Source organism: Pseudomonas sp. DF11, assembly GCF_058148565.1.
This window is the reverse complement of the sequence record NZ_JBYVYN010000001.1, coordinates 346,030-403,700: the sequence shown is the minus strand read 5'-3', so window position 1 is coordinate 403,700 and position 57,671 is coordinate 346,030. Positions and strand designations below refer to the sequence as shown.

44 protein-coding genes (1 of these 44 running past the window's edge) are annotated in these 57,671 nt (G+C 61.1%); 24 read left to right on the top strand and 20 right to left on the bottom strand.

Annotated features, from left to right (window positions below; genetic code table 11):
• Positions 1 to 563, top strand: the 3' end of a protein-coding gene (gene pvdQ / locus AC30D9_RS01610; protein WP_490143273.1) for a bifunctional acylase PvdQ. It extends 1,786 nt beyond the left edge of the window; the window shows 563 of its 2,349 coding nt (coding positions 1,787–2,349); its start codon lies off the left edge, out of view; the stop codon is at positions 561 to 563.
• Positions 564 to 698: 135 nt separating this feature from the next.
• Here pvdQ and AC30D9_RS01605 read toward each other — a convergent pair whose 3' ends face one another.
• The 3 genes from AC30D9_RS01605 to AC30D9_RS01595 all read right to left on the bottom strand — a co-directional run bounded on the left by AC30D9_RS01605 (position 699) and on the right by AC30D9_RS01595 (position 11,761).
• Positions 699 to 5,522: a dermonecrotic toxin domain-containing protein gene (locus AC30D9_RS01605; protein WP_490143272.1), complete on the bottom strand. Its 4,824-nt coding sequence runs from the start codon at positions 5,520 to 5,522 to the stop codon at positions 699 to 701.
• Between the two features lie 245 nt (positions 5,523 to 5,767).
• The gene (locus AC30D9_RS01600) at positions 5,768 to 6,769 is read right to left on the bottom strand and encodes a FecR family protein (protein WP_490143271.1); all 1,002 of its coding nucleotides are present in this window, start codon (positions 6,767 to 6,769) and stop codon (positions 5,768 to 5,770) included.
• Positions 6,770 to 6,928: 159 nt separating this feature from the next.
• The gene (locus tag AC30D9_RS01595; RefSeq protein WP_490143270.1) at positions 6,929 to 11,761 is read right to left on the bottom strand and encodes a dermonecrotic toxin domain-containing protein; all 4,833 of its coding nucleotides are present in this window, start codon (positions 11,759 to 11,761) and stop codon (positions 6,929 to 6,931) included.
• A 293-nt stretch (positions 11,762 to 12,054) separates the two neighbouring features.
• Here AC30D9_RS01595 and AC30D9_RS01590 point away from each other — a divergent pair, with 293 nt between their 5' ends.
• Positions 12,055 to 13,086, top strand: a complete 1,032-nt coding sequence (locus AC30D9_RS01590; RefSeq protein WP_490143269.1) for an Ldh family oxidoreductase — start codon at positions 12,055 to 12,057, stop codon at positions 13,084 to 13,086.
• Positions 13,087 to 13,207: 121 nt separating this feature from the next.
• Positions 13,208 to 13,921, top strand: a complete 714-nt coding sequence (locus tag AC30D9_RS01585) for a GntR family transcriptional regulator (RefSeq protein WP_307572205.1) — start codon at positions 13,208 to 13,210, stop codon at positions 13,919 to 13,921.
• A 149-nt stretch (positions 13,922 to 14,070) separates the two neighbouring features.
• Here the strand turns inward: AC30D9_RS01585 and AC30D9_RS01580 are convergent, their stop codons facing one another.
• Entirely contained in the window at positions 14,071 to 15,021 is a 951-nt protein-coding gene (locus AC30D9_RS01580; RefSeq protein ID WP_490143268.1) for a PDR/VanB family oxidoreductase, read from the bottom strand.
• Positions 15,018 to 16,103 (bottom strand): aromatic ring-hydroxylating oxygenase subunit alpha, encoded by a 1,086-nt coding sequence (locus AC30D9_RS01575; RefSeq protein WP_134924444.1) that lies wholly within the window; start codon positions 16,101 to 16,103, stop codon positions 15,018 to 15,020. Before AC30D9_RS01575 ends, AC30D9_RS01580 begins: the two co-directional genes overlap by 4 nt.
• 130 nt (positions 16,104 to 16,233) lie before the next feature.
• Between AC30D9_RS01575 and AC30D9_RS01570 the strand changes: the two genes are divergently transcribed.
• The 4 genes from AC30D9_RS01570 (at position 16,234) to AC30D9_RS01555 (ending at position 18,708) form a co-directional block, all read left to right on the top strand.
• Positions 16,234 to 16,497 (top strand): hypothetical protein, encoded by a 264-nt coding sequence (locus AC30D9_RS01570; RefSeq protein WP_490143267.1) that lies wholly within the window; start codon positions 16,234 to 16,236, stop codon positions 16,495 to 16,497.
• A gap of 79 nt (positions 16,498 to 16,576) precedes the next feature.
• Positions 16,577 to 16,993, top strand: coding sequence for a GlcG/HbpS family heme-binding protein (locus AC30D9_RS01565; protein WP_134924443.1), 417 nt, complete (start codon positions 16,577 to 16,579; stop codon positions 16,991 to 16,993).
• 221 nt (positions 16,994 to 17,214) lie between these two features.
• On the top strand, positions 17,215 to 18,051 hold the full coding sequence (locus AC30D9_RS01560; RefSeq protein ID WP_490143266.1) for an AraC family transcriptional regulator: 837 nt from the start codon (positions 17,215 to 17,217) through the stop codon (positions 18,049 to 18,051).
• Positions 18,052 to 18,105: 54 nt separating this feature from the next.
• Entirely contained in the window at positions 18,106 to 18,708 is a 603-nt protein-coding gene (locus tag AC30D9_RS01555) for a LysE family translocator (protein ID WP_490143265.1), read from the top strand.
• Positions 18,709 to 18,807: 99 nt separating this feature from the next.
• Here the strand turns inward: AC30D9_RS01555 and aldA are convergent, their stop codons facing one another.
• Genes aldA through AC30D9_RS01535 form a run of 4 tightly spaced genes read right to left on the bottom strand, consistent with a single transcriptional unit; the run spans position 18,808 to position 23,560 of the window.
• Positions 18,808 to 20,241, bottom strand: a complete 1,434-nt coding sequence (aldA, locus tag AC30D9_RS01550) for an aldehyde dehydrogenase (RefSeq protein WP_490143264.1) — start codon at positions 20,239 to 20,241, stop codon at positions 18,808 to 18,810.
• A gap of 11 nt (positions 20,242 to 20,252) precedes the next feature.
• A complete protein-coding gene (locus AC30D9_RS01545; RefSeq protein WP_134924439.1) occupies positions 20,253 to 21,053 on the bottom strand; it encodes an aldolase/citrate lyase family protein in 801 nt (266 codons plus the stop codon).
• 10 nt (positions 21,054 to 21,063) lie between these two features.
• A complete protein-coding gene (gene rhmD, locus AC30D9_RS01540) occupies positions 21,064 to 22,248 on the bottom strand; it encodes an L-rhamnonate dehydratase (RefSeq protein ID WP_490143263.1) in 1,185 nt (394 codons plus the stop codon).
• Between the two features lie 16 nt (positions 22,249 to 22,264).
• Positions 22,265 to 23,560, bottom strand: a complete 1,296-nt coding sequence (locus AC30D9_RS01535) for an MFS transporter (RefSeq protein WP_490143262.1) — start codon at positions 23,558 to 23,560, stop codon at positions 22,265 to 22,267.
• A gap of 126 nt (positions 23,561 to 23,686) precedes the next feature.
• On the opposite strand from AC30D9_RS01535, the gene AC30D9_RS01530 reads away from it, so the two are divergent.
• Both AC30D9_RS01530 and AC30D9_RS01525 read left to right on the top strand, forming a co-directional pair.
• A complete protein-coding gene (locus tag AC30D9_RS01530; RefSeq protein WP_134924436.1) occupies positions 23,687 to 24,625 on the top strand; it encodes a LysR family transcriptional regulator in 939 nt (312 codons plus the stop codon).
• Between the two features lie 148 nt (positions 24,626 to 24,773).
• Complete coding sequence (locus tag AC30D9_RS01525; protein ID WP_490143261.1) at positions 24,774 to 29,876, top strand: dermonecrotic toxin domain-containing protein; 5,103 nt, start codon at positions 24,774 to 24,776, stop codon at positions 29,874 to 29,876.
• A 190-nt stretch (positions 29,877 to 30,066) separates the two neighbouring features.
• On the opposite strand, the gene AC30D9_RS01520 is transcribed toward AC30D9_RS01525, so the two are convergent.
• Together AC30D9_RS01520 and AC30D9_RS01515 are read right to left on the bottom strand one after the other, a co-directional pair.
• On the bottom strand, positions 30,067 to 31,053 hold the full coding sequence (locus tag AC30D9_RS01520) for a class I SAM-dependent methyltransferase (protein WP_490143260.1): 987 nt from the start codon (positions 31,051 to 31,053) through the stop codon (positions 30,067 to 30,069).
• A gap of 50 nt (positions 31,054 to 31,103) precedes the next feature.
• The gene (locus AC30D9_RS01515) at positions 31,104 to 31,787 is read right to left on the bottom strand and encodes a murein L,D-transpeptidase catalytic domain family protein (protein ID WP_134926633.1); all 684 of its coding nucleotides are present in this window, start codon (positions 31,785 to 31,787) and stop codon (positions 31,104 to 31,106) included.
• A gap of 162 nt (positions 31,788 to 31,949) precedes the next feature.
• Here AC30D9_RS01515 and AC30D9_RS01510 point away from each other — a divergent pair, with 162 nt between their 5' ends.
• Complete coding sequence (locus tag AC30D9_RS01510; RefSeq protein ID WP_490143259.1) at positions 31,950 to 33,512, top strand: L,D-transpeptidase family protein; 1,563 nt, start codon at positions 31,950 to 31,952, stop codon at positions 33,510 to 33,512.
• 2 nt (positions 33,513 to 33,514) lie between these two features.
• Here AC30D9_RS01510 and AC30D9_RS01505 read toward each other — a convergent pair whose 3' ends face one another.
• Complete coding sequence (locus AC30D9_RS01505) at positions 33,515 to 34,147, bottom strand: NAD(P)H-dependent oxidoreductase (protein ID WP_490143258.1); 633 nt, start codon at positions 34,145 to 34,147, stop codon at positions 33,515 to 33,517.
• A gap of 86 nt (positions 34,148 to 34,233) precedes the next feature.
• Here AC30D9_RS01505 and AC30D9_RS01500 point away from each other — a divergent pair, with 86 nt between their 5' ends.
• The 4 genes from AC30D9_RS01500 (at position 34,234) to AC30D9_RS01485 (ending at position 38,860) form a co-directional block, all read left to right on the top strand.
• A complete protein-coding gene (locus tag AC30D9_RS01500) occupies positions 34,234 to 34,851 on the top strand; it encodes a TetR/AcrR family transcriptional regulator (protein WP_490143257.1) in 618 nt (205 codons plus the stop codon).
• Between the two features lie 570 nt (positions 34,852 to 35,421).
• Complete coding sequence (nirB, locus tag AC30D9_RS01495) at positions 35,422 to 37,983, top strand: nitrite reductase large subunit NirB (protein ID WP_490143256.1); 2,562 nt, start codon at positions 35,422 to 35,424, stop codon at positions 37,981 to 37,983.
• Complete coding sequence (gene nirD / locus AC30D9_RS01490) at positions 37,983 to 38,369, top strand: nitrite reductase small subunit NirD (protein WP_134924429.1); 387 nt, start codon at positions 37,983 to 37,985, stop codon at positions 38,367 to 38,369. Before nirB ends, nirD begins: the two co-directional genes overlap by 1 nt.
• Before the next feature lie 50 nt (positions 38,370 to 38,419).
• Positions 38,420 to 38,860 carry a CBS domain-containing protein gene (locus AC30D9_RS01485; RefSeq protein WP_490143255.1) on the top strand — a complete coding sequence of 147 codons (441 nt, stop codon included), beginning with the start codon at positions 38,420 to 38,422 and terminating at the stop codon, positions 38,858 to 38,860.
• Between the two features lie 45 nt (positions 38,861 to 38,905).
• Here AC30D9_RS01485 and AC30D9_RS01480 read toward each other — a convergent pair whose 3' ends face one another.
• Genes AC30D9_RS01480 through AC30D9_RS01460 form a run of 5 tightly spaced genes read right to left on the bottom strand, consistent with a single transcriptional unit; the run spans position 38,906 to position 44,454 of the window.
• Positions 38,906 to 39,802, bottom strand: a complete 897-nt coding sequence (locus AC30D9_RS01480) for a helix-turn-helix domain-containing protein (RefSeq protein ID WP_490143254.1) — start codon at positions 39,800 to 39,802, stop codon at positions 38,906 to 38,908.
• A 29-nt stretch (positions 39,803 to 39,831) separates the two neighbouring features.
• The gene (locus tag AC30D9_RS01475) at positions 39,832 to 40,299 is read right to left on the bottom strand and encodes a response regulator (RefSeq protein WP_109754147.1); all 468 of its coding nucleotides are present in this window, start codon (positions 40,297 to 40,299) and stop codon (positions 39,832 to 39,834) included.
• A complete protein-coding gene (locus tag AC30D9_RS01470) occupies positions 40,296 to 42,608 on the bottom strand; it encodes an ATP-binding protein (protein WP_490143253.1) in 2,313 nt (770 codons plus the stop codon). The genes AC30D9_RS01475 and AC30D9_RS01470 overlap by 4 nt, the downstream gene beginning before the upstream one ends.
• Entirely contained in the window at positions 42,605 to 43,273 is a 669-nt protein-coding gene (locus AC30D9_RS01465; protein WP_134924426.1) for a response regulator, read from the bottom strand. The genes AC30D9_RS01470 and AC30D9_RS01465 overlap by 4 nt, the downstream gene beginning before the upstream one ends.
• Positions 43,270 to 44,454 (bottom strand): sensor histidine kinase, encoded by a 1,185-nt coding sequence (locus tag AC30D9_RS01460; protein ID WP_490143252.1) that lies wholly within the window; start codon positions 44,452 to 44,454, stop codon positions 43,270 to 43,272. Before AC30D9_RS01460 ends, AC30D9_RS01465 begins: the two co-directional genes overlap by 4 nt.
• A 174-nt stretch (positions 44,455 to 44,628) precedes the next feature.
• Here AC30D9_RS01460 and AC30D9_RS01455 point away from each other — a divergent pair, with 174 nt between their 5' ends.
• From AC30D9_RS01455 to AC30D9_RS01440, 4 genes are all read left to right on the top strand, one after another.
• Positions 44,629 to 45,150, top strand: coding sequence for an SgcJ/EcaC family oxidoreductase (locus AC30D9_RS01455; protein ID WP_134924424.1), 522 nt, complete (start codon positions 44,629 to 44,631; stop codon positions 45,148 to 45,150).
• Between the two features lie 166 nt (positions 45,151 to 45,316).
• The gene (locus AC30D9_RS01450; protein ID WP_134924423.1) at positions 45,317 to 45,826 is read left to right on the top strand and encodes a sigma-70 family RNA polymerase sigma factor; all 510 of its coding nucleotides are present in this window, start codon (positions 45,317 to 45,319) and stop codon (positions 45,824 to 45,826) included.
• Positions 45,826 to 46,770: a FecR domain-containing protein gene (locus AC30D9_RS01445; RefSeq protein ID WP_490143251.1), complete on the top strand. Its 945-nt coding sequence runs from the start codon at positions 45,826 to 45,828 to the stop codon at positions 46,768 to 46,770. Before AC30D9_RS01450 ends, AC30D9_RS01445 begins: the two co-directional genes overlap by 1 nt.
• A 67-nt stretch (positions 46,771 to 46,837) precedes the next feature.
• Positions 46,838 to 49,261 carry a TonB-dependent siderophore receptor gene (locus tag AC30D9_RS01440; protein ID WP_490143250.1) on the top strand — a complete coding sequence of 808 codons (2,424 nt, stop codon included), beginning with the start codon at positions 46,838 to 46,840 and terminating at the stop codon, positions 49,259 to 49,261.
• A gap of 36 nt (positions 49,262 to 49,297) precedes the next feature.
• Here AC30D9_RS01440 and AC30D9_RS01435 read toward each other — a convergent pair whose 3' ends face one another.
• From AC30D9_RS01435 to AC30D9_RS01425, 3 genes are all read right to left on the bottom strand, one after another.
• Positions 49,298 to 49,699 (bottom strand): hypothetical protein, encoded by a 402-nt coding sequence (locus tag AC30D9_RS01435; protein WP_003202036.1) that lies wholly within the window; start codon positions 49,697 to 49,699, stop codon positions 49,298 to 49,300.
• 317 nt (positions 49,700 to 50,016) lie between these two features.
• Positions 50,017 to 50,496: a nuclear transport factor 2 family protein gene (locus AC30D9_RS01430; RefSeq protein WP_307572228.1), complete on the bottom strand. Its 480-nt coding sequence runs from the start codon at positions 50,494 to 50,496 to the stop codon at positions 50,017 to 50,019.
• Between the two features lie 26 nt (positions 50,497 to 50,522).
• Entirely contained in the window at positions 50,523 to 51,122 is a 600-nt protein-coding gene (locus AC30D9_RS01425; protein ID WP_490143249.1) for a TetR/AcrR family transcriptional regulator, read from the bottom strand.
• 121 nt (positions 51,123 to 51,243) lie between these two features.
• Between AC30D9_RS01425 and pssA the strand changes: the two genes are divergently transcribed.
• From pssA to AC30D9_RS01395, 6 genes are all read left to right on the top strand, one after another.
• On the top strand, positions 51,244 to 52,587 hold the full coding sequence (pssA, locus tag AC30D9_RS01420) for a CDP-diacylglycerol--serine O-phosphatidyltransferase (RefSeq protein WP_134924419.1): 1,344 nt from the start codon (positions 51,244 to 51,246) through the stop codon (positions 52,585 to 52,587).
• Positions 52,588 to 52,598: 11 nt separating this feature from the next.
• The gene (locus AC30D9_RS01415; RefSeq protein ID WP_490143248.1) at positions 52,599 to 53,615 is read left to right on the top strand and encodes an AraC family transcriptional regulator; all 1,017 of its coding nucleotides are present in this window, start codon (positions 52,599 to 52,601) and stop codon (positions 53,613 to 53,615) included.
• A 248-nt stretch (positions 53,616 to 53,863) separates the two neighbouring features.
• On the top strand, positions 53,864 to 54,835 hold the full coding sequence (locus tag AC30D9_RS01410) for an NAD-dependent epimerase (protein ID WP_490143247.1): 972 nt from the start codon (positions 53,864 to 53,866) through the stop codon (positions 54,833 to 54,835).
• A 33-nt stretch (positions 54,836 to 54,868) separates the two neighbouring features.
• Positions 54,869 to 55,612, top strand: a complete 744-nt coding sequence (locus AC30D9_RS01405; protein WP_490143246.1) for a glycosyltransferase family 2 protein — start codon at positions 54,869 to 54,871, stop codon at positions 55,610 to 55,612.
• A gap of 1 nt (position 55,613) precedes the next feature.
• The gene (locus AC30D9_RS01400) at positions 55,614 to 55,907 is read left to right on the top strand and encodes a lipid-A-disaccharide synthase N-terminal domain-containing protein (protein WP_134924415.1); all 294 of its coding nucleotides are present in this window, start codon (positions 55,614 to 55,616) and stop codon (positions 55,905 to 55,907) included.
• 67 nt (positions 55,908 to 55,974) lie between these two features.
• Complete coding sequence (locus AC30D9_RS01395) at positions 55,975 to 57,432, top strand: ArnT family glycosyltransferase (RefSeq protein WP_307572432.1); 1,458 nt, start codon at positions 55,975 to 55,977, stop codon at positions 57,430 to 57,432.
• The last annotated feature ends 239 nt before the right edge of the window (positions 57,433 to 57,671 follow it).

Here is a 57,671-nt window from a genome sequence, read left to right as displayed (position 1 = left end):
TGCATTTCCAGCACATCATGGACGAGGTGTGGGCTGCCCCGGGTTCGTGGCGCGTCGCATTCGACCCCAAGGACCCGCAACACACCCCACGAGGCCTGGCGATCGAGCGACCGCCAGTGCTCAAGGCCGTGCGCGAAGCCATGCTGGCCTCGGTGAAGGCGGTGAAGGCCGCCGGGTTGTCGAAGGACAGCCAATGGCAAGATGTCCAGGTGTCCAGCAGCGGCGGTCGACAAACGCCGATCCATGGCGGCCCCGGGGAGCTGGGCATCTATAACGCGATCCAGAGCGTGCCGGGGGCGAACGGTCAGCGGGAGGTGGTCAGCGGTACCAGCTATCTGCAAGTGGTGACGTTCGACGGTAAAGGTCCGCAGGCCCAGGGATTGTTGGCTTTTTCCATTTCCAGCGATCCGGCATCGCCTTACTCGGCAGATCAGACCCAGGCGTTTTCGCAGAAGCAGTGGAGTGTGCTGCCATTCACCGAACAGCAGATCAAGGCCGATCCGCACTATCAGGCACTGATTATCCGTGAACGTGATGAGGCGGGCAGGGTGGCGACGCAGTAACGGTTGTTGGACTGTGGACGAGGGGGCAGCCGCATTCAAGATGGTTGCAGGCTGGCCCACCGTCGTCGCGAGCAAGCTTTGCTTATAGTGGCCTGCATGCCTGGGGAAAGCGGCAGGCCGTCATGGGTGAGCGCCTCAATGGAGGCTGGTTGCCCCTGGTGATGGCGAATCGGGCTGGCGTCCCAATTCACAGATAAGCAGCGTCAGGGAGTCGGCGTTTCTCAGGATGAGGTCGATGCGTTTGTCCGGCAAGCTGGGATCCAGGAAAGCATCGCGTGCCTCGTCCATGGTTCTGGCACCGGTCACTTTCAGGATTTCCCTGGCTGTTTTCTTAAGCCCGGGAAGCAGTTCCAGGCTCTTGAGTTCGCCGGCTACGCTATCCCATCCCATAAATAGCCTGGCCCGTGAAGTGGTTAAGGAAAGGGCGTTGAATTGATGTTTTTTTTGATAGGCATATTTCATTTGTCCAAAATGCGTCGCTTGCGAAATCAGGTCCAAGAATGGCAGGGTCGATTCTAGATAAACGATATCGTAGGTATCGAACAGCTGATGGGTCATTTCGTGGATCAGTGTCGCCCCTTGGGCATGAGCTTCGACATTAAAGGATTCCGGGACGAGCTCCTTGTACTGATCCAGGCCTACGTCGAAGAATAGTTGTGTGAGATAGATCCTTTGGGCTACATCAGGTTCGAGCACAAATGCGCTCGCTTTATCGTTTGCATCTCTGAGGTTGCCAATGACGATGCGGCTCGCATTCTGCAATTCCCAGGTCGGATCAGCCAATGCCTGACAGATCGGTGAAACTGCGGTTTGTATTTTCTTGATCAGGCTGGCATCGACGTTATCGATACTAAAAAACTCTTTTAGAAAAGTATCTATCCGAGAGCCTGCATGCACCTGTCGTTTAAGTTGATCGAGGTTGTGGAGGGCATTGATCGAATAAAAACGTGCGGTTTCCAAGGCCTGCACGATGGCGTTGGCATGCTGAGGATACTTCCTGCGTATTTCTTCCATACCTCGGGCTTCGATATTGAGGGCTCCAGAAGCCCTATAGTCACTGTATGTGGTGGCGAGCGTAGACATTACTTTGCCGTAGCGAATGGTCTGTCGCTGTGGATCAATCATCCATTGCTGGCCTCCAGGCGCTTTTTTCAGTATCGGCCCCTCTCCATTTTCATGGACAACGCGCCAAGCCTGATCGGCTTTCACTACCTGAAAGACTTTGCCGGCAACATGGGTGTAGAGCTTGCCGGACGTCCTGGCCTGGTAGATTCCGTCGATCGTGTTTCGCTGAAGGTCCTGGAGGCTGACGTCGCTGGCTTCGAAGGCTTGCAGATTGGTACGTGTGGGAGCTGTGCAAGCAATGTCCTTCCAATGGGCCGGGGTCGCCGCCGGACTGTTCTGCGAGCCTGGACCGACCGGAGAGAGAAGGCCGAATGTATCGTCGGGATTCAAGGACCCCAGCGAGGCCATCTCGACAGCGCCGGCGATGAAATCGTGCAAGCCGGCTTTCCAGTCATGCACCTGCAGGGATTCGGCAGAGGCCTTGAAGTCCTGGTAGCTTTCCCACAGCGTTTCGATAAAAGTCAGCTTGCCTGGCAACTGTCTGCCCACCAGCTTGACACCGCTGCTGAACAGATGCAGGACTGTTTGCCAATCGAATTGACGTTTTTTGTCTGTTTGCGTGGTGAGCATGTCCGATAACAACGTTGCATTGTCGTCGAATAATGTGTCGAGCAGGTTGGTCTTGATCGGATTCAAGCCCAGGGCGATCTTCGACAGATTTCCAGCCGAAGCGAACAGATTGTTGAAGGTGGCTTGCTGATTTTCGGGCAGCCGGCGAATCAACAGATCCTGAAGTGCGCCGGGTGTATTGAGTGCTGCCACGATGCTCGCTTCATCCTTGAACTCCGTAAAGTAATCACCGTTATGATAGGGCGAGTACAAGACATGCGGCGCCTTCGTATCGGTGCTCGATCCGATCAAGTAAAGGCCCAATGCCTTGACCGCAGTAGTGCCCCCGGTCTTGATCAGTTCCAATGGCCGAACCCATGCACTGGCGCCTTCCACCGCCTGGCGAGCAATGGCATCCGGCATGTCCAGCACTTGGCGGATCAAGTCAAATGCCGTCGGTGAAAGATGCTGCTGTAGCTGCCGTGCATGAGCGTGCTGTAACAGTTGCCAGGGTATTTGTTGGCGGAACCGCTGCCTGCTTTGTTGAGCGTCGGCAGTGGTGCCGGAGAGCTTGTCCAGCACGTGTTTCTTGTAAACGCTCGGGATAGCCAATGACAGCAACATTTGCCTGACTGCTGCTTCATTCAAGTTGTCCGGCAATTTCTGTCGGGAGGTTGAGAAAACCTTGAAGGCGGTCTTTTGAATGTCGTTGATATGACTCAAGGCAAAATCGATCAGTGTGCTGGCAGGCGCCGCCAGTGCGAGGCTCGGCGTGATCCGGATGGCGGCGGGATCAAGGTCTTTTCCGGCGAAACGCGTGTCCAGTAGCGCTTTCAGTTTTTTACTGACATAGGTGTGCAAGGGCTCGATCCCGTTCATGTAATCGTTGCCATCGCTCACGCTGCTTCGATATTGCTCAAGTAGATCGATATGCAGGCGCTGATCTTCAACAGCGGCGGTTCCGAGCCAGGCGGGCAGTTTCTGTTGCCACCGGCTGGCCTGGGCAATACGTGTGGCGCGCGTGAGATTGCAGGGGGCGCCTTTTTTCAGCAGCGCTTCAAGGCTTTTTACCAGTGCGGGTCCGGTCAGTTGCCAATCCCCGCTCTTCAATGAGCTCACATAATTGTGTTCAGCTTCAAAGTGCTCGATGAATGACGTCATCCGATTGAGCAACACATTATCTTCGATCAACTCAAACGCCTCGAGTCGATAACGTCCATGAGGTTTGCGTTGGGCGGGCGCGAGATTTTCCAGCAGCGCGAAGCGCCGTCGGGAGTCGAGAAGGTGTTGGTTCAATTGTTTCGCGGCCAGCTCTACAGAGGAAAATACCTGTAAGCCATCAGCGGGTGTCCAAAGGATACCCAAGCCTGAATATGGCGTATCCAGCCCTCCGCGTTCGGTCAATAAAAAGCAGTTGGCGAGGGCAACGGAGATACTTTTGCCGTCTGTAATGCAGTTGAGCCGCAATGAATAGACATCTGGCCGAAAGCCTTTGACCCCGACACGTTGCTGGCGACCAGGGGATTCGGCATCGTAGGTGAACACCGCCTTTATGAGATCGTGCGCGGCAGGGGGCAATGTCCCGTTGAGCTCCCGCAAATGGGCCTCCTCACGTATCCCCAGGGAAAACACGTTGGCCAGTTTGGGGAGCAAGTCTTTCAGCTCGTTACGCAGTGTTGTTTTGTTGGACAGCGGTAGTCGGGCGAACAGAGTGTTGAAAGCCTCTTCGACACTGTTATAGCTCTTGATCTTTCTTTCCAATTGATCAGCCATGAAATTGGACGGCCGCAGGTCCCCGTAGAAGGCCGGTTGCGTGCCCCAGTGCCCATCGGTTTTCTGCTTCAACAGGCTCGCGTTGATCATGGCGCGTATGTCCAGCGCTTTGTCTACGAGAGCATGGATCTCCACATCGCCCTGGCGGGACATCTCCAGTGCATAACGTAGGTTGTGCGTCTGCTTGCCGATGATTGCCTCCGCCAAGGATTCGAAGGTCGGCAAGGTCACCGACCGGCTCGACAACTGTGGTGCATCGAAGCGCAGAAAACGATTGCGTTCTTCCAGGCTCAGCAGGCTGTAGAGGTCTTCCTTGCTTGCATTGGTGGTTGGGGTATTGAGCAGCGAATCCTTGAAGCCCAGGTAATTGTCCACTTTCTTCAGTCCGTGACTGGGGGTGTAGAGATAGTGGCCTTTGCCGCTGATCATCAACGCGCCCGCAGGCTCTACGTAGAGCGGCTCATATTCCCAGAGACGAATCGTCTCGATAAACAGCAACGCTTCGTCCTGGCGGGACGACCTGTAGAGTCGAAGCAGCTCCTCGCTTTGTGCGTTCGTGAGCTGCCTTTTCTCTCGCTGGATCACGATCGTTGCCCGCAGGGCATCACTAAGGACTTGAGACAGGAGTTTTCGGCGTGACGTATGGAAAGGTCCCATAGCGTCCCAATAACTATCGATGCAATGGGTGAGTTTGGGAATCAGGTTCCTGGCGGTGATTCTTAGCAGGCTTTCCCACTGTCGGGTGTTCTGGGGGGACGCTGTTATTTGTGGGTGGATGACATCGACATCCTGCCCGGAGGGACGACCTTGATTGTGAAAGTAGAGGATGACCGCGTCGCTCAGGGACAGGCTGCGGGTTAGTCGATTCCCCGCGTCGTCTCCTTTACTCAGTGTCACGCATGCCTGTTTATGATCAAAGTTCGACACCACCTCATTCAATACCTGATGAAGCATCATCGTCAGCGAGGGTAGCTTGATCAGCTCATCGACTATGGCCAGGGCATTGAGACTTTGTGCGTTTTCGATGGACTCCACCAGGCTTTTGAAAACATCACCACTGATGATCTGTCTGGATTTCCTGATGGAGGTTGTCCCCTTCAGTTCGTTGCGTTGGGAAATGGACAGGAGGCGAAACAGATCGTCTCGTTGTGCCGGGGTTTCCAGCATTTCGTCGATCTTTTTTTCGAGTGATGCCAGGCTGTCGAATTTTGTGATTCCGCCAAAGTGCGTATAGAGAAATGCGGGCTTGACGTCTGGCGCGCCGGCTTTTGTCAGGGTGCTGAGCGTAAAGCAGCCGGCGAGAGGAATCGGCGCGTTACCCTCGGATTCAAGCAGCATCGTTTCGGCGAACATCGGTGGTATCTGTGCCTCGCGCTGGGTGTGGCTGGGCAGGGCGACGTGGTGTAACCAGTCGAGGTCTGCCTGCGTCAGTCCGTGGGGCGCGGTCAATTCGTCCAGGCGATGGGCGTCCAATACCTCGGGAAATAGAAGTGGCGTGGTTTCAATGAACATCGTTGCTTCTCGATCAAGGCGCCTCAAGGCGCGCGAACGTGGGGGAAGCCGCCAGACTAGGCAACGATGAATGGGCAAAGGTGGTACATAGTTACCGCACGCCGGGCTTGAGGCCTGTCAGGCTGGAGCGGGGTGAGTCGTTTCTGGGGGACGGACTTGCTAGCGATAGCGTTTTTTACAGCCAACAAAGGTGATGTCTGTGACGACGTCATCGCGAGCAAGCTTTGCTCTCACCGGGGGAGGTTTCAGTTATTGGCTGGCCGTTGCCCGATGGAATTGAGGACCGGGTTGCCGTCCTTGTTCTGGGTCAGGTAGACCGGCAGTACTTTGGGCAGCGAAGGCACCAGGTTTTGCACTTCATTGATGTTGTAGACGCCCCCGATACGCAGACCCCCGGTGTTGTTGTCGGCCAGCATGACGGGACGGTCGAGGTAGCGGTTGATCAGCGGCAGCGCGTCGCTCAGGGCGAGGTTATCCAGCACCAGCTTGCCATTGCGCCACGCCAGTGAGCTGTCGTTGGGGGCTATCTCACTGACTTGTGGCTGGTGGTCGCCCGCCTTGTAGCTGGCCTGCATGCCCGGGGAAAGCGGCAGGCCGTCACGGCTGAGCGCCTGGTTGCTGGTGACCCTTACCGAGCCCTCCAGCAGGGTGACCCGTACCTGGTCCTGATACATCCATACGTTGAAGCGAGTACCGGTCACGCGCACCTGGCCTTGGCCGGCCCGAACGACAAACGGATGCTGTTTGTCATGGCTGACGTCAAAAAACGCCTCACCCTTTTCCAACGTTACCCGGCGCTCGTTTTTGTAATTGGCAAACACCAGCTCACTGCCCAGGTTGAGTTCCACTTCGCTGCCGTCGCCCAGGGTGACATGGCGTACGCTTGCACCGGCTTCGAAGCGCTGATAGGAGTTGGCAATCCAGCCCAGGTTCCAACCGGTGTAGGCGGCGATCGGCAGGCCCACGACGAATACCGCGGCGGCGACTGCCAACCGGCTCCAGCGCGACCGGCGGCGGGGCGCTGGAGCGGCCGGCGCTGGCTCGACGCGCGGCAGATGATCGGCAACCGCCCAAATCTGCAGCATGGCTTCGTATTCGAACGCATGCAGGGGATCGGCATCGTGCCACTCTTTGAACGCCTGCCGTTCGGCATCGGTGCAATCGACGGCATGCAAACGCATGCACCAATGGGCAGCGGCATCGGTGATGGCGTCGTATTCGGCTTCCGAGAGGGTATGTTCGGTCATTGACTCTTCCTGGTTTGCCGCATTCTAACCTTCGGCATGAGCTGCCGAGAACAGCCGTCATGGCATTTACGCATCAATGAGCCCGTTTTTTACTCAAACATTCGTCGTAGCCTAGCGTCGCATACATTGCGTGAAAAAAAGATCAACAACTCAAACGCGTCACGGCACGGCAATCTGCTGGGACGGGCTTGGGTCGAGTTGGCGTCCCATTTCACAAATCAAGAGCGTGATCGAGTCGGCGTTGCGAAGTATGACGTCGATACGTTTGTCCGGCAAAATCGGATCGAGGAAATCATCACGAGCGTTATCCATGGTTCTGGCCCCGGTTATCTTGAGGATTTCCCGGGTGGTTTCCTTGTACCCAGGCAACAGTTCCATCTTCTTGTAGGTGTTATCCGTGCTGTCCCACTGCGTGAACAGTTTTGATTTTGGTGTGGTCAACGAAAACCCATTGAGTTGCAATTCCTTTTGCTTGTCGTACTGCAACTTTCCTGAATAAGTCGCTGTTGAAATCAAGTCAAGAAATGGTAGTGAGGCATCCAGATAGGTGAAGTCGAACGTATTGAGCAACTGGTGGGAAACTTCATGGATGAAGGTCGCTCCCCCGGCATGCGCATCGACATTAAAGGATGACGGTACGACGGCCTTGTACCAATCCAGGTCCATGTCGAAGAAAAACTGCGTGATGTAGATTCTCCCGACGGCTGCGGGCTCAAGTACGAAGGCGGTCGCTCTATCTTCCAGGTGCTTGAGGTGGCCGACCACGATGCGCTCGGCATTTTGCATTTCCCAGGACGGATCGGCCAATGCCCGGCATATGGGCGAGATCGCCGTCTCTATCTTGCTGATCAGACTGGCGTCGACGCGGTTGACCCCAAAAAACAATTTGAGGTAATTATCCAGCCGAGAGCCCGTAAGCGGTCGTCGCTTGAATTGCTCGAAGTTGTGAAGGGCATTGAATGAATAGAACCTCGCGGTCTCCAGTGCCTGGACAATCATATTGGCGCGGTACGGATACTTCCTGCGTATCTCGGACATTCCCCGCGCTTCAATATTCAGTGAGCCCTTGGCCTTGAAGTCGCTGTAGGTGACGGCCATTTTCGACCCGGCCTTGCCGAAGCGTATGGTCTGGCGTTGAGGATCGAGTTCCCATGCCCGGCCGTCAGACGACTTTCTCAGCAATGGCCCCTCTCCGTGCTCATGCACGATTCGCCAGGTTTGGTTGGCTTTCGCCACCTGGAAGACTTTGCCGGCGAGGGGGATATAGCGCCTGCTATTTTCCAGTGCCTTGTAGGTTTTCTCGATCGGGTCTATTTGCAAGTTCGCCAGGCTGATGCCCATGGCCTCGAAAACGTTCAGGTCAGTCCGGATCTGGGCGGTGGAGGCGATGTTCTTCCAATTGACCGCCGGCGTCGCGCCTTGCGAGACCGGCTCTGTGGGATCGAGAAGGCCGAATGTATCGTCACGATTCAGCATGCCCAGCGACACCATTTCTGCGGCACCGGCGATAAAGTCGTGCAAGCCTGTTTTCCAGTCATGCTGCTGCAAGGCTTCGGCTGAGATCTTGAAGTCCTGGTAGCTTTCCCACAGCGTTTCGATAAAAGTCAGTTTGCCCAACAACTGCCCCCCCACTAACTTGACGCCGGAGCTGAACAGATGCAGGGCCGTCCTCCAGTCAAACTGACGGTTTTCATTTGTCTGTGTGGTCAGCATGTCCGATAGCAATGTCACATTGTCGTCGAACAATGTGTCGAGCAGATTGGTCTGGATAGGATTCGAGGCCAGGGTCATTTCCGATCGCTGCCCGAGCGTAGCGGCGAGCAGGTTTCTGAAAGTGGCCTGCTGGTTCTCGGGAAGCCGTCGAATCAGCAGGTCCTGAAGCGATCCTGAGGCATTGAATGCGGCAATAACGCTTTTTTCGTCCTTGAACTCGCTGAAGCAATGACCCTCATGGTAAGGCGAATACAGGACCTGAGGGCCTGCTGCATCGAGGCTCGATCCGATCAAGTAAAGCCCCAGCGCCTTGACCGGCACCGCGCCGCCGGTCTTGATCAATTCCAGGGGACGAATAATCGCATTGGCCCCTGCCACCGCTTGGCGGGCGATGGCATCGGGCATGTCCATCACCTGACGGATCAGATCAAAAGCCAGGGGGGAGAGGTGCTGTTGTAGATGCCGTGCGTGAGCGTGTTGCAGCAACTGCCAGGGTAATTGTTGGCGGAAAGCTGTCTTCCTTTGCTGGACATCCGCAGTGGTGCCGGACAGTTTTTGCGCTACATGTTTTTTATAGTCGGTCGAGATATCCAATGAGGACAACATTTGCCGGACAGCGGTTTCGTTCAGGCCGTCCGGCAGCTTCTGCGTGGACGTCGAAGACACTTTGAAGCCTTCCCGGGTCACTTCGATGTGCTGCAAGGCAAAGTCGGTCAGCGCACTGGCCGGCCCGACGATGGCTAGGTTCGGTGTGATCTGGATGGTATCGGGGTCAAGGTTCTTTGCAGCGAAGCGTGCGCCCAACAGCGTTTTGAGTTTATTGCGCGCATAGGTTCGCAGCGGCTCGACACCGTCCAGGTAGTCCTTGCCGTCGGCCACGCTGTTTTTATATTGCTCAAGCAATTCAATGTGCAGGCGTTGGTCTTCAAGCACGGCTGTACCGAGCCAGGCGGGAAGTTTCTGTTGCCGTCTATTGGCCTGGGCAATGTCTGTGGCGCGCTTGAGGTTGGTGGGCGCGCCTTTGTTCAGCATCGCCTGAAGGCTTTTTAATAGTGCCTCGCCGGTCAGTTGCCAACTTCCGGCTTTCAATGTGCTCAGATAACCCTGCTCGGCCTCGAAGTGTTTGATGAACGAGTTCATCCGATTCACCAGCACGTTGTCTTCGATCAGTTCGTACGCCTGGAGTTGATAACGTCCATGAGGCTTGCGTTGGTCGGGTGTGAGGTTGGTGAGCAGACCAAAGCGTTTTCGCGAGTCGAGCAGGTTCCGGTTCACTTGCCGAGTGGCCACTTCGACGGACGAAAAAGCCTGCAAGCCATCGGCGGGCGTCCAGAGGATGGCCATGCCCGAAAAGGGCGTATCGAGTCCTCCGCGCTCGGTCAATAGAAAGCAATTGGCAAGGGCCAAGTAAGTCGTTTGACCTTCTTCGCTGCAGGCCAGCGTCAACGAGTAGACATCCGGCCGAAACCCCCTGACTCCGATACGTTGTGAGCGGCCGGGATATTCTGAGTCGTAGGCAAAGACTGTTTTGATCAGGTCATTGGCAATCGCCGGCAGGCTCGCGTTGAGTTCCCGAAGTTCAGCTTCGGCGCGTATGCCTAAGGAAAAGACATTGGTCAGCTCCGGCAGTAACCGCCTGAGCCCGTTGTGCAGCGAAACGCCTTGGGATAACGGCAACCGAGTGAAGAGGCCATCGAAAGCCATTTCGACATCGGTATAGCTCTTGACCTTCCTCGCCATCTGATCGGCCATGAAATTGGACGGACGCAGGCTTCCATGAAAGGCGGGATGAGTTCCCCAATGCCCGGCGGTTGGCTGACTCAGCAGGTTTTTGTTGATGAAGGCGCGTATATCCAACGCTTTGTCGATGAGTGAGTGAATGTCGATGTCGCCCTGGCGAGACATTTCCAGTGCGTAGTGGAGATTATCCTTCTGCTTTTTGATGATGGCGTTCGCCAGGGATTCGGAGACTGGCAGGTCCAGTGGCTCGCCGGAGAGTTGTGGTTCGTCAAAACGCAGGAAACGGTTGCGCTCTTCCAGGCCCAGGAGGTTATAGAGCGCTTCCTTTTGCGTGGTGCCTGCGGGGTTGCCGAGTAGCGCTTCCTTGAAACCCAGATAGTTGTCTATCTTCTGAAGGCCATGAATGGGGGTGTAGAGATAGTTCCCTTTGGCGCTGATCATCAGCGAGCCTGCAAGCTCTACATAGTGCGGTTCGTATTCCCAGAGGCGAATCGTTTCGATGAACAGTAGCGTCTCGTCCCGGCGGGAGGCCCGGAACAGCCGGAGCAACTCACGACTTTGTTCATACGTCAGCTGCCTTTTTTCCCGTTCGACCAGGATCGCGGCCCAGAGTCCATCATGGATGACTTGGGAAAGCAGTTTGCGCCGGGACATGTAGAAGCGGGCCGTTGTGTTTTCCCAGAAGTCATCGATGCGGCCCAGCAGTGTCGGAATCAGTTTCCTGGCAGTGTCCTTTATGATGTTTTCCCATTGCTGAGGGGTGTAGGACGATGGGAGCGTGCCCGGGTGAGTCAGATCGATGTCATGCCCGGGCGGCCAGCCTTGATTATGGAAATAGCCCAGGATGGCGTCGCTCAGTGGAATGCTTTCGGTCACCTGGATTGCCTTTGGATCTGCCAGGTGCCCGCCCTTGCTGAATGCCACGCGGATCTGTCGATGATCCAGGTCCGGTAGTGCATCGCTCAATACCTGGTCAAGCATCGACCGTAACGAGGGCAGTTTGATCAGCTCGTTCACCATGGCCAGGGCATTGAGGCTCTGGGCGTCCTCGATGGATTTGAGCTGAGTCGTGAACACATCCTCTTCGATGAGTTGCCGGGTCTGTTTGATGTCGGTCGTGCTGTTCAATTCGCTGCGCTGGGAAATCGACAAGAGGCGAAACAGCTCGTCGCGTTGCGCGGGGTCCTGGCGCATCTGGTCGATCCTTTCTTCGAGGGACGCCAGGTTGTCGAGTTTTTCGATTCCACCGCTGGGCGTGTAGAGGAAAGCCGGTTGGGTGCTCGATGCGCTGCGGTCTGTCGAGGTGCCGAGGGCAAGGCAGCCGGCCAGTGCAATGGGCGTTTTTTCCTCGGCTTGCAACAGAATCGTTTCGGCGAACATCGGTGGCGTCTGCGCCGTGCGCTGGGTGTGGTTGGGCAGGGCGATATGGTGTAACCAGTCGAGGTCTGCCTGCGTCAGCCCGTGGGTGACGGTCAATTCGTCCAGGCGATGGGCGTCCAATACCTCGGAAAATAAAAGTGGTGCGGTTTCAGTGAGCATCGTTGCTTCTCGATCAAGGCGCCTCAAAGCGGCGCGAACGTGGAGGAAGCCGCCAGACTAGGCAACGATGAATGGGCAAAGGTGGTACATAGTTACCGCACGCCGGGCTTGAGGCCTGTCAGGCTGGAATATCGATGCAAGCGGACCTGCCGCTATCGCGAGCAGGCTCGCTCCCACAGGAGAGCTGTGGCGGTTATCGCGAGCAGGCTTTGCTCCCACCGCGAAGCGGTGTTTAATCACCCGGCGAGTCCTTTACGCTGTTGCTACCTCCAACAATCATTCTGGAGCTTCAGATGTCTGCGCCATCCGATCATGCCGCTTCTTGCACCCTGTCCTTTGATGCTCTGGTGAACCTGCTGGAGAAGATTTTCCTGCGTCATGGCACGTCGACCGACGTTGCGCGGTGCCTGGCTGAAAACTGCGCCGGGGCCGAGCGCGACGGTGCCCATAGCCATGGGGTGTTTCGCATTCCCGGATATGTCTCGACACTCGACAGCGGTTGGGTCAACGGTAAGGCCGTGCCGGTGGTCGAAGATGTCGCGTCAGGGTTCGTCGCAGTGGACGCCGGTAACGGGTTTGCCCAGCCAGCCCTGGCCGCCGCGCGTCCATTGCTGGTGGCGAAGGCCCGCAGTGCCGGTATCGCTGTCCTGGCCATTCGCAATTCCCATCACTTTGCCGCGCTCTGGCCGGATGTCGAGCCGTTTGCCTATGAAGGCCTGGTGGCGTTGAGCGTGGTCAACAGCATGACGTGCGTGGTGCCCCATGGCGCCGACCGTCCATTGTTTGGCACCAATCCCATTGCCTTCGCCGCGCCGCGGGCCGACGGCGAGCCGATTGTCTTCGACCTCGCCACCAGCGCCATCGCCCACGGCGACGTACAGATTGCCGCACGCAAGGGCGAGCTGTTGCCGCCGGGCATGGGCGTGGACAGCCTCGGCCAGCCGACCCGCGACCCCAAGGCGATTCTCGAAGGTGGCGCGCTCCTGCCATTTGGCGGGCATAAGGGCTCGGCGTTGTCGATGATGGTCGAGTTGCTGGCCGCTGCGCTGACTGGCGGCAATTTTTCCTTCGAATTCGACTGGCACAACCATCCGGGGGCCAAGACGCCGTGGACCGGCCAGTTGTTGATCGTGATCGACCCGAGCAAGACCGCCGGGCAGGACTTCGCCGAGCGCAGCCAGGAATTGGTCAGGCAGATGCATGGCGTCGGGTTGCGCCGGTTGCCGGGAGACCGTCGCCACCGCGAGCGCAGCAAATCCAATGAGCATGGGATTACCCTGGACGAGCCGGTCTTGGCACAGTTGCGCGAGTTGGCGGGGATTTGAGCAACCTGGGAGCACCGGTGGCAGCCAGGCTGGCTGCCCACCGACTGGAGCCGGTGCCTCGCCGTGACACACTGTGCCAAGCCTTCTACTATGACGGCTTCTTTTCTCTGGAATCGCTTGGATGAGTAAGCCCGGCCAAACGGTGCTGGTTGCGCTGCGCAAGATGATCGCCTCGGGCGAGCTGGCCGCTGGTGAACGCTTGATGGAAGTCCCCACGGCCGAACTGTTCGGTGTTTCGCGCATGCCGGTGCGCATGGCGTTCCGCACCCTGGAGCAGGAAGGGTTGCTGGTGCGCTTCGGCGGACGAGGTTTCCAGGTGCGTTCGGTCAGTGCCGAGCAGATCGCCGGGGCCGTGGAGGTGCGTGGCGTGCTGGAGGGCCTGGCGGCCCGGCAGACGGCCGAGCACGGTTTGTCTGAAGAGGCCCGCGCGATACTCGAGCAATGTCTGGTGCAGGGCGATGAACTGTTCGCCAAGGGCTATGTGACCGAGGACGACCTGGAGGTCTATCACGACCTCAACATGCGCTTTCACCAGGTGATCGTCGAAGGCAGCCACAACCCGGCGATTGCCGATGCCCTGGCTCGCAACGATCATTTGCCATTCGCCTCAGTGACCGCCCTGGCGGTGGATCGCCAGAACATGGCCGGCGAGTTTCGCCGCTTCAACTATGCCCATATGCAACACCATTCGGTGTTCGACGCGTTGATCCACCGCCAGGGCGCCCGCGCCGAGGCGATCATGCGCGAGCATGCCAATGCGACCTTGCGTTACGCCGAGGTGTTCGGCTCGACGCTGGCTGATGAGCGGATGACGGTGATTCTGCGTTCGGAGTGAACAGCCCCAATTGTGGATGAATGCTGGATCGTGAACTCATCACTGAACCCCTGTGGGAGCGAGCCTGCTCGCGAAAGCGGTGGATCAGTCACCATCGATGCTGCAGAACTCACGCCATCGCGAGCAGGCTCGCTCCCACAATGCCGGTGTTAGAGGTCCAGTACTAAGACTGGTGTCTTGGACCTGGAGCAACACGGCGTGAACTGGTCGTTGCAAGCCTGTTCCGCCTCGGTCAGAAACATGTCCCGATGTTCAGGTACGCCTTCCAGCACACGCGTCAGGCAGGTGCCACATACACCTTGCTCGCAGGAAATCGGAATTTCGATGCCATGGCTCTCCAGCACCTGCACCACGCTGCGGTCGGCCGGCACGTCGAACACTTGGCCGCTGCGGGCCAGCTTGACCGAAAAACTGCCATCGGCGCGGGTGTCGGTGGGGGCAGCGGCGAAGTATTCGCGGTGCAGGCAGGCCTCTTGCCAGCCTTGGTCCTTGGCGGTGTCGAGGATGTGCTGCATGAAACCACCGGGCCCGCACACGTAGAGGTGCAGGTCATCGCCGGGCACGGCCAGCACCTTGGCGGCGTCCAGCTGGGTTTGCGGTTCTTCATCGAAATGCAGGAATACCCGGTCGGCGTAAGGGGATTGGCGCAGGCGCTCGACAAAGGCTGCGCGGTCCCGGGCGCGGGCGCAGTAATGCAGCTCGAACGCCGCACCGCTCTGGGCCAGGTGTTCGGCCATGCACAGGATCGGCGTAATACCGATGCCACCAGCGAACAGCAAGCTGCGCCGGGCTTGCGGGGCGAGGGGGAACAAGTTGCGCGGTTCGCTGATGTGCAAGCGCATGCCTGGCTGGATCAGCTCATGCAGGCTGCGCGAACCACCGCGGGACGCCGGATCCTTGAGCACGCCGATGAGGTAGCGATGCCGTTCCTCTGGGTGGTTGCACAGCGAGTACTGGCGAATCAGCCCGCTGGGCAAGTGCACGTCGATATGGGCGCCGGCGGTGAAGGCCGGCAACGGTTCGCCATCGACACGCGTCAGCTCGTAGCTGCAGATGTCGAGGGCTTCGTTGTGTCGCGCCGCGACCTGGACTTCGATCATGGTCGCTGCTCCGCCACTTGCGGTTGATGGCTGCTGGCGATCAAGCCGGCCTGTGCTTCCCGTTCCCGTGCGATCCAGCGCTCCAGCACTCGCCGGGACTGCACACCGCCGGCATCGATGTTGAGCTTGAGCAAATTGCGTTGCGGATGATCCAGCAGGTTGCGCTGTTGGCGCTCGAGCATTTCCAGGTCTTCGCTGAAAATCTTGCCTTGGCCTTCGCGAATGGACGCGGTAAGGGCTTCATCCTGCGGTTGGAAATGCCGCGCCATGCCCCAGAAATACCAGATCGAGGTCTCGGTTTCCGGCGTGATGAAATCCACCACGATGCTCGACGCCTTGAATTGCGGCGCGGCGTGATAACCGCCGTTGCCGGCATGGGCGACACCCACTTCGATCAATACATGGCTGGGCGGGGTGAAGCGGCAGATCTGCCAGCGGTCCACTGGCACATCGTCGGCCAGGTTGTTGCCGCGCAAGGCCATGCGCCAGAACGGTGGGGCCATGATGTTTTCCATGTGCCGGGCGGTAACCACTTCATCGCCTTCGACCGTGGTCACCGGCGGCGCCTCGTCGATTTCCTTCTGGCCGATGCTTGAGGCATGGACGTAGGTTTCGTGGGTCAGGTCCATCAGGTTGTCGATCATCAAGCGATAGTCGCACTGGATGTGGAACAGGCCTCCGCCGTAGGCCCATTCATCGCTTTCGGCCCATTCCAGATGATGGATCAGCGCCGGGTCGGCCAACGCCTGGTCACCGGGCCAGACCCAGATGAATCCATGCCGCTCCTGCACCGCAAAAGTCTTGTTGCAAGGGAATCCTCGTACCCGCTGCCCCGGCATCTCGACGGTCTTGCCGTCGCAGCCCATCACCAAGCCGTGATAGCCGCATACCAGGTTGCCGTTGTCGACGTAACCCAGGGAGAGCGGGGCGCCGCGATGGGGGCAGAAATCTTCCACGGCCGCGACCTTGCCCTCGTGCCCGCGGTAAAAAACCATCTTCTCACCACAGATCTGGCGACCCAGGGGTTTGTCGGCGATTTCATCGGGGGTGCAGGCAACGTACCAGGCATTTTTGGGGTACATGACGGATCTCCAGGCGGGATGTTGTTTTTATCTGTGGATCCATTAACTCTCTTAACTAATTTGCTTGTCAATAATTTTGCTGGTTTTGTGGATGATCGGTTTTTATAGTGGATCCATTGGTGCTGAATCGATGATTGCATCAAAACCGATAGGCCGCCGGCACCTGCGCTTCGACGAACCGCTGCATGTGCTTCAGAAAACTGGCCTGCAGCCTGGAAACCGGCCCCTGGATGGGCAGGAGCATGCTGAAGTTCATTTCTATCGCCGGTTCGAAGGCCCGGAAGACGATGCCCTGGCGAGTCGCTTCAATCAGGCGCTGGGGACCATTCGCGTCAAGGGTATCTATGACAGAATTCGCCAGAAGTACTTTAATTTCGATATCTACGGCGAGTAATCCTCGGGTGTTTTCGGCCCGCAGGCATTGGCTTGCGGGCTGTCTTACCGGCATGTTGCGGCACAACACGGAGTGATCCATGAAAACCAAGGCGGTACTCACTGAGCAGGATGTTGAGCAATTGCTGGTGGCGGCCAGGAAGCTGGCGCACGAGCGTCAATGGGCTGTGTCGATCTGTGTGGTGGACGACGGTGGTCATCCCCTCGGGCTATCGCGCCTGGACGATGCCTCGCCGTTATCGGCCTATATCGCCACCGAAAAAGCGCGTACTGCCGCCATGGGCCGGCGCGACAGCAAGGTCTTCGAAGACATGATCAACGGCGGCCGTTACGCCTTCCTCAGCGCCCCGCACCTGCAAGGCATGCTCGAAGGCGGCGTGACCATCCGTCACGACGGCCAGTGCATCGGCGCTATCGGCGTGTCCGGCGTCAAGGCCGAGCAGGATGCCGAACTGGCTCGTTTGGCGGTGGAGGCGGTGATTACTCCGGATGCCTGAGGCTTCGGTCGAGTCGCAAAGGCGGCATGACAGCCGGCCTGGTTCTTGGTGGGACCGAGCGAGCCTGCTCGCGATGGCGGTGGGTCCGTCAACAAATGTATTTACAGAACCGAACGATTCTCGAGCAAGCCCGTCTCCACCAAGGTTTGCACAAATCTTCCAGACACGCTCCTCATCAGCAGTTAATCTGCCAAGAGCACATTCACTGAACGGGGCAGGGCATGACCGCGCGCAACTGGATCGATCTCAAGCAGGACCCCACGTCCGGCATCGAGACCGTGCGCGCGCATTTCGAGGGGCATGCCTACGATCCCCATTGGCATGACGCCTATCTGGTGGGCGTGACCGAGCAGGGCGTGCAGCAGTTTCATTGCCGTCGCCAGCAGCACAACAGCACGCCGGGCAAAGTGTTCCTGCTTGAGCCCGGCGAGCTCCACGACGGCAATGCCCCTCACGATCAAGGGTTTACCTACCGCACGTTGTACCTGGAGCCCCACTGGCTGGAGCGCGAGTTGCGCTCCTTGTTCGATGTGGCGCCGGACAATGCCGAGTTGGGGTTTGCCGCCACCCTGACTGACGATGCGCGACTGGCGAATGCCACCGCCTTGGCCTTCCAGAGCCTGCATGAGCAGGAGATCCGTATCGTGCGCCAGACCGCCCTCGATACCCTGTTGGCCAACCTGACCCAACACCTGCACTGGCGCGCACGGATCAACCCCGACCCGCGCCTGCCATTGGTGGCGCAGCAGGCCCGGGATTATCTGCATGGTCATCTGAGTGAAGACATCGGCCTGGATGACCTGGCGCGGGTCACCGGTGTGGATCGGTTCCGCCTGACTCGGGCGTTCAAGGCGGCTTTCGGCCTGGCGCCCCACGCCTATCTGATCCAGTTGCGCCTGGCCCGCGCCCGGCGTCTGCTGGCCTGTGGCGAGAGCGCCGTGGCGGTGGCGGCCATGCTCGGTTTTGCCGACCAGAGCCACTTGGGCCGCTGGTTCCAGCGCGCCTATCGTTTGAGCCCGGCGGACTACCGCAAGCGCTGCTCAATTGTTCCAGACTGACCACGTCTTCGTGGGGATGATCAAGCGATCGATCATCCACCGAGACGTTGCTCCATGGACCAGTTACTGCCGTTTGCCTTGTTCGCCTTTGTCGCCTCCATTACCCCGGGCCCGACCAATATCCTGGTGCTGAGCCACAGTTCGCGCTTCGGCCTGGCGACCACGGTGCCGATCATCCTCGGTGCCTGCGCCGCGGCGGCTTTGCTGGTGTTGTTGGTGGGCACGGGATTGGGCGATGTGCTGGCGCGCCACGCTACGGTGCAGACCGCGCTTTCATGGGCGGGCATTGCCTGGTTGAGCTGGATGGCCTGGCAGATTTTCAGCGCACCGGCCCAGGCCATCGACCCGGATCGGCCGGTCGAAGGCCCGCGCCTGGGCTTGGCGGGCGCCGCCGGGTTGCAGTTGGTGAACCCCAAGACCTGGATGATGGCGTTGGCGGTGGTCAGCGTTTTTGCCGGCGCCGAGGCCGACCGTACCGTGCGGGTGCTCTGGCTTTCCTTGGCGTTTTTCGCCATTTCGATTCCATGCATGACCGTCTGGGCCTACCTGGGCCGCGGCGCTGCGCGGTTCTGCCGTTCCGCTGTGGCGATGGGGCGGTTCAATCGGGTCATGGCGGTGATGCTGCTGGTATCGGCGTGGTTGACCTTGGTGGTCTGAGAATAAGCGGGACGTTGTGGCGAGGGGATTTATCCCCGCTGGGTTGCGAAGCGCCCGCCCGAAGGGCAAGCGCTTGGCGAAGCCTCGGTTTATCGCCGGTCAGCTTTGCAAGTACACCGCGTGGGTATGGGTGTACTCATACAAGCCATGCTTGCCATCGGCCCCGCCAACCCCGGATTTGCGCACCCCGGCGTGAAAGCCTTGCATGGCTTCGAAGTTTTCCCGGTTCACGTAGGTCTCGCCGAAGTCCAGGCCACGAATGGCGTGCATGGCGCGGCTCAGGTCCCGGGTGTAGACCGAAGAGGTCAGACCGTAGTCGCAGTCGTTGGCCAGGGCTATGGCCTCGTCCAGGTCGTCGATGATCTGGATCGGCAGTACCGGACCAAAGATTTCCTCGCGCATGATCTCCATCGAAGCGTTGCAGCCGGCCAGTACCGTGGGCTGGAAGTGGAAACCGCTGGTCCGGTCCGCCACGCTGCCGCCGCTGATCAGGCTGGCGCCCTGGCTGAGGGCTGTTCGCACCTTGCGCTCGACGCTGTCCAGGCCTTGGCGGTTGATCAGCGGGCCCATTTCCACGTCTGGCTCGGCCAACGGGTCGCCGTAGCGGGTGGCGGACATCGCCGCGCTGATGCGCTCGATGAACTGATCGGCGACCTCGCGCTGCACGTAGACCCGTTCGGCACAGTTGCAGACTTGCCCGGTATTGATGATCCGCGAGTCGCGAATGGCTTTTACCGCCAGCTCCAGATCGGCGTCCGCCAGCACAATGGCCGGCGCCTTGCCGCCCAGCTCCAGGTTGAGTTTGGTAATGTTCGCCGCTGCCGCCGTCATGATCCGTGAACCGGTCTCAACACTGCCGGTGAAGCTGATCATGTCCACGCCTTTGTGGCCGCTCAAGGCTGCGCCCACCTGGCCGTCGCCACACACGACATTGAACACGCCAGGTGGCAGGTCGGTCTCGGCCACTAATCGAGCGAATTCGAAACAGTTGTTCGGGGTTTCTTCGCTGGGCTTGATGACGATGGTGTTGCCGGTCAGCAGGGCCGGGGCCATCTTGCGAGCGATCAAAAAGAACGGAAAGTTCCACGGCAGGATTCCCGCCACCACGCCCAAGGGCTTGCGGAACAGGAAGATATTTTCCCCAGGACGGTCGCTGGTGATGATCTCACCTTCGATGCGCCGGGCCCATTCGGCCATGTAGTCGAGGTAGTCAGCGGTGAAGTTCACCTCCACTTCGGCCAGGGCGCTGATCTTGCCTTGTTCCAGGGTAATGGTGCGCGCCAGGTGCGCGACGTTTTCCCGCAGTTTGGCGGCGATGCGCCGCAGGTGCCCGGCGCGTTCGATGGCCGGTTTGGCCGACCAGTCTTTCTGTGCGGCGCGAGCGGCGGCCAGGGCTTGATCGACGTCGGCAGCGCTGGAGGCCGGGACCCGGGACAGCAGCGCCCCGGTGGCCGGATTGAACACCTCCAGGTGTGCCTCGCTGTGGGTGAACTGGCCGTTGATGAAGTTCTGGAACACGGGAACGGATGACATGGCAGTGTCCTTCAATAAGTGCGCGAGGGTGCTGGGGCGGTGGCGGATTGGCGATAGCGGGCGAGGGTGGCCTGGGCGCTCTGGCGCAACAGGCTGATGTCGATGGCCACGGCAATGAACTGGCAGCCCCAACCCTGGTAGCGCCGGGCGTCTTCTTCGTTGGGCGCGAGGATGCCGCAGGCCTTGCCCGCCGCGAGGGTGGCGTTCACGGCGTGTCGGATGCGTTCCTGGACCTCGGGATGACCGGGATTGCCCGCATGGCCAAGGCCGATGGACAGGTCCGCCGGGCCGATGAACACCGCGTCCACGCCCTCGACGGCAGCGATGGCTTCGACGTTTTCCACGCCCGTGCGCGATTCCACCTGGACGATCAGGCACAGTTCTTCATGGGCCGTGTTGAGGTAGTTCGCCACGCCATCCCAGCGGGTGGCGCGGGTCAGGCCGCCGCCCACGCCACGAATGCCGTGGGGCGGATACCGCATGGCGCGCACCAGGGCCTGGGCTTGTTCGGCGGTTTCGACCATGGGAATCATCAGGGTCTGGGCGCCGATGTCCAATAGTTGCTTGATCAGGTTGGCATCGCCGGTCACCGCCCGCACCACTGGCGCGGTGCCGTAGGGTGCCACGGCCTGGAGTTGGCTGAGCACGCTGGGCACGGTGTTGGGCGCGTGTTCGCCATCGATCAGCATCCAGTCGTAGCCGGTGCTGGCGACGATTTCAGCGGCGTAACCGCTGGCGAAACCGGCCCAGATGCCGTACTGGGTGTCCTTTGAGGTCAACGCGGCCTTGAAGGTGTTGCGGGGCATGTTCATGGCTGGCTCCTTAGCGGTTATAAGGCCGGTGCAGTTGGCATTCCGGGTTCAGCGTCACGCCAAAGCCAGGTTGATCGAGAACCGACAGGCGCATGCGGCCTTGCACTGGCACCGGTTCGCCCAGCAGTTGCGGGTGAAACATCGGCACCACTTGGTCCGCCTTGGGCGCCATCATCAGGAACTCGGCGAATGGGCTGTTATGCCGCGTGGCGACGAAGTGATAGCTGTAGACCGAGGAGCCGTGAGGGATCACCAAGGTGTTATGGGCGTCGGCCAGGGCGGAGATTTTCACCAGTTCGGTGAGGCCACCGCACCAACCGACATCCGGCTGGATGATGTCGCAGCAGCCCATTTCCAACAGCATACGAAAGCCCCAGCGGGTCGCTTCATGCTCGCCAGTGGTCACCAGCATGCCCTTGGGTACGTTGTTGCGCAGCGCCGCGTAGCCCCAATAATCGTCGGGCGGCAGCGCTTCTTCGATCCATTTCAAGCCGTACTCATGGGCACCGACCGCGAGCCGGGTGGCGTAATTGAGGTCCAGGCTCATCCAGCAATCGAGCATTAGCCAGAAGTCCGGGCCGACCCTTTCGCGCATGCTCGCCAATACCTCGAGGTTCTTGCGCAGGCCTTCCTCACCTTCGGCCGGGCCGTGATGCAAAGGCAGCTTGCCGCCGATGAAACCCATTTTCTGTGCCAGGTCCGGCCGGGCGCCGGTGGCGTAGAACTGCAGCTCATCGCGCACCGCGCCACCGAGCAATTGGTGCACCGGCTCCTGGCGGATCTTGCCGAGCAAGTCCCAGAGCGCCAGGTCCACGCCGGAAATCGTGTTGATCACCAGGCCTTTGCGACCGTAGTACAGCGCCGATTGGTACATCTGGTCCCAGATCTTTTCGATGTCGGTGACCCGCGCGCCTTCGACGAATCGTGCCAAGTGCTTTTCAACGATGTAGGCCGCTGGTTCGCCACCGGTGGTCACGGCAAAACCGACGGTGCCATCGCTGGCTTCGATTTCCACCACCAGGGTGCCGAGTACGTTGATGCCGAAACTGCGACGGCTCTGGCGGTAGTCCGGGTACTTGCTCATGGGCGTAGCGATGTGGTCGTCGATCCAATGGCCGTCGGCCTGGTCGTGATAATCCGCGCCGCCGCCTCGCAGGACAAAAGCGCGGACGTGCTTGATCGTGGGGATACCCATGGTGCAGCTCCTTGAGTTAAACAGTGGCCGGTGTGTTCGAAGCGCGTTGGCCGGGGGAGTGGATGCCCAGTACCAGCAACGCGGCGATGACTGTGGTGCCGGCGAGCAGATAAAGGCCGGCGGCAGGGGAATGGAAGGCACCTTCGGCCCAGTTCTTCAGCACCGGGGCAATGAAGCCGCCGAGGGCACCGAAGGAGTTGATCAACGCGATGCCCGCCGCTGCGGCGCTACCGGCCAGGTAGCTGGACGGAAAGGTCCAGAACACCGGTTGTACGGCGATGAATCCGGAGGCGGCGAAGCACAGGGCAATGATGCCTAGCAATGGGCTGGACACGCTCACCGAGCAGGCGATCCCGGCGGCCGCCATCAGCAGGGTCAGCGCGGCGGTACGGCGGCGCTGGCCGGTGCGGTCGCTGTAGCCGGGAATCAGATACGCCGCACAGAGGGCGCAGACCCATGGAATTGCCGTAACCAACCCGACCATCAGCCCGACCTTGCTGCCCAGCAACCCGCCCACCTGGGTCGGCAGGTAAAACACCACGCCGTAGACACTGGCCTGGATCAGCAGGTAAATCAGGCACAGGTACAGTACCGATGGTTGGTACAGCACGCTGAGCAGGCTACGGCCGTGGGACTGTTTGTGTTGATCCTCTGCATCGAGCAGGTCCTGGACCTGGCGGCGTTCTTCGGCCGAGAGCCATTTCGCATCGGCCGGACGATTGTCCAGATACCAGTAGGCCCACACGCCGACCGCCGAAGCCATCAAGCCTTCCACGGCGAACAGCCATTGCCAGCCGTGAACACCGGCGAAGCCGTCCAGTTCCAACAGCAGGCCCGACAACGGACTGCCGAAGATGAACGCCAGTGGCGCACCAAAGTAGAAGAAACCCATGGCCTTGCCCCGGGCCGCCGAGGGGAACCAGTAGGTGAGGTAGAGAATGACCCCGGGGAAGAATCCGGCTTCGGCCACGCCCAGCAAGAAGCGCAGCACGTAGAAACTGGTTTCGTTGTGGGCAAAGACCATGGCCGCTGAAACCAGGCCCCAGGTAACCATGATCCGGCACATCCACAACCGCGCACCGACGCGGTGCAGGATCAGGTTGCTGGGCACTTCCAGCAGTGCGTAACCGGCGAAGAACACCCCGGCACCAAATGCGAATGCAGCGTCGCCGATACCGGTATCGGCCTGGAAGGCTTGTTTGGCGAAGCCGACGTTGGCCCGGTCGAGAAAGGCCATGATGTACATCAGCAGCAGGAAGGGCAGCAGGCGCCAGGAAATCTTGGCCAGCACAGACGCAGGAAGAGTCTTCATCGCGGGAGTCCTTTAGCAGGTATTTGTTCTTATGGGCTGGACTGTACGGCGGGGGATTGATGCGTTACAAATCGAATCTCGCTAACAAACGATACCTTCAAGGTATCGATAATCCGAGACTCATCGATGACCGATCCCGTGCTGTCCCGCAGCCTGTTCAACCGTCTGCGCTACAAACACCTGCATATGCTGGTAGCCCTGAGCGCCAGCCAAAACCTGCATCGCGCCTCCCAGAGCCTGAACATGTCGCAACCGGCGGCGACCCGGATGCTGCACGAGATCGAGGACATGTTCGGTTGCGACCTGTTTGAACGCTTGCCAAGGGGCATGCGCCCGACCGCCTTGGGCCAGGAGTTGATCCGCTTCGCCGAGTCCGCCTTGAGTGGCCTGGACCGCTGCGCCGAGGACCTGCTGGCCCGTCAGCAGGGCGGTTACGGTTACCTGTCCATCGGCACCATCATGGGTGCCGCGCCAGACCTGGTAATGGACTCCATCGCCCGCATCAAGGCCCTCAACCCGCAATTGCGCATTCGCATCATGGGCGACACCAGCGACCAGGTGATCCAGTTGCTGGAACAAGGTCGCATCGACCTGGCCATCGCCCGGCGCAACGCAGCCACCGACAGTGAACACTACGATTTCGAACAACTGGGCAACGAGCGCTTGCTGGTGGTGGTCCATGCCGGACACCCGTTGGCCCGGCGTAAAAAACTGGCCCTGGCCGAATTGGTCAGCGACTGGCCGTGGATCCTGCAGCCGGAAACCAGCCCGGCGCGCATCGGCCTCGATCAGGCGCTACAACGTCTGGCGCTGCCGACACCGGCGGACATCATCGAATGCAGTTCGGTGTATTCCATGCAGCAACTGATTCAACTGACCGACGCAATCATGGTGCTCTCGGAAACCGCTTTGCGCGATTACCTGAAGATGGGGCTGGTGGTCGCGTTGCCGGTGGAACTGGAGGTGCAATTGGCGCCGTTCGGGATGTTGCGGCGCAAGGGCGAACCGGTGAGCCGGGAGTTGGGCTTGTTCATTGATTTGCTGCGTAGCCGGGCTGCGTTGTGAGGCGGGGATAAAAGCGCAATGGCGTGCTGCGCGGCAGCAACCCCTCGCAACAGTCTGACGGTTTCAAACCACGACGGTTTTAGGGAGCATCGGCCACGCCAAGCATGGCGAACTTTAAATCAAACGACCCCAAGGAAGGAGGTCCATCATGTCCAATCTCGATACCCATATCGAGTTCATCCAGGCGCGGCTGCCCGTCTGGTTGAAACGCGCCTCGCGGATCCATCAGGAGCGTTTCAAGGTCTTTACCAAGCAATTGCAGCGCGACAGCGACGCGCTCAACGCGCTACTCATCGACCTGCCGGCGCCGGAAACTTTCACGCGCGACTTGCTGCAGGCACGGCCGGAAATGCAGGCCTGGCGCCTGGTGAATGGCGCCGGCAGCGTTGCGGATGCGGTACGCCGGGCCAGGGTCAAGCGCGACCACTTCGGCACCTCGCTGTCGGCGGTCGAAGCGGCCATGCGCAATTATCCTCCCGCCGATGCCGCCATTGGCGGCACTTTCGATAAGAATGGCGAGCTATTCATCAAGGGCAAGCCTGGAGAGTTTTATCGCTGGGGGGCTCCGTCAGACACCACGGCGCTGCCCACGACCCCCGCCAGCTTCGCGCGTCTGTGCCGGGAACTGGATGCAGGCGGTGCCTATCAACGCCTGCTCAAGCAACGACTGCCACAGATCCGCAACGAGGTCCCGGTTGTCGCCGACGCCTATATCAAGTACGCACGCAGCCTGCTCGCCTATGACGCCTACGAGGCGAAGCTGGATGGGCGCCTGGATGAAACCGGTGAGCGGTTGCTGGCCCATGTCGGGGTGCAACTCAACGCTTACCCGGTCAAATCCCTGGCCTGTGAGGTCAAGGCACTGGAGATTCTCTCCGTGCCATTGTTTGGCGTCAGGGTGTACTGGGGATTGGAAGGGGACGCCAAAGGCGTTCGTCCGGTGGTCTTGCACATGCCCCATGACATTGTGGCACCGATCAGGCAATTCCCCAGCTTGCAGGCCATGGCCGCGCAGTTGATCGAACGGCTGCGCAGACGGCGTTATCGCGAGAGCCTGATGCGCTATTTCCCGATACGCCTGCAAGCCCGGCTCGGCGACGCGCTGCATGATCAATTGGAGTGGGAGATAAAGGACAACCTCAATATTTTCCAGGAAATCCACGCCCGCATCGTGGGCTGGCGAGAGGGTGAGCTTGGCGAGGACGGCAACCCCCGGCGCATTCGGGTGCCTGCGCCCCATGTGCCCTGGACCCTGGGTGATGTGCGTGAAAATCACTGGGACGATCGCTATCACGAATGGCGGACCCACACCTTGGTCAATGCCTCGGCACTGATGGTCTCCACCAAGGACCAGGATTGGCAGGCGCTGCTGGCTCGCCTCGAATACTGGGAAAGTCTCGCCGAGCGCTCCCTGATGCTCGCCGTCAGCTTCATTCCGTTCTGCGCACCTGTCGGGATGGCTGCGGCGGCGGTGGGTGGGGTGCGCCTGGTGTATGAGTTCTTCGAAGGTATCCAGGCGTTCAATGAAGGCCACGCGCAAGAAGGCATCGACCACATCTTCAACGTCCTGTTCGGAGTCGCCCAAGGCGCCTATCTGGGGTTCATCGGCGGGGCGGTCGAACCCATGCCGATGCGAGACGGTACGACACGCTTGTGGAATGGCGATGTCACGCCTTTCCAGGCGCGGCGCCTGCCACCCATTGAGGCCGAGCAGGACGCCTGGGGGGTATGGCGCACGACGGACGAGGCATGGGTGCAGGTCGAGGGCCGCTATTTCGAGGTGCAGGGCACCGCCGACGCCGTGGACTTGCGTCTCCCCGCCGACCATCGTGGCGTGACGCCGCTCCTGGAGTGGAACCGTGCCCGCGGCTGGCAATGGGCACACCGTAATCCGTTGCAGCGCGGCAACCTGGAACTGCTGCGTAACTTTGTCGAGACGCCAGCCGAACTGGACGACCCTACGATTCTTGCCCTGCAACGACAGGTGGGTGTCAGCGAGGCGCACCTGCGCTACCTGCAAGTGAACGGGCAGCCGATGCCGGCCATCTTCGCCGACGCCCTGGGTGAAGCACGGGATTGGCAAAGGGTGCAGCAAACCATTGGGCGTCTGCGCGGCGGCGAAGCGCCAGGCAGCATGCACGTTCGAATCACTCAGACCCTCGTGGATCTGCCGGGTTGGCCCGAGGCTGTGACGCTGCGCTATCACGATGGGGTGCGGGTTCACTCTACGGGTGACACGGCGGCTACGCGCTTTCTCAATCTGAACCAGGCTGATCTGGCACAGGATGGCTGGGCCAATCACATCCTGGCAGGCCTGAGCGTGAGCGAGCAACGTGCGCTGTTGGGGCAAAGCCCCCTCGGCCTGCGTCCGGTGGAGAGCAGTCGGCTGTTGGCGGGCCGTTGGGCGACTCACCTGGAACGCAATGTTACCCAGGTGACTACTACCATGGCCCGGTCCACCACGCTCGATCCGTTGGCCGTTCCCGTGGCTCGGGCCTTCTCCGGGCTGCCGGAATCCATGGCCAACGAGCTTGCCAGCCAGGCTCAAGGCGAGGACCTGGTGCGCCTGCGTGCCGGCCGGGTGACGGGAAGCCTGGGTAAACAGTGCGTAGAAGCCCTGACCGAGCTGCGCCTGACACGTACGTTGCGTGCTTTGGAGCGCGGAGAAAGCAGCACCGATCGAGACCGCGTCGTCATGGGCTTGCTGGGCAATATGGCCCCATTGCGCGGCCGGTTGCGCCTGCGCCTGGTGTCGAGCGAACTGGCCAGCCCGTTGGAAGTGGGGGAAGAGGGGCCCTTGAAAGTCATTCGCCAGGACGGCGGGCAGTACCAGGCCTTTGACGAGCAGGGCAACGAGCTGGGCGTGGGGTCGAGCCTGGAAGAGGCGCTGTTGAACGCAATGCCGGACGAGGCTCGCAAGGCGCTGGGATTCAACATTTGGGAGGCGGCCAGGCTTCGCAAGGCGCTGCTGGGGCAAGCCCTTGACGATCGGCAAGGGCTGCGTGCGTTTCTGCTCCTCAAGCGCCTGGACAGCGGCGCGCAAGGCCCGCAATGGCAGAACGGACGCTTGGGTTATCCGCTCAGCGGGCGTGGAAAACTGCCGTTGCAGGGCTGGCGCCACAATCTGGAGGGACGTCTTGAGCGACTATATCCTCACTATGCCGGGGATGCCCTCGCGGGGCTTCAGCGCAGCCTGACCGATCAGGCCGCGCGTGAAGGCCTCAGCCTGAACCAGTTGGTCAGTCGGCTGAGCAATGAATGGGCGACGCTCGATGAAGGGTTGCGCCAGTGGGAAGTCCATGAGGGCGTTCATCACCCGGTGGAGGGTCGCTACAGCCGAGAGGATATCCTGGCGAATCGTCGCGGCGTAGCGAACGAAATCCGCCGCGCCTGGCGGCGTGAACCCGATCCGCGCAGGGAAGACAGCGAGTTGACATTGCGTCTGTCGGGGTGGGACATCGGCAGTCTCCCTACGATCCACGCACGTTTCACCCATATCGAAACCCTTACGTTGTCTCACATGGGTTTGAGTGAGGATCCCTCGGACTTCCTGCGGCTGTTTCCCAATATCGAAATGCTGCGCCTGCACGGTAATAACTTTACCGCCGTACCCGTGGCGGCGGGCGAGTTTCGCAATCTGCTGGAGCTGGCATTGGGTAAAAATCCACTCAATATGAACGCGGATGTATTTGCCCCCCTGATTGGTGCCAATCGCGCCCCCAAGCTGCGGGTCCTGCACCTTTCCGAGATAACTGGCGGTGCGGAGCCTGGCGCCGAGGCCAACATGGTCGCAGCCATCGGCCGCCTGGCTGAGCTACCCGCCCTACGGGAACTGGTGTGGTCCGATAACCTGCATTTCACCGCCCAGCAGTTGCAAGCCATCACCGCCTTGCCCGGGTTGGAAGCGCTGGACCTGGTGCGCTGCGGCCTGCGCCTGGATGAAGAGGGCAGTGCCTTCCTGCGGACCGCCACGGCGTTGAAAGACCTGCGCCTGAGTGGCAACAACTGCCGTGACTTACCCAACCTGACGGAGCTCACAGCCCTGGAAGAGTTGGAATTGGCCTACGCAGGATTGGATCGGGTGCCGACGATGGCCTTGACGCTGCTATCCAGGCATTCATCCGACCCGATCTTCCTCGACCTCAAGGGCAACCGCATCACCAACATCCAGGATGACCTGCTTCCCGCGCTGGCCAGCATGCCAAAGAGTAATACCCTTGGGTTAGGGATTGAAGACAATCCACTCCCCAGCGCCCAGATCAACGCCCTTCGCGAACTGGACCGTCACGCTTTTCGCTACACGGCCGATGATTGGCTGGATAACCTTCCCGATCTGAAGAAAACCCTGGAAGTGGCCCGGGACGATGCCGGAGGGCGGCGTTTCATTGACTGGTTTTCCGGCGTCATACGCGACATCGATGCCAGTGAGCCCAACGGGCTGGCCCTGGGATATCGTCAGCGGGCCGCAGGGATTCTGCAGTACTACACCGGATACTCGAATCTCTATGCCGACCTCTTGATTCAGCTTCCAGACTTTGGCCAGCAACTGGGGCAACTGCGCACGCGCCTGCAAGGGCGCGTGCTGGACCGGCATACGCCAGACGTCGCTGAGCTGGAGGTGCACTTCTTGATGTTCGAGTCGGTCCAACGTGCTCGCCTCGATCCGCAGGGCGTGCCTTTCGCGCGGTTCCTGGGCAGCCAGTACGAGTATTGGAACCGGGTATTGAGCAGCCTTTATCCGGAGATATCGCAGCGCCGGGCGGCCACGACACGGGAGGGCTTCATCAATTGGCTCAGCGACGCCCAGGACACCTTCGACAGTAATGACCAACTGCCCCGCGTAGGGGAAATGACCTGGCGCCCCTACCTGGGGTTGATGTCCCGCGATTGGCTCGAAGGCCTGGCGACCTGGGACACGGTGGAGGACAGCCTGGTGGATGCCTTCAGCGAACCGGTGGACCCATCCCATTGGCCCCAGGTGCTGTTGGATAACCTGAGGCAACCTGGCACCGACCTGCCCAGTGCCCTGGAGTCGGTCACTCTACCCAACGGCATAGTCTGGCAGCGGGTGAGACTGGAAGCCGTGGCGGATGTGGACTGGGCCGCAGGTCAACCGGTGATGCTCACTGAAGATCAATTGCGGCGGACCATGGCCATCTACCGTTCGGTCAAGAGCCGGGAGATCGAAGCCCTGGCGAGGCGGATAACCACTGAACTGGTCACCCCTTGGTGGGCGCTGCGACGACAATAGCCATCCCTCGCCATACGGGAAGTGGTTGCTCGGCTAGCGCGGATTGATCAAACCTGTGGCGAGGGGATTTATCCCCGTTGGGCTGCGAAGCAGCCCCCAAACCAGGCAACTCAGTGTGCCAGGAAGATTGAGTTCATTGCTTTAGGGCTGCTACGCAGCCCAACGGGGATAAATCCCCTCGCCACAAGGCTTAGTCCACTGCGCGACGGCGCTGCGTGGAAGACGACGCGGCCACTTCCTCGCCACAATGGAATACCAACGCCTTCAGGCCACATTGCATATCCGCGTCGGGAAACTCCGGCGGATTGGCCAAACGCTGTTCGAACTTCAAGCCAGGCGCTTCACGGGTGACGCCGTCGATGAGGAAGTCGGGACCGGTGGCCGGGTCGTTGCTGCAGGCCAGTACCATGCCGTTGGCGGCCAGCAGTTCCGGCAGGCGGCGCAGGACGCGTTGGTAATCCTTGGTCAGCAGAAAACTGCCTTTCTGGAAGGTTGGCGGGTCGATGATCACCAGGTCGTACGGGCCGCTGTTGATCACTTTGCCCCAGGATTTGAACAGGTCGTGGCCGAGGAAACTCACCTGGCTCAGGTCATGGCCGTTCAGGCGATGGTTGTCGCGGCCACGGCTCAGGGCCGCGCGGGACATGTCCAGGTTCACCACATGCCGGGCGCCGCCGGCGATGGCCGCCACCGAAAAACCGCAGGTGTAGGCGAACAGGTTCAACACGCGCTTGCCCTTGGCGTTTGCCCGCACCCAGTCGCGGCCGTAGCGCATGTCGAGGAACAGGCCGTTGTTCTGCTTCTTGCCCAGGTCGATCCGGTAGCGCAGGCCACCTTCGGTCAGGGTCCATTCATCGATGGGCTCGCCCACCAGCCATTGGGTGAGGCTTTGTGGCAGGTAGCGGTGCTGCACCGCTAGGGTATGGGCCTTGCTGTGCTGCCAGGCCGGCGACGTGGTGAGCGCCAGCAGCATTGCGTTCAAGTCGTCCAGATGCGTGGGGTCCGGTTCCTTGAACAGCGACACCAGCACTATCCCTTGCAACCAGTCGACAGTGACCTGTTCCAGGCCCTGCCAGCAGCGCCCGCGGCCATGGAACAGGCGACGGGTTTCTTCGGGCACCGATGCCAGGGCTGTCAGCAAGTGGTCATGAAGGGTTTGAAGGGCTACGCAATTCATTCAGGCAACGCCAGGGATTGGAAAGACCGGCATTTTAACCTGTAGCGCTACTAACCGCCGCTAGTAGCCAAAATACTGGCAACCTGTTGCGGCTGGCAGTTGAGATAGGCCGAACGCTTGAGCCAGCCCGGATCCGGGTACCAGGAAAACATGAACTGGCCGCCCTTGAGCTTGTCGATCACCTGGCGTGCCACTTGCGGGCGTACGGCAGGGCAGCCCTGGCTGCGTCCGATGCGTCCCTGACGCGCGCTCCACAGCGGGTTCACGTAGTCGGCGGCGTGGATCACGATTGCCCGATCACGGGCCAGGTCATTGAAGCCCGGTTCCAGGCCGTCCATGCGCAGCGAATAGCCGTGGGTGCCCTGGTAGCTTTCCTGGGTGCGAAACAGCCCCAGGCTGGATTGGTAACTGCCCAGGCGATTGGAAAATTGCGTGGCGAAGTTTTCCCCGGATTTTTGCCCGTGAGCCACCAGGTCACGCAATACCAGCTTCTTCTGGCGCAGGTCGAAGATCCACAGGCGACGGGCCGTGGAGGGCTGCGAATAGTCGATTACCGCCAGGTGACGGGCCTGGCTCGCACCATTGGCGACCGCGCATTGCATGGCGCTCAAGGCACTTTTGAGCGCCAGGGGATTGAGTTCCGGCGCTGCGTGGGCGAGGCTGTTGTAAAGCGTTTGAGAATTCGCCTTTTTTTCTGCCAGCGCCGGGCTGCAAATGACGCCCAGGCCCAGCATGACCAGGCAAAGTCGGCGCAAAAAGCCCTGTACAGGCGAAGCATTTCCAGCGTGGTGTTCGTTCGCGGCATCCCGTCCGATTTTGTTTGTCTGCATGATGGCGGGTCGTACCTGTCGCAAAATTCACCGTCAACGAGACGGCCATGGATTGGAGTAAAGCAGTTGTTCAAAAAGTCCGCATGTTACCTGAGCCTTTTATTGCTCACTGCGCCATTGGTCGCGACAGCCGAAGACAGCGATCCGGCACTCGTGCAAACCACACTGGCGCAATTGGCGGTCGCGTGCCCGGACGTTGCGGTGGGCGTCGACTTCCCGACGCTGCTCGACTTGCAGGCGTTCTATCAGCAAAACGCAGGCCAGCAAGCCTGGTCGGACGACGAACGACGCAGAGCGTTGCAGGTCCAGTTACAACAACTGGCCGATGACGGCCTGGATCCAGCGCGCTATAGCCTGCCGGCCGAGGGAGCAGCCCAGGGCGCTCATTGTGTCGACATCGCCATCAGCCAGCGCTACCTGCAAGCCTTGCATGACCTGCGTTTCGGCTATTTGCCTCAAGACCGGCTGGAGCCGGTATGGAAGGCCAACCCGCAGCCACAGGATCACCAGGCGGTGGTGCTGGCCATCGCCGGGCTGGGCCTGCAGAACGTCGCCAGTGCCTTTGAACAGGCGCGGCCGAACCTGGACCTTTATCGCAACCTGCGCGACGTCTATGCCCGGCTGCGGCAACAGCCTTTATCCAACTGGCAACCCGTGCCGGGCGGGCCGCTGCTGCAACCGGACAAGCAGGACGCTCGTGTACCTGCCCTGGCCCAGCGGCTGTTCAACGAGGGGTACCTGAGTGCGCCGCCGCTGGTGACCGACGAGCACTACAGCCCCACGCTGGTGGATGCGATGAAAAGCTTCCAGCTCCAGCATTCGCTGCAGGCCGATGGTGTGGTGGGGCCCTGGACGGTCACCGAGTTGAACATCAGCCCGGCCATGCGTCGCGAACAACTGCGGATCAATCTGGAGCGCATGCGCTGGCTGGCCCAGGACGTGGAGAATGACAGCGTGCTGGTCAATGTGGCAGCGGCCCAACTGACGGTTTACCAGGGCGGCGCGCCGGTCTGGCAAACCCGCACCCAGGTGGGCCGTGCGCAACGGCAGACACCCTTGCTCAAATCCCATGTCACTCGACTGACCCTCAACCCGACCTGGACCATCCCACCGACCATCATGCGCGAGGACAAACTGCCCGAGATCCGCCGCGATCCGGAGTTTCTCAGCCGCAACAGCCTGCGGATCCTCGACAGTGATGGCCTGCCGTTGCTGGCGGAGGATATCGACTGGGAGCACCCGGGCAACCTCATGCTGCGCCAGGATCCGGGGCCGAAAAACCCGTTGGGCAAAATGGCGATCCGTTTTCCCAATCCGTTCTCGGTGTATCTGCATGACACTCCGAGCCAGGCGCTGTTCAGCAAAGGCCCGCGGGCCTTCAGTTCAGGCTGCGTGCGGATCGAGCAGGTGATGCACTTGCGCGACCTGCTGCTGAGCCCGGCCGAACGGGCCCGCACCGACACTTTACTGGCCACCGAGACGACCCATGAGTTCCGACTGGCCCGGCCCGTGCCGATCCTGCTGGGGTACTGGACAGTACAAGCGGACAGCCAGGGCCAGGCGGTGTATATCCCGGATATCTACGGGCGTGACGCAACACTGTCCGCTGCCCATGGCCGCGCGCTCTGAGCTCAAGCGCAGGCCGTGGCGATGGGCGCGTGGGTAGCCTGCTCGTGTGTTGCAAACAAGCGCTGGCCGATGACGCTGGCAGCCTGCAAGTGCATTTGCGGATCGAGGGTTTCCGATTCGAGCAAACGTTGGGAGCTCACCACGCGGGCGCCGCAGTAGTCGAAAATCCCATGGTCGATCTGCGTGGTCATCGCCTTGTCATAGCCGTGGCGCTGGAAGCTGTCGGCATCGGCGCCACCGACTGCCACCAAGTGGACCTTCAGGCGCTGCAGTTGCTGGACAAACGGCTTGTCGAGGCTGAAATCGAACGCCCAGCCGTTGGAAAACACCCGGTCGATCCAGCCCTTGAGCAGCGCCGGCATGGACCACCAATAAATCGGATAGACCAGTACCAACGCGTCGGCACGGTCGATTCTGGCTTGCTCGGCCAGCACATCCGCAGGTGGTGGGGCTTCCCGGTGGTGGACCCTGTGGTCGGCGAAGTTGAAGCGCGGATCGAAGCCTTCGGCGGCCAGGTCCGCGATCTCGAACGTATCGGCAGGGTTGGCGCGGGTAATGCCCTCGGCGATTTTTCCGGCCAGGCTATGGGTGAGAGAGTGCGGGTCGTGATGAGCAACAACGATCAGTGCGTGCATGGCGAAACTCCTTCTGGTCAGGCAGTCGGGAAGACAGCTATGCTTGGTTAAGTTACGGTTAGTAAGTTACGGTTGGTAAAGTTAGCATGTCAAGTACCGAAGAACAGCCTTCACCTCGTCGTCGTTTGTCCCGGCATGACCGGCAGCGACAATTGCTCGATGTCGCCTGGCGATTGGTGCGGGAGGAGGGTAGTGATGCCCTGACATTGGCCCGGCTGGCGGACCTGGCGGGGGTGACCAAGCCCATCGTCTACGATCACTTCATCAGCCGATCCGGGTTGCTGGCGGCGCTGTACCAGGATTTCGACGCCCGTCAGACCGCATTGATGGATGCGGCCCTCGACGCCAGCGACGCTACCTTGCAAAGCCGCGCGGCGGTAATCGCTTCTTCCTACGTCGAGTGCGTGCTGTTGCAAGGCCGGGAGATTCCCGGGGTGATCGCAGCCTTGACCAGTTCGCCGGAGCTGGAGCGTATCAAGCGCGAATACGAGGGCATTTTCCTCGACAAGTGTCGCGCCGTGTTGGAGCCGTTCGCCGGCCCGAAAGGCATCACCCAGGCCGGCTTGCGGGCGATGCTCGGGGCGGCGGAAGCACTGTCCAATGCCGCCGCGACTGGGGAAATCAGCGCTGCCGAGGCAAAAGAAGAACTGCTGGCCAGTATCGTGGCGATGGTGGCCAGGACCGCCGATAACCCTTCAAGTTGACCCACCGCTATCGCGAGCAGGCTCGCTCCCACAGAGGAGCCCGGATGCATGCGGATCCTGAGGTCACCAAAATTAACGGTGGGAGTGGGCTTGCTCGCGAAGGCGTCAGCCCGGTCACCACCTCGGTTCAGGATTGGCCGGGGTGTTCGATCGACTGCACTTTTATGAAGCCGCAGGCCCGGTGATCGCACCATCGCAAGGCAGTGGGTGGTGCTTGGGAAAGGGGGGCGGGTGCCGGTCGGCTTGTGGTGTTAGAACTGGCGTCTTCGCGGGCAAGCCCGCTCCCACAGGGGGACAGCGGTGAACGCGCTGCCGTGAGTAGGGGCTGGGCGAAGTTTGGCACGCTCGCTGCAAGAGGCTATCCAGGCCCACCGCGAACACAATCGAGTGGGCGGCTCCGTCGGTCAACGAAGATCGAATGCCAGCAGGCCGGAGGAAAACAACGGTAGGTCAGGGCGCAGTCGCCGGACCGCTACCGCACAGAACAGGCAAAGACGCCTGGAACCGCAAGGTTTCAGGCGTCTTTTTTTTGCTTTCAAAATCGTGATGGGCTTTTGTCGGGTGCTTTTTATGAACTCCAACGTTGCTTCTCTGAACAAGCTGCAAACGCTGATCGTCATCGGCAATGGCATGGTCGGCCATCACTGCGTCGAGCAATTGATCGAGCGCGGTGCCCTTAATCATTACCGCGTGCATGTGTTCAGCGAAGAGCCGATGCGTGCCTACGACCGCGTACATCTGTCCGAGTATTTCTCGGGGCGCGACGCCGAGTCCCTGGCCCTTGGTGAGGCTTCGTTGTACCAGACGCCTGGCGTTACCCTGCACCTGGGCGTACCCGTACTGGAAATCGACCGTGACGCGCATCAGGTAGTGACCGCCCATGATCGCATCCACTACGACAAGCTGGTGCTCGCCACCGGTTCCTACCCGTTCGTGCCACCGATTGAAGGCGCCGAAGGCGATTCGTGCCTGGTCTATCGCACCCTGGAGGACCTGGATGCGATCCGTGCCGCCGCCAGCAATGCTCGCCGTGGTGTGGTGGTCGGTGGTGGCCTGCTGGGCCTGGAAGCGGCCAACGCCCTCAAGACCCTCGGCCTGGAAGCCCATGTGGTGGAATTCGCCCCACGGCTGATGCCGGTGCAGTTGGATACCCAGGGTGGTTTGGCCCTCAAGGCGCGCATTGAAAGCCTGGGCGTCGGCGTGCACCTGTCCAAGGGCACCCAGTCGATCACTGCCGGTGAGCAGTACCGTTATCGGATGAGTTTCGGCGACGACGATTTCCTGGAAACCGACCTCATCGTGTTTTCCGCCGGCATTCGTGCCCAGGATGCCTTGGCCCGCCAGAGCGATTTGCAGATCGGCCCGCGCGGTGGCGTGGTGATCGATGATCATTGCCAAAGCAGCGACCCGCACATCTACGCCATCGGTGAATGCGCGGCCTGGAACGGCAGTGTTTTCGGCCTGGTCGCCCCGGGCTACCAGATGGCCCGTAATGTCGCGGCCCGGCTGTGCGGCGAAAGCGCTGAAGCCTTCACCGGCGCCGACATGTCCACCAAGCTCAAGCTGCTTGGCGTGGACGTTGGCTCCATCGGCGATGCCCATGGCAACACGCCGGGTTCGCGCAGCTACCAGTTCATTGACGAAACCAGCGCCAGCTACCGGCGCCTGGTGGTGGACGCCGCCGGCAAACGGGTGATCGGCGCAGTGTTGGTGGGCGACAACAGCTATTACGACACCTTGCTGCAATACATGCAGAACGGCATCGCCTTGCCCAAGGACGCTGCCAGCCTGATCCTGCCATCGTCCGAAGGCGCCCCGACCCTGGGCCCGGCGGCGCTGCCCGAAACCGCCACCATCTGCTCCTGCCACAACGTCACCAAGGGCTCGATCTGCTCGGCCATCGATGGTGGTTGTACCGATCTGGGCCAGCTCAAATGCGACACCAAGGCCGGTACCGGTTGTGGTGGTTGCGCGGCGCTGGTCAAGCAAGTGTTCGAGCATGAATTGACGGCCCGCGGTGTCAGCGTCGACAAGAGCCTGTGCGAACACTTCGCCTACACCCGTCAGGAACTGTACGCCCTGGTGCGAGTGGAAGGCATCATCAGTTTCGAAGAGCTGCTGGCCAAGCATGGGCGCGGTCACACCGGTTGCGATCTGTGCAAGCCGGCGGTGGGCTCGATCCTGGCGTCGTGCTGGAACCAGCCGATCATGGATCCGTCCCTGGTGCCGTTGCAGGACACCAACGACACGTTCATGGCAAACATGCAGAAAAACGGCACCTATTCGGTGGTGCCGCGTATCGCCGGTGGGGAAATCACCGCCGACAAACTGATCGCCATCGGCGTGGTCGCCAAGAAATACGACCTCTACACCAAGATCACCGGCGGCCAGCGCATCGACCTGTTCGGTGCCCAGTTGCACCAGTTGCCGGATATCTGGGCCGAGCTGATCGAAGCCGGCTTCGAAACCGGCCATGCCTACGGCAAGTCCACGCGCACGGTGAAATCCTGCGTGGGCAGCACCTGGTGCCGCTACGGCGTGCAGGACAGCGTGCAGATGGCCCTGACCCTTGAGGATCGCTACAAAGGCCTGCGCTCGCCGCACAAGCTCAAGTTCGCGGTGTCCGGTTGCACCCGGGAGTGCGCCGAGGCCCAGAGCAAGGACGTCGGCGTGATCGCCACCGAGAAGGGCTGGAACCTCTACGTGGCCGGCAATGGCGGCATGCGTCCGCGTCATGCCGAGCTGTTCGCCACTGACCTGGATGACGCCACGCTGATCCGCTACATCGACCGTTTCCTGATGTTCTACATCCGCACCGCCGACAAGTTGCAACGCACTTCGGTCTGGCGCGAAAGCCTGGAGGGCGGCCTGGACTACCTCAAGGACGTGATCATCAACGACAGCCTGGGCCTGGGCGCCGAGCTCGAAGCGCAGATGCAACTGGTGGTCGACCGTTACGAATGCGAATGGGCCAACGCCCTCAAGGATCCGGACAAACTCAAGCGTTTCCGCACTTTCGTCAACGACAAGCGCGGCGATCCGGACGTTCATTTCGTCCGCGAACGCGGTCAGCGCCGACCGGTTCACGCCGGCGAACTTCACCTGATTCCCGTCACCGAGGAGGTGCTTTGATGAGCCAGTCAAACGTTGTTCGTATTCCTGTCCGCGATGCCGCCCAGGAGCCATCGCAATGGCGTGCCCTGTGCAGCCGCGACGACCTGGTACCCAACTCCGGCGTGGTCGCCTGGCACGATGGCAGCCAAGTGGCGCTGCTGTACCTGCCCGAGCATCAGGACAAGCCGCTGTATGCCATCGACAACCGCGATCCGAAGTCGGGTGCGAATGTCATCGGTCGTGGTTTGTTGGGCAGCATCAAGGGTGACCTGGTGATTGCCTCGCCGATGTACAAGCAGCATTTCCGCCTGGAAGACGGCTCTTGCCTGGAGTACCCGGAGCAGCGCCTGCGGGTATGGCCGGTGCGGCTCAATGGCGATGTGGTGGAGATTGGCGAGGACTGATCCGAGCCATTGGGTGAGTGGAAAACTGCAGCCAAATGTGGGGATGAACAATGAAAACCGCTGCTCAACTGGTGAGACTCAAGAGTGTGCAGAACCAGCAGGTCCACAGCATCGCCCCCGAGCAGACGGTGCTCGAAGCGCTGCAAATCATGGCCGAGAAAAATGTCGGCGCGTTGCCGGTGATCGAGGATGGCCAGGTGGTGGGTGTATTCAGCGAGCGGGACTACGCACGCAAGATGGTGCTCAAGGGGCGTTCATCGGTGGGTACGCCAGTGCGCACCATCATGAGCGCTCCGGTGGTCACCGCAGACAGCCAGCAGAGCATCGACCGTTGCATGGAAGTCATGACCGACAGCCACTTGCGACACCTGCCGGTGCTGGATAACGGCCAACTGATCGGCCTGCTGTCCATTGGTGATCTGGTGAAGGAAGCGATAGTCGAGCAGGCGGACCTGATCCGGCAGTTGGAACACTACATTCGCGGGCACTGATTGTGGCTAGGGGATCTGTGTTTACTTGAGCTCAACCGAAAGGTTTTACTTGCGGTAATGACTCGGCGCCACGCCCACTTCGCGGCGGAAGATCTGGGAGAAGTGGCTGGCGCTGCCATAACCGACCTCCAGGCCGATATCGATGACGCTGCGCTCGGTTTCCATCAGCAGTTGCCGGGCCCGGGCCATTCTCAGTTGGATGAAGTACTGCGAGGGCGAACGTCCGGTGGCGCGCTTGAACAGACGGCTGAAGTGGTATTCGCTCAGGCCGATGGCCTGGGCCAGGTCACCGAGGCAGAAGGGTTCGGCCAGTCGCTGTTCCATCAGCTCGATAACCCGCTTGAGCTTGAAGGCGGGCAGGGCGTTACGCCCGGACATGTCGTCGGCATCGCCATCCAGGTAATGCCGTGCCAAGTGCACCGCTACACATTGCGCCATGCCCTGGATCAGCAAGGCACTGGTTTCACCGCGCCGGGTCAGCTCCGCCCGAATCGGTTCGAGCAAGGCTGAAAGTGCTTCGTCCCGTCCGCCAGAGACTTCTCGCAACTGGACCGCACCGCTGCCACCAGCTTCGGCAATGGCGCGCCCCAGCAACGCCAACCCCAGGTATACATGCATGACCACGAACGGTTCGTGGCTGGTGACTTGCCAGCGCATCTCGTAAGGCACCGGGGATGTGGTCAGGAAGAAATCCGCGCTGCGCACGCTATTCGCTTCCCAGTTCTGGTTGGCGACGCGCTCCTCGACGATGGCTTCCCCGGACAACACCCAGACGAGCAACGGCTCGGCCACCGCCGGCACGACGATGTGTGCTTCGCTGCGCTCACGCACAAAGATCTCGACCAGGATGTCTTTGGCCGATACGCCGTCGGACGTCGCCAGGCGTTCGCCGCGTATGTGTGCCTGCAGGCCGGTTGCCGATGTTCGTTCGGTGACTTCCATGCTTCGATGGCCTCGTGAGAGCCCCCGGGTCAAGCCGGGTCGGCGGTGGGACGGTGCTGGCGCAACAGTTCGATGGATTGAGACGGAATCAACTCGCGCAACGCCTTATAGAGCGCTCGGGTTTCCAGCAGGTTCCAGATGCGCAGCATGGTTTCCAGTGCGTCCAGGGGTTTGCTGATGAAATCCCGCGCACCGAGGGCCAAGGCCCGCAGGCGGGTGTCACGGGTCGCGTCGGCGGTCAGCACCAGGATGGGCAGGTAGTCGTTGGCCGGAATGCGTCGGTTGAGTTGCTCCAGTACGGCAAAGCCGTCGAACGCCGGCATGTGCAGGTCGAGGATGACCAAGTCCGGCTCGAAGCTGTTGAACAGGTCGAGCGTACGCAAAGGTTCGGTGCTGCTCAACACATTGTGCAGCCCTTCGCGGGCCAGCAGTTGTTCCATCAGGTCCAGGTTGGGGCGTTGATCGTCGACGATCAGAATGCGCAAGTCGCGATTCATACGGGCTCCGGTAGATAGTGCTCAAGATGGCCCAGAAAGGCCTGGATATGAATAGGTTTGGTCAGGATCGCCGTGGCACCCGCGTCGTGCAGGGCGCGGTGGGTCAGGTCGCTGGCATCGGCGGTGATCATCAGCACGGGCGTGGTCGCGGTGGCCGGGGATTGGCGCAGGCGCCGCAAGACCTCCAGGCCTTCGAGGTCGGGCAGGCTGACGTCCAGCAGGATCAGTTGCGGGGCATGCTGGCGCGCGAGGTCCAGGCCCATCTGGCCTTGCATGCTCGACAGCAACTGAATGCCGGGACGGCGCTGCATCAGGGTTTCGATCAGTGCGAGGCTCGACAGGTTGTCTTCGATGCACAGGACTTTGCCGTGATGGTCCACGGGCGCACGCGTCACCGCCAGGGTGGCAATGGGTGGCAGATGCCCGCCAACCACCTCGGTACCCGGCAGTTGCAGGGTGAAACAACAGCCGTGTCCGGGTTCGCTGTGGACCTGCAGGTTGCCCTGCATCATTTCCAGCAGGCTCTTGCTCAAGGACAACCCCAGGCCGGTGCCTTCGACCTGGGGATCGGCGCCCAGGCGTTCGAAGGGCTTGAACAGTTGGTCCAGTTGTTCCGGGGCAATGCCATGGCCGGTGTCGTTGACGGCGATGCTCACCTGATGGGGCTGGACGCTGACCTCGATGCGCACCTCGCCGCCGGGCCGGTTGTACTTGATGGCGTTGGACAGCAGGTTGAGCAACACCTGCACCAGGCGCTGACGGTCAGCGAGCACGCCGCAACCGTCCGCCAGCGGTGGCAGCTCGGCCAAGTGGATCCCGGCATCGGCGGCCATCGGTGAAACCAGAGTCAGGGCTTCGTGCAGCACCGTCGACAGGGCGATCGGTTCGATGTTCAGCGGCAGGCGCCCGGCCTCGATCCGGGCAATGTCCAGCACCTCGTTGATCAACGCCAGCAAGTGCTGGCCGGCCCGCAGGATATGGCTGACCTGGGGGCGTTGGCCGGCCGTGGAGTCCATGTCCAGCAATTGAGCGAAACCCAGGATGGCATTCAAGGGCGTGCGCAATTCGTGGCTCATGCGTGACAGAAACTCGCTCTTGGCCCGGCTGGCGCTTTCGGCTTCCTCGCGGGCGGTGCTCAGGGCGATCTCGGCAGCGCGGCGGTCGGTGATGTCGCGGGTGATCTTGGAAAAGCCGCGCAGGGCGCCAGTGCCATCGTATTGGGCGGTGATGACCACGCTGGCCCAGAAGCGGCTGCCGTCCTTGCGGCAACGCCAGCCTTCTTCCATGTAATGACCGTCGCGAGTGGCTTCGCGCAGGGCCATGTTCGGGTGCGCCGGGCATTCCTCGGCCAGGTAGAACAGGGAAAAGTGCCGGCCGAGGATTTCCTGTTCGGTGTAGCCCTTGATCCGTTCGGCGCCAGCGTTCCAGGTGGTGACATAGCCTTGGGCATCGAGTGCGAAGATCCCATAGTCCTTCACGCCGTCGATGATCAGCCGCAAGCGTTCCTCATTATCACGCAGGGCCCGCTCGCGTTCGGCGAGCAACTGCCCGGCCTCCACCAGGCGGGTACCGAGCTGGCCGATTTCGTCCTGCTCCGGCGGTTGCGGCAACAAGGGTTGGCCCAGGGCCAGGCGCTGGGCATTGCCTTGTACCTGCTGGACACGGGCGACGATGCCCTTGGACAGGAACAGCACCGCGACAATGGCCCCCAGCAGTCCACACACCGCCGCCAGCAACGTGGCGAACAACAGGCGCATGCGCGTGGCCGAGGCGGCGGCGCTGCGGTCGGCGAGCAGGGCATCTTCGCGGATGCGCATGGCGCTGATCTGCTCGCGCAGCACGTCCAGCACCTGCTTGTTTTCGATCAGGATCGCGGTGATGGCCTCGGGGTCGTCGCGCTTGCCGTTGCGCAAGGCGAGCAAGCCGTCGAGTTTGTCGGCGATCAGCGGGGTGATGGTCTGGAGGTGTTCACGCATCCTGGCATCGCGAATGTTGTGGTCCAGGCGCTGCAATGCGGCATGGATCAGCGGCGTGGCCTGTTCGTAGCTGGGCAGGAAATCTTCGCGCCGGGTCAGCAGATAGCCCCGCACGCTGGCCGCAGCCTCGGCCAGCAGGGTATGGACTGTCTGGATATCACCCTGGACCAGCAGCACCCGGCGCACATCCTCTTCGGCCCGGGCGGTCTGGCGTTCGGTGATGTAAATCAGCACCAGCGACAGCAGCAGGACCACCAGGGGCAGGGAAATCACCACCAGGGCCTTGCCTCGCAACGGCAAGTCGGCCCAGCGGCGGGCGGCGAGAAACCTCACGGCCACTGCCCGGCGGGTTGCGCCACCAGGCCCAGGGCAACGCCGCGCACGGCGGCCTGGGTGCGGTCGGCGGCGCCCAGCTTGCCAATGACCCGCTCTACGTGGGCTTTGGCGGTGCCGGGCGCGATGCCCAGCTTTTCGCCGATTTCACGGTTGCTGAAACCGCCGGCCACCAGCCCCAATACCTGGCGCTCCCGGGCGGTCAGGGCCTGGACTTGAGTGGCACCATTCGCACCGCGCTCGGCCATGCGGCGCAACAGGCGCGCGCTGACCGAACTGTTCAGCGCTTCTTCGCCCTGGGCGACCCGTTTGAGGGCGTCGAGCACTTCATCACGGCTGGCATCCTTGAGCAGGTAGCCGACCGCGCCCGCACCGATGGCGGCTTCGAGGTGGTCGGGGCTGTCATCCATGGTGAAGATCATCACTTTGACCCCGGGCTGGCGCTGCTGCAGGATCCGCGCCGCCCCCAGGCCGTTGAGGACCGGCATGCGGATGTCGAGGATCGCGATGTCCGGTTTCAGCCGCTCGCACAGGTCGAGGGCTTCCTGGCCGTCGCGGGCCTGGCCGACGACCTCGAATCCCGGGTTGCCGGCGAGCATGCTGATAAAGCCGGTGCGGGTGACTTCGTGGTCGTCGGCCAGCAGCAGGCGCAAAGGTTGGTTCATGGGTGTACTCCGTGAGCCGGTAGCGGCACGCTGGCCAGTAATCGGGTGCCGTCGCCGGGCTGGCTGCAACAGCTCAGATGGCCGTCCAGCAAATGGGCGCGCTCCTGCATGGCGGCCAGCCCCAAATGGCAGCTGCCGTTGGTCTCGATGGGTTGCTCGAGAGCAAAGCCGCGGCCATCGTCCTCCACGCGCAGGCAAGCGTGGCCGTTTTCTACCGCCAAGCCCAAGCGCACGTGGCGGGCCTGGGCGTGCTTGAGAATGTTGTTGATGCCTTCCTGTGCAATGCGAAACAGGGCGATCTCGGTGTTGCCCGGCAGGCGTGCGGTGCTGTGTTCGGCCCAGGTCACCGCCAGGCCCGCGTCACGCAGGCGATCGGCCTCCTTGTCGACGGCTTTGTACAGTCCGAAATCATCCAGCACGTGGGGGCGCAGGCCGCCGATCAACTGCCGGCCTTCGCCGACGCAGCCCTGGGCCAGGTCGAGGATGGCTTGCAACTCGTTCGCCAGGGCCGGCGGTAGCGACGGGCAGCGACCGGCGAAGCCCTGCAAGCGCTGATGCAAACCGGCGAGGTTCTGCGCCAGGCCGTCATGCAGGTCGTAGGCCACGCGCTTGCGTTCATCTTCCTGGGCGCTGAACAAGCGGTGGACCAGTTCGGACATGGTGCGCTCACGGGCCTGGAGCGCCTCGAGCAGACGGCTGTTCTCCAGGTGCGCCGCCAACAGCGTTGCGAGCAATTGCAGCGATTCGATGTCTTCGTTATCCGGCGCGCCGAGGGCCACGCTGTTGCCCAGCAGCAGAGCCCCGAACGCCACGCCGTCGGAGGCACGCAACGGCACCCGCAAGACCTGGGGCAGGGCGCTGCCAGGCGATTCGAGCCATTGTGGACCGTACGTTTGCGGATGGGCCATGTCGGCGAGCAGCTCGAGTCGTTCCGCGCTGCCGTGGCTGGCGAGGGTGCGCAGCGGATGGTCCGGCGCCCACTCCAACAACAGCCCATGGTCCATGGCCATGAACGCGCACGCCCGTTGCAGCGCCCGTTGACGCATGGCCGACAGGGGTAACTGGGTCAGCTCATGGCCGGTGCCCAATAGCAGGCCCAGGCGGGCTGCACGGCTTTGCGACTGGCGATACTGGCTGCGGATGGCCAGGGCACTGCCGGGGTCATGGGGTGGGCTTTGCATGGGGAGCTCCAGCGTGGAAGAGGACCGGTCCGGTTCGCGGTGGCGTTCATTAGAACGCGTCACCGGCACTGGGCCTATCTGCCGAACGGCATAGGCGATTGGCACCGGTTGGCCGATGGCGAAGGCCGGGATGGCCGGCAAAGTGGGCTCATTGAAACCCAAAGGAACGCTTTGATGAAAATGAAAACCTGCGCCATTGCTGCTTTATTCCTGCTGGCCGCGCCGCTGGTCCAGGCCGTTGAGGCTACGCCCTACGTGTATCGCACGGTGGCCGAGCAGCCCAAGAATGTGAATGACCGGGAGATCGCGGCACTGTTCGATCGCTGGAACGCCGCGCTGCAAACCGGTAGCGCCAGCGCCGTGACCGGCCTCTACGCCCCGGATGCGATTTTGCAACCGACTGTTTCCAACAAGGTGCGCAGCACGCCGGCGCAGATCCAGGATTACTTCGAGCATTTCCTGGCTGGCAAGCCAGTCGGGCAAATCAACTACCGGGAAATCCGCCATCTAGGCCCCGATGCGGCGATGGACAGCGGCGTCTATACCTTCACACTCACCCAGGCCGACGGTTCCAAGCGCGAGGTACAGGCGCGCTACACCTTCCTCTATGAGCGCCTCGACGGCCAGTGGAAGATCATCAACCATCACTCATCGGCCATGCCTGAGGTGCCGAAGACCCTGCACGCCAGTCACTGATAGCGCTGTTGGCAGGAGACCTGACCGTGGGAGCGAGCTTGCTCGCGCCCACAGGGTAGGGTGTTTCCGGACGTTTTTTAGACGCACTTGGCATAAAGAGCTTGGATTAACGCGCGAACATTAATTAGAATCAGTCTCATTTAAGATCTTGCGCAGGCTTCTGGACATGTGTGATGCAGCTACGCCGACGGAGCATTCCCTCCATGCGTTATACCGTGACCACGGTAGCTGGCTGGAAGGCTGGTTGCGACGGCGCATGGGCAATGCCTGGGATGCGGCGGACCTGCGCCAGGATACGTTCCTGCGGGTTCTTGCCAGCTCCCGGACATTGGCTGACCTGCAAGAGCCCCGGGCATATCTGCTGACCGTTGGCAAACGCCTGCTAAGCAACTTCTACACCCGGCGAAACCTGGAACAGGCGTATCTCGATGCCCTGGCAAGCCTGCCTGAAGCCTGCGCACCGTCACCGGAACAACGTTGGCTGCTGCTGGAAACCCTGCAAGCCCTGGACGAATTGCTTGATGGCCTGGCGCCCCTGGTGCGTCGGGCTTTTCTCTGGAGCCAGCTTGAAGGCCTGGGTTATCGCGAGATCGCCGAGCGTCTGCAAGTGTCCGAACGCACCGTAAAACGCTACATGGCCCAGGCCTATGAACACTGCCTGCTGGTGGATTTCTGATGCGCTCGGCACCTTCGCCCGAAGCCCGTGAAGCGGCGCGGGCGGCGGCTCGCTGGTTGACCCTGATGGAGTCTGACGGGGCCGCGTTCGATTCGGCGGCCCTGCAACGCTGGCGCGACAGCAACGCTCATCACGAGGCGGCCTGGCAGAAGGCCCTGCGATTGCGCCAGCGTTTCGCCGGGGTGCCCGCGTCCCTGGGGATGGCCACCCTGGATCGTCCGGCGCTGGCTCGACGCGACGTGCTCAAGCGTGCATTGGGCGTCGCCGCATTGGTCCCGACCGCTTGGTTGCTGGGGCGAGAGCTGCCGCTGGAGGCCTGGCGCGCTGACTTGCACACCGCCACGGGTGAGCAACGGCGCTGGTCGCTGGTCGATGGCAGTGTGCTGCAACTGAACACCGACAGCGCCGTTGACCTGGACCTCAAGGCGCGCCGCCTGGTGCTGGTACGTGGCGAGATGGCCCTCAAGCTCGCCGGGAGCACGCCGCTGTCCGTCCAGTCCCCCTATGGGCTCATCACGATCAGTGGTGGCGAAGTCTGCGTGTACCTGGGCGAGCGCGATTGCCGGGTGTCGGTGGTCAGCGGCTCGGCACAACTGCAACCACTGCGCGGGCCATCGCTCAGACTGGAAGCGGGCCAGCAGGTCAACTTCCAGGCCTCGGGCGCGGGGCCAGTGGGGGCGTTCGACGTGGCACAACTGGGTTGGCGTGACGGAGTATTGGTTGCCCAGGATCAGCCACTGGGGCATTTCCTGCGGGAACTGGACCGTTATCGTCCCGGGGTGTTGCGTTGGGACGAAAGCCTTGAGTCCCTGCGAATCACTGGCAGCTTCCGCCTGGACAACACCGACCGAATCCTCGCGCTGCTTGCCGCCAGCCTGCCGCTGGATGTGCACATGCGCACTCGTTACTGGGTCACGTTGACGCTTCGCAAAAATATCGCCTGACGCCTGTCCCCTTTTTTTGTCTCGCTTGTCATCCAAGGCAACTGAACAAAAATGAGAGCGCTTTCCAATGTCCGTAGTTGCACCTTTGCGTTTTCGCCCGGCCCTTGCCGGCTGGCGTCCGCTGTTGAACCTGAGCCTCATGCTGAGTCTGAGCACCAGCCCATTCTTTATCTCATCGAGCCTGGCTGAAGAAGCCGCCCGGCGCAGCTATCAGGTACCGGCCGGCAGCCTCGGCACGGCATTGACCCGGTTTGCCGGGCTGGCGGGAGTCAACCTTTCGGTGGATCCGGCGCTGGTGAGTGGTCGCGACAGCGCCGGGCTTTCGGGTGAGTTTGGGGTAGAGGAGGGGTTTGCCCGACTGTTGCGGGGTTCGGGCCTGCAACTGCAAGCGGTGGGTGAGCAGGCCTATATCCTGACCCCGGCGCCGGAAGGCGGCAGCCTGCAACTGGCACCTACCTCGATTCTCGGCGCCACGGCTTCGGAGGACAGCCCGGCGTATGCCGGCGGTCAGGTCGCTCGTCGTGGCTCGCAAGGTTTGCTGGGCTCGCGGGATTTCATGGAAACGCCGTTCAGCATGACCACCTACACCAGCGCGGCGGTCAAGAACCAGCAAGCGCGTACCTTGGGCGACCTGATCGCCAGCGACCCCTCGGTCCGCGCTACCAACCCGGCGGGCGGGCGCTATGAACAATTCACCATTCGCGGTTTCAGCTTGTTCAACAGTGACGTCGCGTACAACGGTCTCTACGGCGTCCTGCCGACATACACGATCGACATGGAGATGGCCGAGCGCGTCGATATCCTCAAGGGCCCGAGCCAGCTCATCAACGGCATCTCGCCACGGGGCAGCGTGGGCGGTGGGATCAACGTGGTGCCCAAGCGCGCGACCGACAGACCCATCTCCTCGTTCACCGGCAACTATGCCTCCAACAACCAGCTTGGCGGTGCCGTGGACGTCGGGCGGCGCTTTGGTGAAGACAACCAGTTCGGTATTCGTTTCAATGGCGTGAAGCAGGCGGGCGACACCGAATGGGATCACCAGAGCGTGGACCGCGAGATGGCGGTGCTGGGCCTGGATTTTCGCAGTGAGCGCCTGCGTCTCTCGACGGACATCGGTCACACCGAACGCGATACCGACGCACCCCAGGAACGCGTGCAGGTTGGCGCCAACGCCCAGGTTCCCCATGCCAGTGATGTGCGCCACAACTACGCGCAAGCCTGGAGCAAGGCACGGACCGTGGACACCTTCGGGACGGTGAACGCCGAGTACGATGTCAACGATTCGGTCATGCTGTACGGCGGCGTGGGCGCGCGCAAAAGCAATCATGATTTCCTCCGGCATGCCGTTTCGGTCACCAATGATGCCGGCGACTTCACCGTTTCTCCCCGGGATTTTACCCGGGATGAAAACGTCCAGACCGCCAACGCGGGCGTACGCAACTGGTTCCATACCGGTCCGGTGAGCCATGAGGTCAACCTGGCCGCGAGCTATTTCTACATGGATTTCACTAACGGCGGTGCGCGCTATGCCAACGGTCGCAGTAACCTGTATGACCCGGTCGAGACATCGACGCCAAGCAACCCAACGCGACAGGATCCCAAGGTCTACACCGAAAACCACTTCAGCGGCTTGGCGTTGTCCGATACCTTGGGCTTGTTCGATGATCGGCTGCTGCTGACCCTTGGCGCCCGCTGGCAGCGAGTAGAGGTTGACGACTGGTCGGACGGTGTCAAAGGGCCTACTGCCTACGATGAGGAAAAGGTTTCGCCGTCGGGTGGCATCCTGTTCAAGGCCACCGATAGATTGTCCCTGTATGCCAACTACATGGAAGGCCTGAGCCAGGGCAAGATCGCGCCGTCCACGTCGGTGAACGAAGATGAGATCTTCCCGCCGTTCGTCAGTCGCCAGGTCGAAGTGGGCGCCAAGTATGACGCTGGAGCGCTCGCCGTCACCGCCGCCGTGTTCCGGATCAAGCAGCCTGCCTACGCCACCGACGCCACGACGCGTGTCTTCGGGCCGAACGGCAAGCGTGAGAACACCGGTGTGGAACTCAACGTGTTCGGTGAACCCGTCAAGGGCACCCGGCTGCTCGGCGGTATCATGTACATCGACAGTAAGTTGACCAACACCACTGGCGGCTCGTTCGATGGTAATCGGGCGCCTGCGACACCGGAGTACAACGTCAACCTGGGCGCCGAGTGGGATGTGCCGACCGTCCAGGGCCTGACCCTGACCACTCGCGGCATCTACTCCAGTTCACAGTACCTTGACCCGTCCAACACCAAGCAAATCGATTCCTGGGAGCGCTTCGACGTGGGCGCCCGCTACGGGTTCAAGGTCGACGAAAAGAACATCACCTTGCGGGCCAACATCGAAAACGTGGCGGACAAGCGCTACTGGAGTTCGGCCGGTGCGTCGGATGACAGTGAGCCCGGCTTGACGCTGTCGACGCCGCGCACCTACCTGCTGTCCGCGACGGTTGATTTCTAGCCTGACGGGGCGCTCCAGGGAAGGAGCTGGCTGGGTTCAGATATCGCGAAACAGATCGTGGGCGTCCAGCAGTCGCCAGGCAATCTCGGGACGTTTTTCCAGCCCTCGGCGGATGGCGGCGGGAATCGATTGGCGAATCTTGCGACACAGGCCCGGCTGGTCCTGGAATTCGATGGCGATGCCGCGCATGGTCCGCACTTCGTTGTAGCCGGGCTCGACGCTCAGGCGGATCCCCAGGTTTTCGTACAAGCGTTGTTGCAGGCGCTGGAGTTCGTCGAGGCTCTGGATGTTCTCCAGGCGCTCGAGCAGGCGTTTTTCTTCCTGGCGATTCAGGCAAAGGATGCGCAGGTCGCTGCCTGGCGCTTGCAGCAAGGCATCACGGCCACAATCACAGACGCCGGGCGGGCAGGGGGGACGGATCGGAATCGACGCGGTCATGGGCTCCACAAAATCTGCTGCACAACGAAACAGCCAGCTTATCGCCGGCCCAGGCAATGTGATGCCTGGCGGCAGGCGGGTCAAGCCTGTAGGAGGGGCCGCTTGTCTGGCGCTGCTGTGTACCCCTCCGCTTTACTGTGTGTGCGAGCTTGCTCGCGATAGCGGTGTAACAGTCAGCCTCGATGTTGAATGTCAGTCCGTCATCGCGAGCAGGCTCGCTCCCACAGGGGATCCAAGTCGGACACAAAAGGTGTGTTCGCTGAAATCCAAATGTGGGAGCGAGCCTGCTCGCGATAGCGGTGGATCGGTCGAGGCAATTACAACCCCAACTCAGACAATCCCGGATGATCGTCTGGCCGACGGCCCAGGGGCCAGTGGAACTTGCGCTCGCTTTCCTTGATCGGCATGTCGTTGATGCAGGCGTAGCGGTTGAACATCAGGCCTTGCTCGTCGAACTCCCAGTTTTCGTTGCCATAGGAGCGAAACCAGTTGCCCGAGTCGTCGTGCCATTCGTAGGCGTAGCGCACGGCGATGCGGTTATCGGTGAAAGCCCAGAGTTCCTTGATCAGCCGGTAATCCAGCTCCTTGGCCCACTTGCGGGTCAGGAACGCCTTGGCTTCCTCGCGGCTATGGGCGAACTCGGCGCGGTTACGCCACTGGGTATCCAGCGTGTAGGCCAGGGATACTTTTTGTGGGTCCCGAGAGTTCCAGCCGTCTTCGGCCAGGCGAACTTTCTCGATCGCCGATTCACGAGTGAACGGCGGCAAAGGCGGACGAACTTCAGAAGAGGCAGACATGGTGGATCTCCAGTGGGGATTGACGATCAGTGCGGTGGTTCAGTGGTTCTAACGTGGGACATCTCAACAGGTATCAACATTTTCAGCATGTCCTGGGCGTGGTCCGCCGCGCTGTGATCGCCCATGACCAGCGCCACGGTAATGGCGCCGTCAATCAGGATCAGCAGCTGTCGGGCCAGTGCATCCGGGTTCTCGACCCCTTGTTCGACGCACAGCCGGGTCACGTAATCGAGCAATTTCTGTTTGTGCATCTTCGCCACTTGGCGGACCGGATCCAGCGGATCGCCGGTTTCGCCGCTGGTATTGATGAACGCGCAGCCGCGAAAGCCTTCGCTGTCGAACCAGCCCTTGAGCACGGTGAACAGGTTGAACAGCCGTGCAGTCGGAGTCGGCGCCTTGTCCACCTCGGTGCTGAACCAGTGCATCCAGCGTTCGTCCCGTCGCTTGAGGGCGGCCACGATCAGGTCGTCCTTGTTGGCGAAGTAGCGATAGACACTTTTCCTGGAGACGCCGGCGGTTTTCACCAGAAGGTCCATGCCGGTGGCGGCGATGCCACTTTTATAGATCAACTTTTCGGCGACATCGAGAATGATGTCTCGTGTTTCATTTCCAGTAATTTCATTCATGAAGCAAAAGTAGAATGATCGTTCTCCTTGGTCAAGTCTTTTTTTCTTGGGGACAGGAAGACCCAAACCCATCCATGGTGTAAGCTCATCCGCTCTTCGGAATCGACTTTTTGCGAGCCCTATGCCGTCGCTTTTCAAACGCTCCCTGCTGCCCAAGCTGCGCAGCTTTGCACTGACCGCCGACGCGGTGACCATCCTCGATGGCGCCGCCCAATTCCGCCGTTGCCTGCTGGAGAAAATCGCCCAGGCCACCCAGCGCATCTACATCGTCGCCTTGTACCTGCAAGAGGACGAGGCCGGCCAGGAGGTCCTCGATGCCCTGCATGCCGCCAAAGCGGCGCGTCCGGAACTGGACGTGGTCGTGGTGGTGGACTGGCTGCGGGCCCAGCGTGGGCTGATCGGTGCCAAGAAGCAGCCGGGCAACTCGGCGTGGTACCAGGAACAGACCCGTACCCATGCCAGCGAAGTGCCGATCTACGGCGTGCCGGTACAAACCCGCGAGCTGTTCGGCGTGCTGCATTTGAAAGGCTTCGTGATTGACGACTGTGTGCTCTACAGCGGCGCCAGCCTGAATAACGTCTACCTGCACAAGTTCGACAAATACCGTTACGACCGCTATCACCTGCTGCAGAACACGGCACTGGCCGATTCGATGCACCACCTGGTGCAGCACGGCCTGATCACCTCCAGGGCCGTGCATCGCCTGGACCTGCCAAACCTGCCCAGCACCCGCAGCTTGCGCAAGGACATCGGCGACCTGCGCAGTCGCCTCAAGTACGCGACGTATGACACCAGCGTTGGCAGCCTCGACAAGAGCGGCCTGTCGGTAAGCCCGTTGTTGGGCGTGGGCAAGAACAATCCGCTGAGCCGGGTGATCGGTGAACTGATCGCCAGCAGCCGCCAGCAACTGACCATCTGCACACCGTATTTCAACCTGCCCCTGGCGGTGACCCGGGAGATCAACCGCGCCCTGGCCCGCGGGGTCAAGATCGACATCATCGTTGGCGACAAGACGGCCAACGATTTCTACATTCCGCCAAGCGAGCCGTTCAAGATCATCGCGGCGCTGCCCTACCTCTATGAAATCAGCCTGCGACGCTTCGCCAAACGGCATCAGCGCGCGATCGACAGCGGCCAACTGAACCTGCACCTGTGGCGTGACGGGGACAACACCTATCACCTCAAGGGCATGTGGATCGACGAGCGCTACACCTTGCTGACCGGCAATAACCTCAACCCACGGGCGTTTCGCCTGGACCTGGAAAACGCACTGTTGCTGGACGACCCCAAGGGTGAGCTACTCGCGCCGCGCCAGGCCGAGCTGGAGCGGATCTATCGCCACACCCAGCGGATCGAACGTTATCTGGACCTGGAGACCTTGCCGGATTACCCCGAGGCTGTGGCCAAGTTCTTGAAGCGGGTCAGCCGGGTGCGGATAGAACGGCTGCTTTACCGGATCCTGTGAACGCTCGCGCCATGTCGAAAAAAGACACCATCTCCATCCAGTTGGTGCGTGAGGCGCTGTTGCAAAGCTGCGCCCCCGGAGCGGCCACCGATGAAGTCCTGAGCAAGGTCGGCATAGACCCTGCGTTGCTCGACGACGCGCAGGCACGGGTTCCGGCCCATGCTTATGCGCGGCTCTGGCGTTTGCTCGCCCGTCGCCTGGATGACGAGTTTTTTGGCATGGACCTGCGCAAGCTCAAGTCTGGCAGCCTGGCGTTTCTCTGCCAGTGCGCCATGGCCCAGCCCACGCTGGCGAGCGGCTTGACGGCGGGGCTGGGGTTTCTGTCGCTGATGCTCGAAAACCTGCCGGCCCAGTGGGTGCGCCAGCAAAGCCTGGCGGAGATTGTGCTGCTGGAAGACGATCAGCAACCGCGCCGGGCTTTTACCTACTTCACCTACTGGATGATCGTCCATGGCGTGGCTTGTTGGCTGGCCGGGCGGCGCATTCCCATTCTCTCCGTCGAACTGCGCTGCCCGGCACCGGATTTCTGCGACGACTATCGGGTGATGTTCTCCCAGAACCTGCGCTTCGACCGGCCCCGCACCCGGATGATTTTCGCGGCCGAATGCCTCGACCTGCCGATCAGGCGCAACGCTGATGAGCTCAAGCGCTTTCTGGCCCAGGCACCGGCCAACATCCTGGTCAAATACCGCAACCCGCAAAGCCTGGCCAGCCGGATCAGGCACGACCTGCGGCAGTTGCCTGCCGAACGGTGGCCGGAAACCGAGGCCCTGGCCCAGCAGTTGTGCGTGTCCGCGTCTACCCTGCGCCGACGCCTGGCGGAGGAGGGCCAGACTTACCAAGGCCTCAAGGACAGCGTGCGCAAGGACCTGGCGATCACCTGGCTGGCCGAACCCTCCATCAGTTTTGTCGAAATCGCCTCGCGCCTGGGCTTTGCCGATGCCAGCTCCTTCTACAAGGCATTTCGCAAGTGGTCCGGGTCCAACCCGGGGCATTATCGCAGCCTGATTCTCAACGATTCCGATTGATCCCGCTGAATCTGACACCAAGAGTCTTTCCTGTGGGAGCGAGCCTGCTCGCGATAGCCATTTAACAATCGACATGTTTGTTAAACGACCCATCGCCATCGCGAGCAGGCTCGCTTCCACAGAGGGTGCCTGGCAGGTTGGGCCGCTCATAAAACTGTCATTTGTTTTTGATAAAAGCCTGTGCAGGGCGCCGGAAAGCCGGGCCATTGATCAGGGTAATGTATGCAAGTGACCGTTTTGGGCCGCGTATGAGAGTACTGGTCACCGGCGTCGCAGGGTTCATCGGGTTTCATGCCGCCAGGCGGCTGTGCAGCGAGGGCCATCAGGTCATCGGCATCGACAACCTCAACAGCTACTACAGCGTCGAGCTGAAACAGGCCCGACTGGCGCTGTTGGCCGAATGCCGCAACTTCCGCTTCCAGAAGCTGGATGTGGCCGACAAACAGGCGCTGCTGGATGTGTTTGCACACAATGCATTCGAGCAAGTCATCCACCTGGCGGCCCAAGCCGGCGTTCGCTACTCCATCGATAATCCCGACCTGTATGCGCAAAGTAACCTGGTGGGATTCCTCAACGTGTTGGAGGCCTGCCGTGCCCATCGACCGGCTCACCTGGTTTTCGCCTCAAGCAGCTCGGTGTATGGCTTGAACGACCGTCTGCCGTATGCCACGACCGACCCGGTCGATCAGCCGGTGTCTTTCTATGCGGCAACCAAGCGTGCCAATGAACTGATGGCCCACGCCTACTCGCATCTCTACGGTATACCCACCACCGGCCTGCGGTTTTTTACCGTGTACGGGCCTTGGGGACGGCCCGACATGGCGCCGTTCAAATTCACCGACGCCATCCTCAACGGTCGCGCCATCGATCTCTACAACGAGGGCGCGATGTCGCGGGACTTCACCTATATCGACGACATCGTCGAAGCGCTGGTGCGGTTGTTAGCGCTGCCGCCTGCCAATGACGCGGGCGTGTGCAACAAGGTCTACAACATCGGCTTCGGCGGGCCGGTGAAGCTCTTGCAGTTTGTCGAGTGTCTGGAAGAGTCACTGGGCATCCCTGCGATAAAAAATTTCTTGCCGTTGCAACCGGGCGATGTGGTCGATACGTGGGCGGACACCCGCGAGCTGGAAGAGCGCGTGGGGTTTCGCCCGCAGGTCGCGGTGCCCGTCGGCGTGCAGTCGTTTGTCGATTGGTACCGCGAGTATTACCGCGTTTAACCCCATCACTCCTCAGCTTTTGACTGGAGCGTCATGCACCAAACCCCTTATGTGTCGGTCCTGATTCCGGCAAAGAACGAAGCAGGCAATCTCATTCCACTGTTGGAAGAAGTCCGTGCGGCGCTGGTGGACGAGATTTTTGAAGTCATCGTGGTCGACGATGGCAGCACTGATGCCACCGCCGTCGAACTGCGGACGTTGCAAGGCAGCGGCTATCACCAGTTGCGGGTGCTCAGCCACGCCCGTTCCCTCGGACAGAGCACTTCGATCTTTCATGCTGCTGAAGTGGCCCGTGGGCACTGGTTGGCGACCCTCGATGGCGATGGTCAGAACGACCCGGCCGACCTGCCGAAAATGCTCGACCTGGTGCGCGGTTCGGAGGGCGCGCCTGCGGGCGTCAAGCTGGTGGCCGGGCATCGGGTCAACCGTCGGGACACGGCGAGCAAGCGTTGGGCCTCGCGATTTGCCAACAAACTGCGCGCCAGCCTGCTCAAGGACCAGACGCCCGATACCGGCTGCGGCATCAAATTGATCGAGCGCGAGGCGTTCCTGCGCTTGCCGTATTTCGACCACATGCACCGTTTTATTCCGGCGCTGATCCGTCGCCACAATGGCCGGATGCTGGTTCACCCGGTGAATCATCGTGAACGCGGGGCCGGGGTGTCCAACTACGGCAACCTGGACCGGGCACTGGTAGGCATTGTCGATCTGTTCGGGGTGTGGTGGCTGATAAAACGCACCCGCCTGGATATCAACGCACAAGAGACCGAGGTTTGACATGGGCAGAGAAACGTTGTGGCTGGCCGTAGGCTTCGGTGGGCAAGTGGCATTCACCGGGCGTTTTGTCCTGCAATGGCTGTACAGCGAGTACAAGAAGCGCAGCATGATTCCCGTAGGTTTCTGGTACCTGAGCATCATCGGTAGCGCGCTGTTGCTGGCCTATGCCATTTACCGTGAAGATCCGGTGTTCATTGTCGGTCAGTCCTTCGGCTTTATCGTTTACCTGCGTAATTTGCAGTTGATCGCCAAGCGTCATCAGCAGGAAAACCGCGAACTGGCCGAGAAGGGCTGAGACGGTGCGGATACGGTTATCCTCCTCGCGGCTGGAGCTTCTGGCGTTCGTAGTGTTGGCCTTGATCATGGTGGGGGCCGGCCTGGGCTGGCGCCAGCCGATGAACGTCGATGAAGAGCGTTTCCTCGGCGTGGCCCTGGAGATGCTGCAGAACGGTTCATGGTTCATTCCCCATCGCGCCGGTGAAATCTACGCCGACAAACCGCCACTGTTCATGTGGACGGTGGCGCTGTTCGTGCAACTGACCCACCTGCCCAAAGTCGCCCTGTACTTGCCCGCGTTGCTGGCAGGCGCCGTTACCACCGCGTGTCTGTATGACCTGGGCCGGCGCTTGTGGGGGCGCCGCGTGGGGGTGATCGCTGCGCTGTTGTTTCTCGCCACCTACCAGACTTACAGCATCCTGCGCACCGGGCAGATCGACGGTTTCCTTGCGCTCTGGATCATCCTGGGAATCTATGGCCTGTGCCGGCATCTGTTGCTCGGCCCGGCCTGGCGCTGGTACTACGTTGCCTGTGCGGCGATGGGGTTCGGGATCATCAGCAAAGGCGTGGGTTTTCTGCCAGTGTTGATGCTGATTCCCTATGCTTATGCGCTGCGCCGGGGTTGGAAAGGCGTGGTGTCCATGCCTGGCAAGGCAGGCGCCTGGTGGTTGGGGCTGGCCGTGGCGCTGGCAGCCATCGCGCTATGGCTTGGGCCTTTGCTGCTGATCGTGTGGCAGGGCAGCCCCGACAGCCTGGCGTACGCCCAGGAAATCCTGCTGAAGCAGACGGCTGGGCGCTATGCCAATGCCTGGGAACACCGCGAACCCTTCTGGTATTTCTTCGTCCAGGTGATTCCGAAGTACTGGTTGCCGATCTTTTTCATGCTTCCCTGGCTGGTGCCAGCCTGGCGCAAGCAGTTGCTCAAGCATGACGGTCGAGTGTTGGTGTTGCTGGGCTGGGTGCTCCTGGTGCTGTTGTTCTTCAGCCTGAGCAGTGGCAAGCGCAAGCTGTATATCTTTCCCGCATTGCCGGCCTTGATCCTGTTGGTGGCGCCGCTGATGCCGTGGATGCTGCGCCGCTGGTTTGGCTCAAGGCCGTGGGGCAGGGTGGTATTCGCCACATTGACGGCCGTGTGGTTGTGCGCCTGGTTTGTGCGCGGTTTCATCGAGCCCCACAGGGAAGGCATCAACCCCCACGAAAGCCTGATGCGTGATGTCGCGGGGCTGACTTCGAATGCCGAATTGGTGCTCGTGGGGTGGCGTGAGGGGCATTGGCTGTTCGCCCAGCAACCCATCGTGCATTTTGGTTTCCATGACAGCCAGTCTCTGGAACGATCCGCCACCTGGCTGCGCAGCCACCCGCAGGCCTTCGCCCTGGTGCCGGCGCGGGACCTGGCCCGCTGCTATGACCCGCAAAAAGCGCGCAGGGTTGGCGGTACTTCAAGGGCCGAATGGTTCCTGGTGGGGGCTGATGCGGACAACCAGCGTTGTCAGGTCCCGGCCCCCGAGAAAGTTTATTCATTTGCCTGGAAGCGGCCCTTGTAGCGGCTGAAACACCGCTATCGCGAGCAGGCTCGCTCCCACAGGGGATTTGAGGCGTACGCAATGTGTACGCCACCAGACCTTGTGGGAGCTTGCTCGCGATGACGGGCTTACGGGCAACACATCCCTCGAACCATGGCCAAACCAGTCAAGCAACTTGATGGCTTTGACCATTGCCCCCATGGCCCTTCGGCGCGAGTATTTCCCTGCTGTCTACGGTTCCCCCAACCAATAAAAAATAC

What these genes read in the sequence shown, in the direction of transcription:
- AC30D9_RS01400 (WP_134924415.1), top strand. Translation starts at nt 55,614, where the DNA reads ATGGGCAGAGAAACGTTGTGGCTGGCCGTAGGCTTCGGTGGGCAAGTG.
- AC30D9_RS01555 (WP_490143265.1), top strand. Translation starts at nt 18,106, where the DNA reads ATGGACCAGTTACTGCCGTTTGCCTTGTTCGCCTTTGTCGCCTCCATT.
- AC30D9_RS01405 (WP_490143246.1), top strand. Translation starts at nt 54,869, where the DNA reads ATGCACCAAACCCCTTATGTGTCGGTCCTGATTCCGGCAAAGAACGAA.
- pssA (WP_134924419.1), top strand. Translation starts at nt 51,244, where the DNA reads ATGCCGTCGCTTTTCAAACGCTCCCTGCTGCCCAAGCTGCGCAGCTTT.
- AC30D9_RS01560 (WP_490143266.1), top strand. Translation starts at nt 17,215, where the DNA reads ATGACCGCGCGCAACTGGATCGATCTCAAGCAGGACCCCACGTCCGGC.
- AC30D9_RS01585 (WP_307572205.1), top strand. Translation starts at nt 13,208, where the DNA reads ATGAGTAAGCCCGGCCAAACGGTGCTGGTTGCGCTGCGCAAGATGATC.
- AC30D9_RS01525 (WP_490143261.1), top strand. Translation starts at nt 24,774, where the DNA reads ATGTCCAATCTCGATACCCATATCGAGTTCATCCAGGCGCGGCTGCCC.
- AC30D9_RS01545 (WP_134924439.1), bottom strand. Translation starts at nt 21,053, where the DNA reads ATGAACATGCCCCGCAACACCTTCAAGGCCGCGTTGACCTCAAAGGAC.
- AC30D9_RS01425 (WP_490143249.1), bottom strand. Translation starts at nt 51,122, where the DNA reads ATGAATGAAATTACTGGAAATGAAACACGAGACATCATTCTCGATGTC.
- AC30D9_RS01580 (WP_490143268.1), bottom strand. Translation starts at nt 15,021, where the DNA reads ATGATCGAAGTCCAGGTCGCGGCGCGACACAACGAAGCCCTCGACATC.
- AC30D9_RS01455 (WP_134924424.1), top strand. Translation starts at nt 44,629, where the DNA reads ATGAAAATGAAAACCTGCGCCATTGCTGCTTTATTCCTGCTGGCCGCG.
- AC30D9_RS01485 (WP_490143255.1), top strand. Translation starts at nt 38,420, where the DNA reads ATGAAAACCGCTGCTCAACTGGTGAGACTCAAGAGTGTGCAGAACCAG.
- AC30D9_RS01530 (WP_134924436.1), top strand. Translation starts at nt 23,687, where the DNA reads ATGACCGATCCCGTGCTGTCCCGCAGCCTGTTCAACCGTCTGCGCTAC.
- rhmD (WP_490143263.1), bottom strand. Translation starts at nt 22,248, where the DNA reads ATGGGTATCCCCACGATCAAGCACGTCCGCGCTTTTGTCCTGCGAGGC.
- AC30D9_RS01475 (WP_109754147.1), bottom strand. Translation starts at nt 40,299, where the DNA reads ATGAATCGCGACTTGCGCATTCTGATCGTCGACGATCAACGCCCCAAC.
- AC30D9_RS01440 (WP_490143250.1), top strand. Translation starts at nt 46,838, where the DNA reads ATGTCCGTAGTTGCACCTTTGCGTTTTCGCCCGGCCCTTGCCGGCTGG.
- AC30D9_RS01415 (WP_490143248.1), top strand. Translation starts at nt 52,599, where the DNA reads ATGTCGAAAAAAGACACCATCTCCATCCAGTTGGTGCGTGAGGCGCTG.
- AC30D9_RS01515 (WP_134926633.1), bottom strand. Translation starts at nt 31,787, where the DNA reads ATGCTGGGCCTGGGCGTCATTTGCAGCCCGGCGCTGGCAGAAAAAAAG.
- AC30D9_RS01505 (WP_490143258.1), bottom strand. Translation starts at nt 34,147, where the DNA reads ATGCACGCACTGATCGTTGTTGCTCATCACGACCCGCACTCTCTCACC.
- AC30D9_RS01500 (WP_490143257.1), top strand. Translation starts at nt 34,234, where the DNA reads ATGTCAAGTACCGAAGAACAGCCTTCACCTCGTCGTCGTTTGTCCCGG.
- AC30D9_RS01595 (WP_490143270.1), bottom strand. Translation starts at nt 11,761, where the DNA reads ATGCTCACTGAAACCGCACCACTTTTATTTTCCGAGGTATTGGACGCC.
- AC30D9_RS01480 (WP_490143254.1), bottom strand. Translation starts at nt 39,802, where the DNA reads ATGGAAGTCACCGAACGAACATCGGCAACCGGCCTGCAGGCACACATA.
- aldA (WP_490143264.1), bottom strand. Translation starts at nt 20,241, where the DNA reads ATGTCATCCGTTCCCGTGTTCCAGAACTTCATCAACGGCCAGTTCACC.
- nirB (WP_490143256.1), top strand. Translation starts at nt 35,422, where the DNA reads ATGAACTCCAACGTTGCTTCTCTGAACAAGCTGCAAACGCTGATCGTC.
- AC30D9_RS01435 (WP_003202036.1), bottom strand. Translation starts at nt 49,699, where the DNA reads ATGACCGCGTCGATTCCGATCCGTCCCCCCTGCCCGCCCGGCGTCTGT.
- AC30D9_RS01605 (WP_490143272.1), bottom strand. Translation starts at nt 5,522, where the DNA reads ATGTTCATTGAAACCACGCCACTTCTATTTCCCGAGGTATTGGACGCC.
- AC30D9_RS01535 (WP_490143262.1), bottom strand. Translation starts at nt 23,560, where the DNA reads ATGAAGACTCTTCCTGCGTCTGTGCTGGCCAAGATTTCCTGGCGCCTG.
- AC30D9_RS01445 (WP_490143251.1), top strand. Translation starts at nt 45,826, where the DNA reads ATGCGCTCGGCACCTTCGCCCGAAGCCCGTGAAGCGGCGCGGGCGGCG.
- nirD (WP_134924429.1), top strand. Translation starts at nt 37,983, where the DNA reads ATGAGCCAGTCAAACGTTGTTCGTATTCCTGTCCGCGATGCCGCCCAG.
- AC30D9_RS01460 (WP_490143252.1), bottom strand. Translation starts at nt 44,454, where the DNA reads ATGCAAAGCCCACCCCATGACCCCGGCAGTGCCCTGGCCATCCGCAGC.
- AC30D9_RS01520 (WP_490143260.1), bottom strand. Translation starts at nt 31,053, where the DNA reads ATGAATTGCGTAGCCCTTCAAACCCTTCATGACCACTTGCTGACAGCC.
- AC30D9_RS01590 (WP_490143269.1), top strand. Translation starts at nt 12,055, where the DNA reads ATGTCTGCGCCATCCGATCATGCCGCTTCTTGCACCCTGTCCTTTGAT.
- AC30D9_RS01570 (WP_490143267.1), top strand. Translation starts at nt 16,234, where the DNA reads ATGATTGCATCAAAACCGATAGGCCGCCGGCACCTGCGCTTCGACGAA.
- AC30D9_RS01600 (WP_490143271.1), bottom strand. Translation starts at nt 6,769, where the DNA reads ATGACCGAACATACCCTCTCGGAAGCCGAATACGACGCCATCACCGAT.
- AC30D9_RS01410 (WP_490143247.1), top strand. Translation starts at nt 53,864, where the DNA reads ATGAGAGTACTGGTCACCGGCGTCGCAGGGTTCATCGGGTTTCATGCC.
- AC30D9_RS01395 (WP_307572432.1), top strand. Translation starts at nt 55,975, where the DNA reads ATGGTGGGGGCCGGCCTGGGCTGGCGCCAGCCGATGAACGTCGATGAA.
- AC30D9_RS01575 (WP_134924444.1), bottom strand. Translation starts at nt 16,103, where the DNA reads ATGTACCCCAAAAATGCCTGGTACGTTGCCTGCACCCCCGATGAAATC.
- AC30D9_RS01450 (WP_134924423.1), top strand. Translation starts at nt 45,317, where the DNA reads ATGTGTGATGCAGCTACGCCGACGGAGCATTCCCTCCATGCGTTATAC.
- AC30D9_RS01430 (WP_307572228.1), bottom strand. Translation starts at nt 50,496, where the DNA reads ATGTCTGCCTCTTCTGAAGTTCGTCCGCCTTTGCCGCCGTTCACTCGT.
- AC30D9_RS01465 (WP_134924426.1), bottom strand. Translation starts at nt 43,273, where the DNA reads ATGAACCAACCTTTGCGCCTGCTGCTGGCCGACGACCACGAAGTCACC.
- AC30D9_RS01565 (WP_134924443.1), top strand. Translation starts at nt 16,577, where the DNA reads ATGAAAACCAAGGCGGTACTCACTGAGCAGGATGTTGAGCAATTGCTG.